Origin of the sequence: Streptomyces sp. NRRL S-455 (assembly GCF_000717875.1) — a bacterium.
Taxonomy (GTDB): Bacteria; Actinomycetota; Actinomycetes; order Streptomycetales; family Streptomycetaceae; genus Streptomyces.
Map to the genome: position 1 here is coordinate 113,194 of NZ_JOCT01000014.1, position 51,078 is coordinate 164,271.

Annotated in this window: 52 protein-coding genes and 2 pseudogenes (1 of these 54 only partly in view); 30 read left to right on the top strand and 24 right to left on the bottom strand. The window is 71.2% G+C overall.

Annotation, left to right across the window (positions count from 1 at the left end; translation table 11 throughout):
* The 3 genes in view from IE97_RS0120310 to IE97_RS0120320 are tightly spaced (at most 35 nt apart) and all read left to right on the top strand, a layout consistent with a single transcriptional unit that may run on beyond the window.
* A protein-coding gene (locus tag IE97_RS0120310; protein ID WP_030242397.1) for an AlkA N-terminal domain-containing protein crosses the window boundary here: on the top strand, nt 1-531 show its end. The gene continues 939 nt to the left of window position 1, outside the view; 531 of the gene's 1,470 nt are visible here — the last part of the coding sequence; its start codon lies off the left edge, out of view; its stop codon occupies nt 529-531.
* Between the two features lie 10 nt (nt 532-541).
* The gene (locus IE97_RS0120315; RefSeq protein WP_030242400.1) at nt 542-1,024 is read left to right on the top strand and encodes a methylated-DNA--[protein]-cysteine S-methyltransferase; all 483 of its coding nucleotides are present in this window, start codon (nt 542-544) and stop codon (nt 1,022-1,024) included.
* A 35-nt stretch (nt 1,025-1,059) separates the two neighbouring features.
* The gene (locus IE97_RS0120320; RefSeq protein ID WP_030242403.1) at nt 1,060-1,773 is read left to right on the top strand and encodes a bleomycin resistance protein; all 714 of its coding nucleotides are present in this window, start codon (nt 1,060-1,062) and stop codon (nt 1,771-1,773) included.
* Here IE97_RS0120320 and IE97_RS0120325 read toward each other — a convergent pair.
* The 3 genes from IE97_RS0120325 to IE97_RS0120335 all read right to left on the bottom strand — a co-directional run bounded on the left by IE97_RS0120325 (nt 1,733) and on the right by IE97_RS0120335 (nt 4,163).
* The gene (locus IE97_RS0120325) at nt 1,733-2,488 is read right to left on the bottom strand and encodes an SIR2 family NAD-dependent protein deacylase (RefSeq protein WP_030242405.1); all 756 of its coding nucleotides are present in this window, start codon (nt 2,486-2,488) and stop codon (nt 1,733-1,735) included. The genes IE97_RS0120320 and IE97_RS0120325 overlap by 41 nt on opposite strands.
* Nucleotides 2,489-2,555: 67 nt before the next feature.
* Nucleotides 2,556-3,050, bottom strand: coding sequence for an NUDIX domain-containing protein (locus IE97_RS0120330; RefSeq protein ID WP_030242408.1), 495 nt, complete (start codon nt 3,048-3,050; stop codon nt 2,556-2,558).
* A gap of 42 nt (nt 3,051-3,092) precedes the next feature.
* Complete coding sequence (locus IE97_RS0120335; RefSeq protein WP_030242410.1) at nt 3,093-4,163, bottom strand: ADP-ribosylglycohydrolase family protein; 1,071 nt, start codon at nt 4,161-4,163, stop codon at nt 3,093-3,095.
* A gap of 205 nt (nt 4,164-4,368) precedes the next feature.
* On the opposite strand from IE97_RS0120335, the gene IE97_RS0120340 reads away from it, so the two are divergent.
* Nucleotides 4,369-5,529 (top strand): glycerate kinase, encoded by a 1,161-nt coding sequence (locus IE97_RS0120340; protein WP_078603316.1) that lies wholly within the window; start codon nt 4,369-4,371, stop codon nt 5,527-5,529.
* Nucleotides 5,530-5,625: 96 nt separating this feature from the next.
* Here IE97_RS0120340 and pssA read toward each other — a convergent pair whose 3' ends face one another.
* The 9 genes from pssA to IE97_RS0120385 all read right to left on the bottom strand — a co-directional run bounded on the left by pssA (nt 5,626) and on the right by IE97_RS0120385 (nt 16,532).
* Nucleotides 5,626-6,480 carry a CDP-diacylglycerol--serine O-phosphatidyltransferase gene (gene pssA / locus IE97_RS0120345; RefSeq protein WP_030242412.1) on the bottom strand — a complete coding sequence of 285 codons (855 nt, stop codon included), beginning with the start codon at nt 6,478-6,480 and terminating at the stop codon, nt 5,626-5,628.
* On the bottom strand, nt 6,467-7,123 hold the full coding sequence (locus IE97_RS0120350; RefSeq protein WP_030242415.1) for a phosphatidylserine decarboxylase: 657 nt from the start codon (nt 7,121-7,123) through the stop codon (nt 6,467-6,469). The genes pssA and IE97_RS0120350 overlap by 14 nt, the downstream gene beginning before the upstream one ends.
* Before the next feature lie 170 nt (nt 7,124-7,293).
* Nucleotides 7,294-8,499, bottom strand: a complete 1,206-nt coding sequence (locus tag IE97_RS0120355; protein ID WP_030242417.1) for an acyl-CoA dehydrogenase family protein — start codon at nt 8,497-8,499, stop codon at nt 7,294-7,296.
* A 2-nt stretch (nt 8,500-8,501) separates the two neighbouring features.
* Nucleotides 8,502-9,014 carry a MaoC family dehydratase gene (locus IE97_RS0120360; protein WP_030242420.1) on the bottom strand — a complete coding sequence of 171 codons (513 nt, stop codon included), beginning with the start codon at nt 9,012-9,014 and terminating at the stop codon, nt 8,502-8,504.
* Between the two features lie 17 nt (nt 9,015-9,031).
* Nucleotides 9,032-10,045: an HpcH/HpaI aldolase/citrate lyase family protein gene (locus IE97_RS0120365; RefSeq protein WP_030896713.1), complete on the bottom strand. Its 1,014-nt coding sequence runs from the start codon at nt 10,043-10,045 to the stop codon at nt 9,032-9,034.
* A complete protein-coding gene (locus IE97_RS0120370) occupies nt 10,042-12,069 on the bottom strand; it encodes a protein meaA (protein WP_030242425.1) in 2,028 nt (675 codons plus the stop codon). Before IE97_RS0120370 ends, IE97_RS0120365 begins: the two co-directional genes overlap by 4 nt.
* A gap of 9 nt (nt 12,070-12,078) precedes the next feature.
* Entirely contained in the window at nt 12,079-13,422 is a 1,344-nt protein-coding gene (ccrA, locus tag IE97_RS0120375) for a crotonyl-CoA carboxylase/reductase (protein WP_030242427.1), read from the bottom strand.
* 379 nt (nt 13,423-13,801) lie between these two features.
* Nucleotides 13,802-14,611 (bottom strand): TetR family transcriptional regulator, encoded by an 810-nt coding sequence (locus IE97_RS0120380; protein WP_037834980.1) that lies wholly within the window; start codon nt 14,609-14,611, stop codon nt 13,802-13,804.
* Between the two features lie 115 nt (nt 14,612-14,726).
* Nucleotides 14,727-16,532 carry a 3-hydroxyacyl-CoA dehydrogenase family protein gene (locus IE97_RS0120385; protein ID WP_030242433.1) on the bottom strand — a complete coding sequence of 602 codons (1,806 nt, stop codon included), beginning with the start codon at nt 16,530-16,532 and terminating at the stop codon, nt 14,727-14,729.
* A gap of 386 nt (nt 16,533-16,918) precedes the next feature.
* Between IE97_RS0120385 and IE97_RS0120390 the strand changes: the two genes are divergently transcribed.
* Nucleotides 16,919-17,494, top strand: a complete 576-nt coding sequence (locus tag IE97_RS0120390) for an adenylosuccinate lyase (protein ID WP_030242436.1) — start codon at nt 16,919-16,921, stop codon at nt 17,492-17,494.
* A gap of 1 nt (nt 17,495) precedes the next feature.
* Here IE97_RS0120390 and IE97_RS43090 read toward each other — a convergent pair.
* The 4 genes and pseudogenes from IE97_RS43090 to IE97_RS0120405 all read right to left on the bottom strand — a co-directional run.
* A pseudogene (locus tag IE97_RS43090) lies at nt 17,496-17,660 on the bottom strand (GNAT family N-acetyltransferase); the annotation flags it as partial.
* Nucleotides 17,661-17,763: 103 nt separating this feature from the next.
* On the bottom strand, nt 17,764-18,162 hold the full coding sequence (locus tag IE97_RS0120395; RefSeq protein WP_030242440.1) for a RidA family protein: 399 nt from the start codon (nt 18,160-18,162) through the stop codon (nt 17,764-17,766).
* A 56-nt stretch (nt 18,163-18,218) separates the two neighbouring features.
* Nucleotides 18,219-19,796 (bottom strand): alpha/beta hydrolase, encoded by a 1,578-nt coding sequence (locus IE97_RS0120400; protein WP_030242443.1) that lies wholly within the window; start codon nt 19,794-19,796, stop codon nt 18,219-18,221.
* Between the two features lie 136 nt (nt 19,797-19,932).
* Nucleotides 19,933-20,973 (bottom strand): Rv2578c family radical SAM protein, encoded by a 1,041-nt coding sequence (locus tag IE97_RS0120405; RefSeq protein WP_030242445.1) that lies wholly within the window; start codon nt 20,971-20,973, stop codon nt 19,933-19,935.
* 169 nt (nt 20,974-21,142) lie between these two features.
* Here IE97_RS0120405 and IE97_RS0120410 point away from each other — a divergent pair, with 169 nt between their 5' ends.
* The 9 genes from IE97_RS0120410 to IE97_RS0120445 all read left to right on the top strand — a co-directional run bounded on the left by IE97_RS0120410 (nt 21,143) and on the right by IE97_RS0120445 (nt 32,519).
* The gene (locus IE97_RS0120410; protein WP_030242447.1) at nt 21,143-21,586 is read left to right on the top strand and encodes an SRPBCC family protein; all 444 of its coding nucleotides are present in this window, start codon (nt 21,143-21,145) and stop codon (nt 21,584-21,586) included.
* A 155-nt stretch (nt 21,587-21,741) separates the two neighbouring features.
* Nucleotides 21,742-24,135, top strand: a complete 2,394-nt coding sequence (locus IE97_RS0120415; RefSeq protein ID WP_030242450.1) for an MFS transporter — start codon at nt 21,742-21,744, stop codon at nt 24,133-24,135.
* A 28-nt stretch (nt 24,136-24,163) separates the two neighbouring features.
* Nucleotides 24,164-24,301 carry a hypothetical protein gene (locus IE97_RS42170; RefSeq protein ID WP_158708319.1) on the top strand — a complete coding sequence of 46 codons (138 nt, stop codon included), beginning with the start codon at nt 24,164-24,166 and terminating at the stop codon, nt 24,299-24,301.
* 84 nt (nt 24,302-24,385) lie between these two features.
* The gene (locus tag IE97_RS0120420; RefSeq protein WP_234331838.1) at nt 24,386-25,483 is read left to right on the top strand and encodes an SGNH/GDSL hydrolase family protein; all 1,098 of its coding nucleotides are present in this window, start codon (nt 24,386-24,388) and stop codon (nt 25,481-25,483) included.
* Nucleotides 25,484-25,557: 74 nt separating this feature from the next.
* Nucleotides 25,558-26,391 carry a M55 family metallopeptidase gene (locus IE97_RS0120425; RefSeq protein WP_030242455.1) on the top strand — a complete coding sequence of 278 codons (834 nt, stop codon included), beginning with the start codon at nt 25,558-25,560 and terminating at the stop codon, nt 26,389-26,391.
* Nucleotides 26,384-27,697: a M20/M25/M40 family metallo-hydrolase gene (locus tag IE97_RS0120430; RefSeq protein WP_030242458.1), complete on the top strand. Its 1,314-nt coding sequence runs from the start codon at nt 26,384-26,386 to the stop codon at nt 27,695-27,697. Before IE97_RS0120425 ends, IE97_RS0120430 begins: the two co-directional genes overlap by 8 nt.
* Before the next feature lie 4 nt (nt 27,698-27,701).
* Nucleotides 27,702-29,669, top strand: coding sequence for a prolyl oligopeptidase family serine peptidase (locus tag IE97_RS0120435; RefSeq protein ID WP_030242461.1), 1,968 nt, complete (start codon nt 27,702-27,704; stop codon nt 29,667-29,669).
* Nucleotides 29,666-30,598, top strand: coding sequence for a S66 peptidase family protein (locus IE97_RS0120440; protein ID WP_030242463.1), 933 nt, complete (start codon nt 29,666-29,668; stop codon nt 30,596-30,598). Before IE97_RS0120435 ends, IE97_RS0120440 begins: the two co-directional genes overlap by 4 nt.
* A gap of 142 nt (nt 30,599-30,740) precedes the next feature.
* Nucleotides 30,741-32,519 (top strand): CocE/NonD family hydrolase, encoded by a 1,779-nt coding sequence (locus tag IE97_RS0120445; RefSeq protein ID WP_030242466.1) that lies wholly within the window; start codon nt 30,741-30,743, stop codon nt 32,517-32,519.
* Nucleotides 32,520-32,665: 146 nt separating this feature from the next.
* Here the strand turns inward: IE97_RS0120445 and IE97_RS0120450 are convergent, their stop codons facing one another.
* Together IE97_RS0120450 and IE97_RS0120460 are read right to left on the bottom strand one after the other, a co-directional pair.
* Nucleotides 32,666-33,571, bottom strand: coding sequence for an NAD(P)H-binding protein (locus IE97_RS0120450; protein WP_030242468.1), 906 nt, complete (start codon nt 33,569-33,571; stop codon nt 32,666-32,668).
* A 210-nt stretch (nt 33,572-33,781) separates the two neighbouring features.
* Complete coding sequence (locus tag IE97_RS0120460) at nt 33,782-34,606, bottom strand: SDR family NAD(P)-dependent oxidoreductase (protein ID WP_051705050.1); 825 nt, start codon at nt 34,604-34,606, stop codon at nt 33,782-33,784.
* A 115-nt stretch (nt 34,607-34,721) separates the two neighbouring features.
* Between IE97_RS0120460 and IE97_RS0120465 the strand changes: the two genes are divergently transcribed.
* Nucleotides 34,722-35,270: a TetR/AcrR family transcriptional regulator gene (locus tag IE97_RS0120465; protein ID WP_051705051.1), complete on the top strand. Its 549-nt coding sequence runs from the start codon at nt 34,722-34,724 to the stop codon at nt 35,268-35,270.
* Nucleotides 35,271-35,565: 295 nt separating this feature from the next.
* Nucleotides 35,566-36,126, top strand: a complete 561-nt coding sequence (locus IE97_RS0120475) for a GNAT family N-acetyltransferase (RefSeq protein WP_030242477.1) — start codon at nt 35,566-35,568, stop codon at nt 36,124-36,126.
* Between the two features lie 12 nt (nt 36,127-36,138).
* On the opposite strand, the gene IE97_RS0120480 is transcribed toward IE97_RS0120475, so the two are convergent.
* Nucleotides 36,139-36,486: a VOC family protein gene (locus IE97_RS0120480; RefSeq protein ID WP_030242481.1), complete on the bottom strand. Its 348-nt coding sequence runs from the start codon at nt 36,484-36,486 to the stop codon at nt 36,139-36,141.
* A gap of 48 nt (nt 36,487-36,534) precedes the next feature.
* Between IE97_RS0120480 and IE97_RS0120485 the strand changes: the two genes are divergently transcribed.
* Nucleotides 36,535-37,029 carry a phage holin family protein gene (locus tag IE97_RS0120485; RefSeq protein WP_030242483.1) on the top strand — a complete coding sequence of 165 codons (495 nt, stop codon included), beginning with the start codon at nt 36,535-36,537 and terminating at the stop codon, nt 37,027-37,029.
* A 12-nt stretch (nt 37,030-37,041) separates the two neighbouring features.
* Complete coding sequence (locus IE97_RS0120490) at nt 37,042-38,067, top strand: SDR family oxidoreductase (RefSeq protein ID WP_030242486.1); 1,026 nt, start codon at nt 37,042-37,044, stop codon at nt 38,065-38,067.
* On the opposite strand, the gene IE97_RS0120495 is transcribed toward IE97_RS0120490, so the two are convergent.
* Complete coding sequence (locus tag IE97_RS0120495) at nt 38,064-38,372, bottom strand: hypothetical protein (protein ID WP_030242490.1); 309 nt, start codon at nt 38,370-38,372, stop codon at nt 38,064-38,066. The genes IE97_RS0120490 and IE97_RS0120495 overlap by 4 nt on opposite strands.
* Before the next feature lie 140 nt (nt 38,373-38,512).
* Nucleotides 38,513-39,475, bottom strand: coding sequence for an LLM class F420-dependent oxidoreductase (locus tag IE97_RS0120500; RefSeq protein ID WP_030242492.1), 963 nt, complete (start codon nt 39,473-39,475; stop codon nt 38,513-38,515).
* Nucleotides 39,476-39,646: 171 nt separating this feature from the next.
* On the opposite strand from IE97_RS0120500, the gene IE97_RS43095 reads away from it, so the two are divergent.
* From IE97_RS43095 to IE97_RS0120565, 12 genes are all read left to right on the top strand, one after another.
* Nucleotides 39,647-43,429, top strand: a complete 3,783-nt coding sequence (locus IE97_RS43095; protein ID WP_078603318.1) for a transketolase — start codon at nt 39,647-39,649, stop codon at nt 43,427-43,429.
* Nucleotides 43,426-44,355, top strand: a complete 930-nt coding sequence (gene ligD / locus IE97_RS0120515) for a non-homologous end-joining DNA ligase (RefSeq protein WP_030242496.1) — start codon at nt 43,426-43,428, stop codon at nt 44,353-44,355. The genes IE97_RS43095 and ligD overlap by 4 nt, the downstream gene beginning before the upstream one ends.
* A gap of 93 nt (nt 44,356-44,448) precedes the next feature.
* The gene (locus IE97_RS0120520) at nt 44,449-44,820 is read left to right on the top strand and encodes a gas vesicle protein (RefSeq protein WP_078603321.1); all 372 of its coding nucleotides are present in this window, start codon (nt 44,449-44,451) and stop codon (nt 44,818-44,820) included.
* 48 nt (nt 44,821-44,868) lie between these two features.
* Nucleotides 44,869-45,303 carry a gas vesicle structural protein GvpA gene (locus IE97_RS0120525; RefSeq protein ID WP_030242502.1) on the top strand — a complete coding sequence of 145 codons (435 nt, stop codon included), beginning with the start codon at nt 44,869-44,871 and terminating at the stop codon, nt 45,301-45,303.
* Entirely contained in the window at nt 45,300-46,073 is a 774-nt protein-coding gene (locus IE97_RS0120530; RefSeq protein WP_030242504.1) for a GvpL/GvpF family gas vesicle protein, read from the top strand. Before IE97_RS0120525 ends, IE97_RS0120530 begins: the two co-directional genes overlap by 4 nt.
* A gap of 4 nt (nt 46,074-46,077) precedes the next feature.
* Nucleotides 46,078-46,344 carry a gas vesicle protein GvpG gene (locus IE97_RS0120535; RefSeq protein WP_030242506.1) on the top strand — a complete coding sequence of 89 codons (267 nt, stop codon included), beginning with the start codon at nt 46,078-46,080 and terminating at the stop codon, nt 46,342-46,344.
* Nucleotides 46,341-47,006 carry a hypothetical protein gene (locus IE97_RS0120540; protein ID WP_030242516.1) on the top strand — a complete coding sequence of 222 codons (666 nt, stop codon included), beginning with the start codon at nt 46,341-46,343 and terminating at the stop codon, nt 47,004-47,006. Before IE97_RS0120535 ends, IE97_RS0120540 begins: the two co-directional genes overlap by 4 nt.
* Complete coding sequence (locus IE97_RS0120545) at nt 47,003-48,148, top strand: SRPBCC family protein (RefSeq protein ID WP_030242518.1); 1,146 nt, start codon at nt 47,003-47,005, stop codon at nt 48,146-48,148. Before IE97_RS0120540 ends, IE97_RS0120545 begins: the two co-directional genes overlap by 4 nt.
* Entirely contained in the window at nt 48,145-48,483 is a 339-nt protein-coding gene (locus IE97_RS0120550; protein ID WP_030242528.1) for a gas vesicle protein, read from the top strand. The genes IE97_RS0120545 and IE97_RS0120550 overlap by 4 nt, the downstream gene beginning before the upstream one ends.
* Nucleotides 48,480-49,256, top strand: coding sequence for a GvpL/GvpF family gas vesicle protein (locus IE97_RS0120555; protein WP_030242532.1), 777 nt, complete (start codon nt 48,480-48,482; stop codon nt 49,254-49,256). Before IE97_RS0120550 ends, IE97_RS0120555 begins: the two co-directional genes overlap by 4 nt.
* Nucleotides 49,253-49,441: a gas vesicle protein gene (locus IE97_RS0120560; RefSeq protein WP_030242533.1), complete on the top strand. Its 189-nt coding sequence runs from the start codon at nt 49,253-49,255 to the stop codon at nt 49,439-49,441. Before IE97_RS0120555 ends, IE97_RS0120560 begins: the two co-directional genes overlap by 4 nt.
* A 47-nt stretch (nt 49,442-49,488) precedes the next feature.
* On the top strand, nt 49,489-49,758 hold the full coding sequence (locus tag IE97_RS0120565; protein WP_030242535.1) for a gas vesicle protein K: 270 nt from the start codon (nt 49,489-49,491) through the stop codon (nt 49,756-49,758).
* Between the two features lie 20 nt (nt 49,759-49,778).
* Here IE97_RS0120565 and IE97_RS0120570 read toward each other — a convergent pair whose 3' ends face one another.
* The 3 genes and pseudogenes from IE97_RS0120570 to aspA form a co-directional block, all read right to left on the bottom strand.
* Entirely contained in the window at nt 49,779-49,949 is a 171-nt protein-coding gene (locus tag IE97_RS0120570; RefSeq protein ID WP_030242537.1) for a hypothetical protein, read from the bottom strand.
* A gap of 42 nt (nt 49,950-49,991) precedes the next feature.
* On the bottom strand, nt 49,992-50,813 hold the full coding sequence (locus IE97_RS0120575) for a class I SAM-dependent methyltransferase (RefSeq protein WP_030242538.1): 822 nt from the start codon (nt 50,811-50,813) through the stop codon (nt 49,992-49,994).
* Nucleotides 50,814-50,892: 79 nt separating this feature from the next.
* A pseudogene (gene aspA / locus IE97_RS0120580) lies at nt 50,893-51,078 on the bottom strand (aspartate ammonia-lyase); the annotation flags it as partial.

The window sequence follows — 51,078 nt, forward strand, 5'->3', positions numbered from 1 at the left end:
GACGAGGCGGAGTTCGCCGTGCGGGCCGTACTGGGCCAGCAGGTCTCCACCGCAGCAGCCCGCACCCACGCGGCTCGCCTGGTCACCGCCCACGGCCAGCCGGTCGACGATCCCGAGGGCGGCCTCACCCACCTCTTCCCAGGCCCCGAGGCCCTGGCGGCCCTCGACCCCGAGACGCTGGCGATGCCCCGCACCCGCCGCACGACCTTCACCACCCTCGTCCGCCACCTCGCCGACGGCGACCTCCACCTGGGCGTGGAGAGCGACTGGCCGCAAACCCGCGCCCAGCTCCTCGCCCTGCCCGGCTTCGGTCCCTGGACCGTGGACGTCATCGCCATGCGCGCCCTCGGCGACCCGGACGCCTTCCTCCCCACCGACCTCGGTATCCGCCGCGCCGCCCAGGAGCTCGGCCTGCCCTCCACCCCCGCCGCTCTCACCGCCCGCGCGGCGGCCTGGCGCCCCTGGCGGGCCTACGCCGTCCAGTACCTCTGGGCGACCGACAGCCACCCGATCAATTTCCTTCCGGTATGAGGACGTTCCGATGAAGCAGCACACCGTGACCGACAGCCCCTACGGCCCGCTCACCCTCGTCGCCGACGACGGCGTCCTGTGCGGGCTCTACATGACCGACCAGCGCCACCGCCCGCCCGAGGAGGCCTTCGGCACCCGCGACGACACGTTGTTCACGGAGACGGAGGAACAACTGAAGGCCTACTTCGCGGGAGACCTCAAGGAGTTCACCCTCGAACTCCGCCTGAGCGGCACCCCGTTCCAGCGCGCCGTCTGGGAGCAGCTGCGCCGCATCCCGTACGGCGAGACCCGCACCTACGGCGAACTCGCCGCGGCCCTCGGCACCCCCACCGCCTCCCGCGCGGTCGGCCTCGCCAACGGCCGCAACCCCATCGGCATCATCGTCCCCTGCCACCGCGTCATCGGAGCGAGCGGAGGGCTCACGGGGTACGGGGGCGGGCTGGAGCGCAAGCAGCGCCTGCTGGACTTCGAACGGGGAGCGGCCCTCTTCTGACACACCAGCTGGTCAAATTTGACTAGACTGCGGTCATGCCGGAGAAGACGATCCCGATCCTGCCGTGCCGGACCCTTCAACCCGTCCTCGACTTCTACACCGCCCTCGGCTTCGAGGTGACCTACCAGCAGCGCAGCCCCAACCCTTACGCGGTCGTCGAACGCGGCGCCACAGAGCTGCAGTTCTTCGCGATGAAGCGCTACGAGCCGAGCGAGTCGATCAGCACCTGCTACGTCCTGACCGACGACGTCGACGGTCTGTACGAGGCGTTCCGGGCCGGGCTCAAGTCGGCGTACGGCAGGATCCCCACCCGGGGGCTGCCCCGGCTCGGGCCGCTCAAGGACATGTCCTACGGGGTGCGGCAGTTCCTCATGACCGACCCGGGCGGCAACTGCGTCCGCGTGGGGCAGCGCACGGGCGAGGACCGCCGGCACGGACGCGCTCCCGAAGAGACGTTCGCCCGGGCCCTGCACCACGCGTCGCTGCTGGCGGACTCCAAGGGGGACCCGGCGGGCGCCGCGAAGGTCATCGACCGTGTGCTGCGCCTGACGGACGAGACGCCGACGGACGTACAGCTGCTGCAGCTGCTCGTGCTGCGCGGCGACATCGCGGGCCGGCTCGGCGAGGAGGAGACGGCGGCGGCCGCGCTCGCCCGGGCCGCCGCGCTCGACCTCACCGGCACCGAGCGCGAACAGGCCCTGGACGCCCTCACGCGCCTGGAGGACCTCCGGCCGGCTGACCGGCCGTGAGGCCGCGCAGCAGCCGGGGCAGGGCCGTGCCGATGGGTTCGCGGACGATCTCGTCGGCCCGGTCGTCGTACGGCGTCGGCTCGGCGTTGACGATGATCAGCCGGGCGCCGTGGTCGGCGGCGACACCCGCGAGTCCAGCAGCGGGCTGGACCTGGAGGCTCGTGCCGACCGCGACGAAGACCTGGCAGGCCTTGCTGATGGCGACCGCCTCGCCGAGGACGACGGGGTCGAGCCGCTCGCCGAACATCACCGTCGCCGACTTCAGGATGCCGCCGCACTCCAGACAGGGCGGGTCGTCCTCGCCGGCCTCGACCCGCGCGAGCGCGTCCTCCATCGGGCCACGGGCGTGGCAGCCGGTGCACACGACACTCCGCGCGGTGCCGTGCAGTTCGAGGACCTTGCGGTCGGGCATTCCGCCGAGCTGGTGCAGGCCGTCCACGTTCTGGGTGATCACCCGCACCGGCACCCCCGACCGTTCCAGGTCGGCCACGGCCCGATGGGCGGCATTGGGCTCCGCCCGGAGCGTCCGGTTCTTGCGCCGCATCTGCCACGAGCGACGGCGGATCTCCGGGTCGCTCATGTAGTACTCGTACGTCACGAGCTTCTCGGCCTCGGGATCCCGGCGCCACAGCCCGTTCGGCCCGCGGTAGTCCGGGATCCCGGAGTCCGTGCTGATACCGGCACCGCTGAGAAGGGCGACGAGGGGCTTGGTCATGTCACCGAGGGTAGGACGGGCCGTGCCGGAGCGGCGAGCGGATATCGCGCGCCCGGCACCGTCGCGGTCAGTGCACCCGGTGCCCGTTCTCCAGCTCCGCCGTGCCCGAGCCCTCCGCCAGGACGTCCAGGGCGGTCAGGACACGGCGGCCGAGTGCGCCCGGCAGGTGGTCGGTCAGCTCCTCGCGCGGGACCAGCCGCCAGGACAGCAGTTCCTCCTCCTGGAGACGGATCGCCTTGAGGTCCTCCTCGCCGAGCACCCCGCCGTCGTACAGGTACGCCACCAGCGGCGGACGCCCCGGGCCGTGCACCCAGTCCACCGCCAGCAGCCGGCCGAGTTCACGGTCCAGCCCGATCTCCTCCGCCGTCTCACGCCGTGCGCCCTGCCGCGGGGTCTCGCCGTCGTCGGACTCGATCGTGCCGCCGGGCAGCGTCCAGCCCTCCCGGTAGTTGGGCTCGACCAGCAGCACCCGGCCCTCGCCGTCCCGGAACAGCGCGGCGGCGCCGGCCAGGACGCGGGGCAGGGACGCGATGTAGGCGGCGAAGTCAGGAGAGGTGGTCATTGGGGCAGGGTAACCACCCGGTGGCCGGCTCAGCCGTTCCGGTCAGGCCTCCAGCTTCGCCAGCCGCACCGTCCGCTCCGCCAGCTCGCTGATCCGCACCCCGTCGAAACCGAACACCGCGCTGCGGACCGTGTCCTCCAGCGGCACCTTCCACTGGTCGGGGATGCCCACGGCTCCGCCGAAGACACCCGCCACCGACCCCGCCGTCGCGCCGTTGGAGTCCGTGTCCAGGCCACCGCGGACGGTCAGGGTGATGGTGCGGGTGAAGTCGCCGTCGCCGTACAGCAGGCCCGCGGTGAGGACGGCGGCGTTGGGGACGGTGTGGATCCACCCCATCCCGGTGGTCTCCTCGGCGGCCGTGGTGAGCGTGTCCTCCCAGGACATCCGGGCGTCGTGCAGCGAGACCACCCGGCGCACCGTACGGGCCAGGCGGCTGCTCGCGGGGATCACGGCCAGGGCCTCGTCGACGGCGTGCCGCACGGTCCGGGCCCTGAACGCCGCCGCGATCAGTGCCGCCGCCCACATCGCCCCGTAGACCCCGTTGCCGGTGTGTGACAGCACCGCGTCCCGCCGGGCCAGCGCGGCGGCCCGGCGTGGCGCGCCCGGGCAGGTCCAGCCGTAGATGTCGGCGCGGATGAGGGCGCCGATCCACTCCTGGTACGGGTTGTCGTACGTCGCCGTCAGCGGCGGCTTGAGCCCGTTGGCGAGGTTGCGGTACGCGGCCCGCTCCGCCGTGAAGGTCTGCAGGTACGGCAGCCGCAGCAGCCACAGGTCGCCGACCTGCTCGGTGCTGAAGCCGAAGCCGTGGGTCTCCAGCAGGTCGAGGCCGAGGATGGCGTAGTCGACATCGTCGTCACGGCAGCTGCCGTGGATCCGGCCGCGCACGCACTGGCGCCACTCGGGACGCAGCGCGGCTTCGATGTCGCCGGGGGGTTCGGGCAGGTAGTCGGTCAGCGGGAGGGCGGAAGCCTGTCCGAGGTAGTGATCGATGCGGTCGCGGGTCCATACCTCGCCCTGTTCGACGGGCTTGCCGAGCATGTTTCCCGCGATGCGGCCGGTCCAGCCGCCGAGGATGCGGTCGGACAGCGCCGTTTCGTTGTCGACGAGGGTCATGGTTCTGGTCTACCCGTTTCGCGCAGGGTGCCTGAGGGGTCAGAGGGGGGACCCGATGTCGCCGCGGGGCCCGCCCTCCGGGCGGACTGAGGGCATCGGTCCAGGGGTCGGGCAGAGCTGACGGCCGGGGCGTCCTCCGGCTAAGGTCGCAGCGGCGCGACTGGCCCTGACGTGCGTGAGGGCCCGGAGAGCAAGGGGAGTGCTAGTGGCGGACGCTGCAGTGGGAGACACCCGGAAGGCACGGCGGGTGCTCGTCGCCGCGGACAAGTTCAAGGGGTCGCTGACGGCCGTGGAGGTCGCCGAGCGGGTGACGGCCGGGCTGCGCCGCGTCGTACCGGGTCTCGAGGTCGAGGCGCTGCCCGTGGCCGACGGCGGCGACGGGACCGTGGCAGCGGCGGTCGCGGCCGGGTTCGAACGCCGGGAGGTACGGGTCGTCGGCCCCCTCGGCGGCGAGGTGACGGCGGCGTACGCGCTGCGCGACGGCACGGCGGTCGTGGAGATGGCCGAGGCCAGCGGACTCCAGCGGCTGCCCGCCGGGGTCTTCGCGCCGCTCACGGCGTCCACCTACGGCTCGGGGGAACTGCTGCGGGCCTCGCTCGACGCGGGTGCCCGCACGATCGTCTTCGGGGTCGGCGGCAGCGCCACCACGGACGGCGGCGCGGGCATGCTGTCCGCGCTGGGCGCCCGGTTCCTGGACGCGGACGGCGAGCCGGTGCCCCCGGGCGGCGGCGGCCTCGCCGGGCTGGCGACGGCCGACCTGTCGGGCCTCGACCCGCGCCTCACGGAGATCGAACTCGTCCTCGCGAGCGACGTCGACAACCCGCTGACCGGGCCGAAGGGCGCACCCGCGGTGTACGGACCGCAGAAGGGCGCCTCACCGGACGATGTGGAGACCCTGGACGCCGCCCTCGCGCACTTCGCGAAGGTCCTGGAAGGGGTTGTGGGCCCGGAGGCCGCCGAGTGCGCCGCCTCGCCGGGCGCGGGAGCAGCCGGCGGCATCGGCTACGGCGCCCTGCTGCTGGGTGCCCGTTTCCGCCCCGGCATCGAGGTGATGCTCGACGCCCTTTGCTTCGCGCCCGCCCTGGACCGCGCCGACCTGGTGATCACCGGCGAGGGCTCCCTCGACGAGCAGACCCTGCACGGCAAGGCCCCGGCGGGTGTCGCCGCTGCGGCCCGCGCGGCCGGCACGGACGTCGTCGCGGTCTGCGGCCGCCTCACCCTCTCCCCGGAGACACTGGCCCGCGCCGGCTTCCGCCGCGCGTACCCCCTGACGGCCGCCGAGCCGGACGTGGCGAGGTGCATCGCGGAGGCGGGCCCCATCCTGGAACGGGTGGCGGAACGCATCGCCAGGGACTTCCTGACCTGATCGGGGCCCTCGCACACACCGCGACCACTCACGGTGCCGCACACGGCAAAGGCCCCGGACCGAGAACTCGGTCCGGGGCCCAGTGCCGGTGCAACGCTACGGCAGCTGCGCCGCCCGCGCCTCGCGCCGGTTGTCACGGAAGGTGTTCACCCGGCGTGCCGTGGCGAACAGCGGGATCGTCGCCGCCATCACGATCTGCAGCGCGCAGCCCATCTGCAGCAGCACCTGGCCGCCCGGCGCGTCGAAGGCCCACGCCGCCAGCATGCCCATGGCCGACACGATCCAGCAGAGCATCGCCACCGCCAGGATGCCCCGCGGCTTCGGGTACTCGACCCGGCTCACCATCAGCCACGCGGTTCCGACGACCGCCAGCAGGGTCGCTTCGAACGGCAGTTCAAGCAGCACGATCGAGACGACCGTGAGCGCACCGAACGGTGACGGCATGCCCTGGAAGGTGCCGTCCTTCACCGTCACGCACGAGAACCGCGCGAGCCGCAGGACCACCGCCAGCAGTACGACGATCGCTCCGACCGCGGCCACCCGCTGGTGCGCGTCGTTCGCCACCATGCCGTACACGAGGACGAAGTACGCCGGTGCCAGCCCGAAGCTGATCAGGTCGGACAGGTTGTCCAGCTCGGCGCCCATGGGGGAGGAGCGCAGTTTGCGCGCCACCAGCCCGTCGAAGAGGTCGAAGATCGCCGCGCAGAGCATCAGGATGACCGCCGTGGCCGCGCTGTGGCGGGCCATGCCCGTCTCCTGGCTGCCCGTGAGGTGCGGGATCAGGATGCCGGTGGTGGTGAAGTACACCGCCATGAAGCCGCACGTGGCGTTGCCGAGCGTGAGGGTGTCCGCTATCGACAGGCGCAGAGAGAGGGGCATCTCCTCTTCTTCGTCGACCTCGTCGGCCTCCGGGACCCAGCCGGCCTTGGTATCCGGATCAATCACGGTCAATGCGAGTCACCCCTGCCACGGTCTTCTGCCCCACCTCGACAGCGACCTCCACGCCCTCGGGCAGGTAGAGGTCGACACGCGAGCCGAAGCGGATCAGGCCGATCCGCTCGCCCTGCTCGACCTTCGTGCCCTGGGGCACGTAGGGGACGATGCGGCGGGCGACCGCGCCGGCGATCTGGATCATCTCGATGTCGCCGAGCTCGGTGTCGAAGTGCCAGACGACCCGCTCGTTGTTCTCGCTCTCCTTGTTGAAGGCGGGAACGAAGCCACCGGGGATGTGCTCGACCGACGTCACCGTGCCGGCCAGCGGGGCGCGGTTCACGTGGACGTTGAGCGGGCTCATGAAGATCGCGACGCGGGTGCGGCCGTCCTTCCACGGCATGATGCTCTGCACCACACCGTCGGCGGGCGAGATGACCCGGCCCTGGGTGATCTCGCGCTCGGGGTCGCGGAAGAACCACAGCATTCCCGCCGCGAGCGCGGTGGCGGGAACGGCGACGGCCTTGGCGGCGCCGGAGCGGCGGGCCCGGACCAGGCTGAGGGCTGCGGTGGCGACGGTCGGAAGGAGCCACGGCGATGCTCCGCGCGCGAGGCGTACGCCGGCCCGGCTGTCGCGAGGTGCAGAGGTTTGGCTGTGGGGCATGGATGACCTTCGTAGCGGATGAGGCCGCACTCTGACGGGGGACGGCGGCTTTCCGGCGATCGTAGCGGCTCGGGGCCGTAACTGGGTAAGCCACGAAGCCGAGTCGGCGACCGAAGAGTGCTGACGGGGTGTGATCTTCTTCTCCAAGAAAACACCCCGTATCCGGACATCTAGCCCTGGAATCGATACTCTTCGAGCAGCCGCCGACCGATGATCATTTTCTGGATTTCGGCGGTACCTTCACCGATCAGCAGCATCGGCGCCTCACGGTAGAGGCGCTCGATCTCGTACTCCTTGGAGAAGCCGTAGCCGCCGTGGATCCGGAAGGCGTCCTCGACGACCTCCTTGCAGTACTCGGAGGCGAGGTACTTCGCCATCCCAGCCTCGAGGTCGTTTCGCTCCCCGGAGTCCTTTTTGCGCGCTGCGTTCACCATCATCGCATGCGCGGCCTCGACCTTGGTAGCCATCTCGGCCAGCTTGAACTGGATCGCCTGGTGCTGGGCGATCGGCTTCCCGAAGGTGTGGCGCTGCTGGGCGTACTGCACACCGAGCTCGAACGCACGCTGAGCGACGCCACAGCCACGTGCCGCCACGTTGACGCGGCCGACCTCGACGCCGTCCATCATCTGGTAGAAACCACGGCCGGTGACCCCGCCGAGCACACGATCCGCAGGAATCCGCAGGCCATCCATGATGAGTTCGGTGGTGTCGACCCCCTTGTAACCCATCTTGTCGATCTTCCCGGGAATGGTGAGGCCGGGGCGGACCTCGCCGAAGCCGGGCTCCTTCTCGACGAGGAAGGTCGTCATCGACTTGTGTGGCGCGGTGCCCTCGGGGTGACCTTCGTCACTTCGGACCAGAACGGCCACGAGCGAGGACGTTCCGCCGTTCGTGAGCCACATCTTCTGGCCGTTCAGGACGTACTCGTCGCCGTCCTTCACCGCCTTCGACGTGATCGCCGACACGTCCGAACCCAGGGCCGGCTCCGACATCGAGAACGCGCCGCGGATGTCGCCCGCCGCCATCCTCGGCAGGAAATGGTCCTTCTGTTCCTGTGTGCCGTGCTGCTTGAGCATGTACGCCACGATGAAGTGGGTGTTGATGATGCCGGACACCGACATCCACCCGCGGGCGATCTCCTCCACGCACAGCGCGTACGTCAGGAGCGACTCGCCCAGGCCCCCGTACTCCTCGGGGATCATCAGGCCGAACAGGCCCAACTCCTTCAGCCCGTCGACGATCTGCTGCGGGTACTCGTCGCGGTGCTCCAGCTCGGTCGCGACCGGGATGATCTCCTTGTCCACGAAGTCCCGGACGGTGGAGAGGATCTCCTGCTGGATGTCCGTCAGACCGGCGGTCTGGGCGAGTCGCGCCATGGCTACTTCTCCTGCTCCTTGAGCTCGGGGCGGCCGGGCTGCTCGCCGCCGCGCTCCTTGATGTAGGTCTCGGTCGGCACCATCACCTTGCGGCGGAACACGCAGACCAGCGTGCCGTCCTGCTTGTAGCCCTTGGTCTCGACGTGCACGATCCCGCGGTCGTTCTTCGACTTCGACGGCCACTTGTCGAGCACGGTCGTCTGGCCGTAGACGGTGTCGCCGTGGAAGGTCGGCGCCACGTGCTTCAGCGACTCGATCTCCAGGTTGGCGATGGCCTTGCCGGAGATGTCCGGCACGGACATGCCGAGCAGCAGCGAGTAGATGTAGTTCCCCACGACGACGTTCTTGCCGAAGTCGGTCGTCTTCTCCGCGTAGTTCGTGTCCATGTGGAGGGGGTGGTGGTTCATGGTGAGGAGACAGAACAGGTGGTCGTCGTACTCCGTGACCGTCTTGCCCGGCCAGTGCTTGTACGTCGCACCGACCTCGAACTCCTCGTACGTGCGTCCGAACTGCATCGCGCTCAGCGCCCCTTCTAGTCGGTGGGAATCTCGAACTTGCTGGTGCGCTGCATGCCGGCCGCGCGGCCCTTGCCGGAGATGACCAGGGCCATCTTGCGGCTGGCCTCGTCGATCATCTCGTCGCCGAGCATCGCCGAGCCCTTCTTGCCGCCCGCCTCGGACGTGTAGTAGTCGTACGCGTCCAGGATCAGCTCGGCGTGGTCGTAGTCCTCCTGCGACGGCGAGAAGATCTCGTTGGACGCCTCGACCTGGCCCGGGTGCAGCACCCACTTGCCGTCGAAACCGAGCGCGGCGGCGCGCTGGGCGACCTCGCGGTAGCCGTCGATGTTGCGGATCTGCAGGTAGGGGCCGTCGATCGCCTGGAGGTTGTTGGCGCGGGCCGCCATCAGGATCTTCATCAGGATGTAGTGGTAGGCGTCCGCCGGATAGCCGGGCGGCTGCTCGCCCACGACCAGCGACTTCATGTTGATGGAGGCCATGAAGTCGGCCGGGCCGAAGATGATGGTCTCGACGCGCGGGGAGGCCTGCGCGATCTCGTTGACGTTGTTCAGGCCCTGCGCGTTCTCGATCTGCGCCTCGATGCCGATCCGGCCGACCTCGAAGCCCATGGTCTTCTCGATCTGGGTCAGCAGGAGGTCGAGGGCCACGATCTGCTGGGCGTCCTGGACCTTCGGCAGCATGATGCAGTCGAGGTTGGGGCCCGCGCCCTCGACGACCGTGACGACGTCGCGGTACGTCCATTCGGTCGTCCAGTCGTTGACGCGCACGACCCGTGTCTTGCCCGTCCAGTCGCCCTCGTTGAGGAACTTCACGATGGTGTGCCGTGCCTCGGGCTTGGCCAGCGGGGCGCACGCGTCCTCCAGGTCGAGGAAGACCTGGTCCGCCGGGAGGCCCTGCGCCTTCTCCAGGAAGCGGGGGTTGCTGCCCGGTACGGCCAGGCAGGAACGCCGCGGGCGGAGACGGTTGAACGGGTGCGCGGCGGAGCCGCTCGTTGGAAGGGTGGTGGCGGGAGACGGGCGGGCGGTCATGCGGGGACCTCCAGGGGGTCGAGCTTGTTCGCTTTCCGGATCTCGTCGACGATGCGGCCGATGATTCCGGTGATGTCGAAGTCCTTCGGGGTGAAGACGGCGGCCACTCCGGCTGCCCTGAGCTGCTCGGCGTCACCATTCGGGATGATGCCACCGGCGATCACCGGTATATCTGTGGCACCGGCCACACGGAGCCGTTCGAGGACGTCCGGCACCAGCTGGGCGTGCGAGCCGGAGAGGATCGACAGGCCGACGGCGTGCACGTCCTCGGCCAGGGCCGCGTCCACGATCTGTTCCGGCGTCAGCCGGATGCCCTGGTAGACCACCTCGAAGCCGGCGTCGCGCGCACGGACCGCGATCTGCTCGGCGCCGTTGGAGTGACCGTCCAGGCCCGGCTTGCCGACCAGGAAGCGCAGCTTGCCGACGCCCAGGTCCTTGGCCGTGAGATCCACCTTGCGGCGGACCAGGGCCAGGGTGCTGCCCTCCTCGACGGGGACGGCCACCGGCGCAGACGACACGCCCGTCGGGGCGCGGAACTCGCCGAACACCTCACGCAGGGCCCCGGCCCATTCGCCGGTCGTGGCGCCGGCGCGGGCGCACTCCAGGGTGGCTTCCATCAGGTTCTCGGTGCCGCGCGCGGCCTCCTTCAGCCGCTCCAGGGCCTTGCAGGGCCGGGGGTGGTTGAAGGGCGGCTGGTAGCGGCTGTCGCGCCATTGCTGGAGCGCGGCGATGACGCGGGCCTCGACCTCCGGGTCCACCGTCTGGATCGCGGTGTCCAGGTCGGCGGTCAGCGGGTTCGGCTCGGTGCTTTCGAAGGCGTTGACACCGATGATCTTCTCCTGGCCGGACTCGATCCGGCCCCGGCGCTCCGCGTGCGAGGCGACGAGCTGCGACTTGAGGTAGCCGGACTCGACGGCCGCCATCGCACCGCCCATCTCCTGGATGCGGTCGATCTCCGCGAGCGCGTCCTCGACCAGTTCACCCACCTTGGCCTCGATGACCTTCGAGCCCTCGAAGATGTCCTCGTACTCCAGCAGATCGCTCTCGTAGGCGAGCACCTGCTGGATGCGCAGCGACCACTGCTGGTCCCAGGGCCGGGGCAGGCCCAGCGCCTCGTTCCAGGCGGGCAGCTGCACGGCACGCGCGCGTGCGTCCTTGGAGAGGGTCACGGCCAGCATCTCCAGGACGATCCGCTGGACGTTGTTCTCCGGCTGGGCCTCCGTCAGGCCCAGCGAGTTGACCTGGACGCCGTAGCGGAAGCGGCGGTGCTTGGGGTTCTCGATGCCGTACCGCTCACGGGTGATCTTGTCCCAGATGCGGCCGAACGCCCGCATCTTGCACATCTCCTCGATGAAGCGGACGCCCGCGTTCACGAAGAAGGAGATGCGGCCGACGACGTCGCCCATGCGCTCCTGCGGCACCTGGCCGGAGTCGCGCACGGCGTCGAGGACGGCGATCGCGGTGGACATCGCGTACGCGATCTCCTGGACCGGCGTGGCGCCCGCCTCCTGCAGGTGGTAGCTGCAGATGTTGATCGGGTTCCACTTCGGGATGTGGGAGACCGTGTAGGCGATCATGTCCGTCGTCAGGCGGAGGGAGGGCCCCGGGGGGAAGACGTGCGTCCCCCGGGACAGGTACTCCTTGACGATGTCGTTCTGGGTCGTGCCCTGGAGCTTGGTGATGTCCGCGCCCTGCTCCTCGGCGACGACCTGGTAGAGCGCCAGCAGCCACATGGCCGTGGCGTTGATGGTCATCGAGGTGTTCATCTGCTCCAGGGGGATGTCCTGGAACAGCCGGCGCATGTCACCGACGTGCCCGATCGGCACGCCGACCCGGCCGACCTCGCCGCGGGCGAGGATGTGGTCGGAGTCGTAGCCGGTCTGCGTCGGCAGGTCGAACGCCACCGACAGACCCGTCTGGCCCTTGGCGAGGTTGCGCCGGTACAGCTCGTTGGACGCCTCGGCCGTGGAGTGACCGGCGTAGGTACGCATCAACCACGGCCGGTCCTTCTGACGCTCAGTCATGTACGCCTCTCAGATGTTCCGGAAGCGGTTGATGGCGTCGATGTGCTGGGCGCGCTTGGCCTCGTCGCGCACGCCCAGGCCCTCTTCGGGGGCCATGCACAGCACGCCGACCTTGCCCTGGTGGAGGTTGCGGTGGACGTCGTAGGCGGCCTGGCCGGTGTCCTGGAGGGAGTACACCTTCGACAGGGTCGGGTGGATCTTGCCCTTCGCGATGAGCCGGTTGGCCTCCCAGGCCTCGCGGTAGTTGGCGAAGTGCGAACCGATGATCCGCTTCAGGGACATCCACAGGTAGCGGTTGTCGTACTCGTGCATGTAGCCCGAGGTCGAGGCGCAGGTGGTGATGGTGCCGCCCTTGCGGGTGACGAAGACGCTCGCGCCGAAGGTCTCACGGCCGGGGTGCTCGAAGACGATGTCGATGTCCTCGCCGCCGGTGAGCTCGCGGATGCGCTTGCCGAAGCGCTTCCACTCCTTGGGGTCCTGGGTGTTCTCGTCCTTCCAGAACTTGTAGCCCTCGGCGTTGCGGTCGATGATCGCCTCGGCGCCCATCGCCCGGCAGATCTCCGCCTTCTGCGGGGAGGAGACCACGCAGATCGGGTTGGCGCCGCCGGCCAGCGCGAACTGGGTGGCGTAACTGCCGAGACCGCCGCTCGCGCCCCAGATCAGGACGTTGTCCCCCTGCTTCATGGCGGCGCCGTTGCGGGAGACCAGCTGCCGGTAGGCGGTGGAGTTGACCAGGCCGGGGGCGGCGGCCTCCTCCCAGCTCAGGTGGTCCGGCTTGGGCATGAGCTGGTTGGACTTCACCAGCGCGATCTCGGCGAGGCCGCCGAAGTTGGTCTCGAAGCCCCAGATGCGCTGCTCGGGGTCGAGCATCGTGTCGTTGTGGCCGTCGCTGGACTCCAGCTCGACGGAGAGGCAGTGCGCGACGACCTCGTCACCGGGGCGCCAGGCGTTGACGCCCGGGCCGGTGCGCAGGACGACGCCCGCGAGGTCGGAGCCGATGATGTGGTACGGCAGGTCGTGGCGCTTGGCCAGCTCGCTGGTGCGGCCGTAGCGCTCCAGGAAGCCGAAGGTCGACAGCGGCTCGAAGATCGACGTCCACACCGAGTTGTAGTTGACCGACGAGGCCATGACGGCCACCAGGGCCTCGCCCGGGCCGAGCTCGGGCAGCGGCACCTCGTCCAGGTGGATCGACTTGCGGGGGTCCTTGTCGCGCGTGGCGAGCCCGGCGAACATCTCCGTCTCGTCCTTGTGCACGGTGATCGCGCGGTACGACTCGGGGAGCGGGAGGGCGGCGAAGTCCTCCGACGTGGAGTCGGGTGACTGGATCGCGGCCAGGATGTCCTTCACGGTCACGGTGTTGCCTCCGGCGGTGAGCGCCCTGAGGGAGGGGCGCCGATGGTTACGTCGGTGCTGCTGAGGGTTGAGGGTGTGCCGTCGGTCCGGCGGTGGTGCTGTTCGGCAGCGCTTGGTGGGCGGGAGGTTGCCTGTGACGCAGGCGTCCGGACGTGCAGGCCGGGTGGGCCTGCCGGGACATCGCCCGGACCTCTTCAACGTATGACACCGCGTGTCACCTCGCAAGGCACTGAGTGCCAGAACTTGCTCTCAGATGAAATCTTTACGTAACAAATGAGCGATGATCGATCGAATGGCCTCGGCGCGGGTCATCAAAAGGGCCCCGGCATGCCAAAACGGCCACCCCGAAGGGTGGCCGTCATCACAGTGGCGAAGGAGCTCAGCGCTCCTTGAGAGCCTCCTCGATCGTCCGCATGACCTCATCCAGCGGGGCGTCGGTACGGGCGACGGTCACCAGCACCTCGCCCTGCGCCGAGGCCGTCGCGGCGGCCGGCTGCGTGCTCGTGGAGCGCCCGGCCCCGATCCCCGTGCCGAACGTCTTCCGCACGATGGCGAAGGCGTGGTCCAGCTGCGCCTCCACGTCCCCCTGCCCGCCCGCCCGCAGCCAGCGCCGCAGGACGTGGTTGTGCGCGGTGACGACCGCGGAGGCGGCGACCTCCGCCAGCAGCGGGTCGTCGTTGGCGTCGTCGGCGTGCGCCCGCTCGTCGAAGTGGCCGAGGAGATAGCGGGTGAAGAGACGCTCGTAGCGGGCCACCGAGGCGATCTCCGCCTCGCGCAGCGTGGGCACCTCGCGGGTCAGCTTGTAGCGGGCGACCGAGATCTCCGGCCGGGCCGCGTACATCCTCATGACTTCCTTGATGCCCCGGCACACCGTGTCGAGCGGATGCTCGTGCGCGGGCGCTGCGTTGAGTACCGCCTCGGCGCGGATCAGGGTGTCGTCGTGGTCGGGGAAGATCGCCTCTTCCTTGGAGCGGAAGTGACGGAAGAACGTGCGGCGCGCGACCCCGGCCTGGGCCGCGATCTCGTCGACGGTGGTCGCCTCGTACCCCTTGGTCGCGAACAGCTCCATCGCGGCGGCCGCCAGTTCCCGGCGCATCTTGAGCCGCTGGGCGGCGGCGCGCGAGCCTGCGGCGCTCTCCGGCGCGTCGGCCGTGGCTGGTGTACGTGAGGACTTGGCGGGCTGGGACATGCCCTGAACGTACTGCATGTGCGCAGCTCGCCGCGCAGGGCCTGGTTCGTGGAACCGGTCCGGGCCGAGCAGGCCGCCCCACTCCGCGCCGGACCGGAACCAGTCGCCGGGACCCTCAGCGCTTGGCATATTCGCGGAAGCCACGGCCCGTCTTGCGGCCGAGGCAGCCCGCGGCCACCAGGTGCTCCAGGAGCGGCGCCGGGGCGAGCCCCGGGTCACGGAACTCGCGGTGCAGGACCTTCTCGATGGCGAGCGAGACGTCGAGCCCGACCACGTCCAGCAGCTCGAACGGGCCCATCGGGTACCCGCCGCCCAGCTTCATCGCCGCGTCGATGTCGTCGAGGGACGCGTAGTGCTCCTGCACCATCTTGATCGCGTTGTTGAGGTACGGGAACAGCAGCGCGTTCACGATGAAGCCCGCGCGGTCCGAGCAGTCGACCGGGTGCTTCCTGATCCGTCCGCAGACCTCACGCACCGTCGCGTGGACGTCGTCGGCGGTCAGCACCGTCCGCACGACCTCGACCAGCTTCATGGCCGGGGCCGGGTTGAAGAAGTGCATGCCGATCACGTCCTGCGGGCGCGAGGTGGCGCGGGCGCAGGCGACCACGGGCAGGGACGAGGTGGTGGTCGCCAGGACCGCACCCGGCTTGCAGACCTTGTCCAGCGCGGCGAACAGCTGCCGCTTGACCTCCAGGTCCTCGGCGACCGCCTCCACGGCCAGGTCGACGCCGGCGAAGTCGTCGTAGGTGCCCGTGGCCGTGATGCGGTCCAGGGTCTCGGCGGCTGCCTCCGCGGTCATCCGGCCCTTGTCGACGGAGCGGGCCAGTGACTTGCCGATCCGGGCCTTCGCGGCCTGGGCCTTCTCCTCGCTGCGGGCGGCGAGGACCACCTCGTACCCGGCCTTGGCGAAGACCTCGGCGATACCGGAGGCCATGGTGCCCGAGCCCGCGACACCGACCGAGCGGACCTCCCGGCCCGCAGTCGGGTTGCCGCCCTCCAGCGGGGTCAGGGCGTCCCGCACGACCGTGCCGCTGCCCGGCGCCTCGTACGTGTAGAAACCTCGCCCCGCCTTGCGGCCCGTCAGGCCCGCCTCGCTCAGCTGCTTCAGGATCGGCGCCGGGGCGTGCAGCCGGTCGCGGGACGCGGCGTACATCGCCTCCAGGACCGTGCGGGCGGTGTCGACGCCGATCAGGTCGAGCAGCGCCAGCGGACCCATGGGCAGTCCGCAGCCCAGCCGCATCGCGGCGTCGATGTCCTCGCGGGAGGCGTACTTCGCCTCGTACATCGCGGCCGCCTGGTTCAGGTAGCCGAACAGCAGGCCGTCCGCGACGAAGCCGGGCCGGTCGCCGACCGCGACGGGCTCCTTGCCCAGGTCGAGCGCGAGGTCGGTGACCGCCGCGACGGCCGCCGGCGCGGTCAGCACCGAGGAGACGACCTCGACCAGCCGCATCGCCGGGGCCGGATTGAAGAAGTGCAGGCCCAGCACCCGCTCGGGACGCGCCGAGTCGGCGGCCAGCCGCGTGACGGACAGGGCGTTGGTGCCCGTCGCCAGGATCGTCTCCGGGCGCACGATCCCGTCCAGCTCCCGGAAGATCTGCTGCTTGACCTCGTACGACTCCGGCGCCACCTCGATGACCAGGTCGGCGTCGGCCGCGGCCCGCAGGTCGGCGGAGGTGCGGACGCGGGCGAGGATCTCCGCCCTGTCCTGCTCGGTGAGCCGCCCGCGTTCGACGCCGCGGGCGGTGGAGGACTCCAGGGCGGCGACGCACTTCGCGGCCTGGGTCTCACTGATGTCGATGCCGACGACCTCGCGGCCGGCCTTGGCGAGGACCTCGGCGATGCCGGTGCCCATCGTGCCGAGGCCGACGACGGCGACGGTCCGGAGAGGGGACGTGGACGGGTCGGAAAGGGGAGTGGCCATCGCGGGACTCCAGGAATGAGGGTGACGACGGGGAACACGCCCGGGTGCGCCGGGTAGGCCCGGCAGGAGCCGGACCACGGGCGCACCGGGTGCGTGAGAAGTGCGGGTGTTGCCGGGCTGCGAGCGCACACGCCCGGTGAAGAGGGGACCGGCCCTGTCCCGGGGCCGAGTCGCACCGCGGTACCTGAGTACCGAACCGACTTCCCCCACTGCCTCAAGGGCGTGGGAGGTACTCCCACCGCGACAGCCGCGTCACCAGACCGCCGCGAGGAAACGCGAGTGGGTAACCCGCTCGTCTGAGCTTAACCGGCGGGTAACGAGCGCGCCAGCCCTCGTGTTTGTGATGTACGTCCCGCGCGGCTCGCGGCGCCCCTAATCTCTCAGTCATGGACGAAGAGTTGCGATCACTCACGGAGCGCTTACGGCAGGAGTCGGGGGCGTCGCCCGCCTTCGAGCGGCTCGTGGCGACCGACGACCTCGACGCCCTGGCCGGGGTGCTCACGGAACCCGGGCAGCCGCTCTGGGCGAGAGAACTCGCCGCCTTCCGGCTGGGGCTCGCCCAGGACCGGCGGGCCTTCGAGGCCCTGGTCCTGCTGCTCAACCACCGCGATCCGCCGCGCTGCGCCTCCGCCGCCCACGCCCTCGCCCGCCTCGGTGACCCGCGCACCGCCCGCGCGGCCGCCGCCCTCGCCACCAACGAACTGCGTGTCGCCTACGCCCTGCATCCGGTGCGGCTGCTGGTCGAGCTGCGCGCCCCGGAGGCGGTGCCGGCGCTGATCACCACCCTGCAGCGGCGGCTGCGTCCGCAGGATCCGTACCGCCGTGTGGCTCTCGCCTGCGTGGACGGCCTCGGCGCGCTGGGCGACGCCCGGGCCAGACCCGTGCTGAACGAGGCCCTCGCGCACCCGTCGCTGGCCGAAGCGGCGGTCCGGGCGCTGGGACGCATCCCGAAACAGAGGTGACTCAGCGGCGGAGCGTGCGCCCGTACCGCACCTCGGGGACCGTCACACCCTCCACCTCGAAGGGCTCCTCGGCGCCGTCCGCGTAGAGGCCGGCCCGTTCGCAGAAGCGGCGGGCCCGGCCGTTCTCCTTGAGTACCCACAGGAGGAGCCGGTCGTGGCCCGCGGCGGGCGGCGTGCGACGCCCCGGTACGCGCTCTGCCGGCCGCGGACGCGGATCACCGCGACGCGGTCACAGTCGGCGAGTGTCATATCCCGTATGCGAAGGTCCGTCACTCGGCCACCACCGCGAAGGCCTCGATCTCCATCAGGAACTCGGGGCTGACCAGCGCGGCGACCTGCACCGCCGAGGCGGCCGGCAGCCGGTCGTCGGGTATGTGCTCGGCGCGGGCCGCGCGGACGGCGGGCAGGTGGGCCATGTCCGTGACGAAGTAGGTGAGCTTGACGACGTCGTCGAAGGCCGCGCCGGCGGCGGCCAGGCAGCGCCGCAGGTTCTCGAAGACCTGGCGGGCCTGGGCCGCCGGATCGCCTTCGCCGACCAGTCGCCCCGACTCGTCGAGTGCGAGCTGACCGGAGACCGCGACGAAGCGGCCGGTGCCCAGGACGACGTGACTGTACTGGGAGGCGGGGGCGACGCCCTCGGGGGCGGGGATTCTGGTCAGTTCGCTCATGGCCTCATAGTGGACCAGGGCACTGACAGCGCCCGCCCCGACGGCTCGTCAGCCGGTCAGGCGCGGAAACCCAGCAGGCTGTGCAGGATCAAGCCGCTTGCCGAGGTCGGTGCCGCCTTGGTGGCGGCGGGCTTCGGCTCGGGCAGGGCCGGGCACACCGCGTCGGCCACACCCTGCGCGCGGGGCACGGTGCCGTCGGACAGGTACCGGGCCAGGTGCCCGTCCAGGCAGGCGTTCCCGCTCAGGGTGATGCCGTGGTTGCCGCTGCCCTCCTCGACCACCAGGCTGGAGCGCGCCAGCAGATGGTGGACGGAGACGCCTCCCACGTACGGCGTGGCCGCGTCGCCCGTCGCCTGGAACAGCAGCGCCGGCGGCAGCTCGCCGTTGGCGATGCTCAACGGGCGCGGCGCCACGGTCGGCCAGAACGCGCACGGCGCGTTGTACCAGGCGTTGTTCCATGTGATGAACGGCGCCTTCTCGTAGGCCGCCCAGTTGTCCTTCTGCCACTGCGGCCAGTCCCGCGGCCAGGCGGCGTCCCCGCACTCCACCGCGGTGTAGATGCTGTAGCCGTTGTCTCCGGAGGCGTCGACCGCGCCGAAGTTCTCGTACGCCGTGACGAGGGGGCCGACGTTCTTGTCGATCACGTACGCCGCGAACGCCTCCGCCAGGCTCGGCCAGTAGCCGTTGTAATAGCCGGCGGGGAGGTAGGTGTCCTCCAGCTCCGCGGGTCCCACCACGCCGCCCGCCGGCTTCTTGGCCAGAGCGGCCCGCATCGCGTACCACTTGACTTCGACCCGCTCCGGATCGGTGCCGAGCCCGTACGTCTCGTCATGCCGGGCGACCCAGGCCAGGAAGGCGCGATGACGGTCGTTGAAGGCGAGGTTCTGGTACTGGTTGGCGTCGTACCAGACGTCGGTGGGGTCGACGACCGAGTCCAGGACCAGGCGCCTGACCCGCTCCGGGAACAGCCTGGCGTAGACCGCGCCCAGGTAGGTGCCGTAGGAGTAGCCGAAGTAGTTGAGCCGGCCCGCGCCGAGGGCCTGCCGGATCGCGTCCAGGTCGCGCGCGGCGCTGGTCGTGTCGATGTAGGGCAGGAGGTGCGCGTACTTCTTGCGGCAGGAGTCGGCGAAGGACTTGGCGCGGGCGAGGTTGGCCTTCTCGACGGCTGGTGAGGTCGGCACGGAGTCCGGTCGCACCGGGGCGAAGTGGCCGGGCTCGCAGTCCAGCGCCGGCCGGCTCGCGCCCACTCCGCGCGGGTCGAAGCCGATGACGTCGTACTGGGCGGCGACCTCCTTGGGCAGCGAGGACGCGACGAACCCGGCGAGCGCCAGACCACTGCCGCCCGGGCCGCCGGGGTTGACCAGGAGCGGGCCCTGGTAGGTGCTGGCGGTGTGGGGCACGCGGGACAGGGCGAGGGTGATCTGCCGCCCGTCCGGCCTGGAGTGATCGAGAGGCACCTCGAGGGACGCGCACTGGAGCACCGGGTAGTCCTTGGTGGCGCAGTTCTTCCAGGCGAGTTTCGTGGCGTGCGCGGTGTCCGCGGCGCGCGGTGCGCTCGCCTCGGCGGAGACGGCCGTGCAGGTCCCGGCCATGACGACGGCGGCACCGCACAGTGCGACTGCGCGTTTTCTCATGGAGTCCTCCCAGGACGGCGGGATGACGGACCGCGAGGGGCACCGTCCTCGCCGCATCGTCCCGGCAAGCCGTCCTAAAAGAACTCAATATGTCAATTCATAACCCAATTGGATCGTTGGAAGCGCCCGAACGCTCCTACAGGAGCGAGAGTTGAGTCGGCTCGGGCGCCGAGGGCCGCGCCGGGGCGCCCGGGGGCCGGATCCGCCGCGGCGTCCCCGCGCGCGTCGGCCCGATGCCGTACTCCTCGGCCAGCTCGTGCACCTGACGGGTGACCCGGCGCTGGTACCACTTCGGGGCGTAGGAGCCCTCCGCGTACAGACGCCGGTAACGAGGCACCAGGTGCGGGTGGTGCTGCTCCAGCCAGCTCATGAACCACTCGCGGGCGCCCGGCCGCAGATGCAGCACCAGCGGGGTGACGGACGTGGCGCCGGAGGCCGCGATCGCTCGCACGGTGGCCCGCAGTTGGTCCGGGCGGTCACTGAGGAACGGGATCACCGGCGCCATCAGCACACCGCAGCCGATGCCGTGCTCGCCGAAGGTCCGCACGACCTCCAGGCGCCGCTCCGGCGCGGGCGTGCCCGGCTCGACGGTCCGCCACAGCTCCGGCTCGGTGAAGCCGACCGAGACGGAGATGCCGACGTCGGTCACCTCCGCCGCCTGCCTGATCAGGTCCAGGTCGCGAAGGATCAGGGTGCCCTTGGTCAGGATCGAGAAGGGGTTCGCGTGGTCCCGCAGGGCCGAGATGATGCCCGGCATCAGCCGGTAGCGGCCCTCGGCACGCTGGTAGCAGTCGACGTTCGTGCCCATCGCGATGTGCTCGCCCTGCCAGTGGCGCGAGCCGAGCTGCCGGCGGAGCAGCTCGGGCGCGTTCGTCTTGACCACGATCTGGGAGTCGAAGCCGAGGCCCGTGTCGAGGTCGAGATAGCTGTGCGTCTTGCGTGCGAAGCAGTACACGCACGCGTGCGAGCAGCCCCGGTAGGGGTTCACCGTCCACTCGAAGGGCATGCGCGAGGCCCCCGGCACCCGGTTGATGATCGACCGGGCCCGGACCTCGTGGAAGGTGATCCCGCGGAACTCCGGCGTGTCGAACGTACGGGTCGTCACGGCGTCCGCGTCGAACAGCGCCGCGTCGGCCCGGCCGTGTTCGGAGTCCACTGTGAGGTTCTCCCAGCGCATGACGCCTCCTCGGTAGCACTGCCCACAGAATAGAACACATGTTCCCTTGATCGTGCGAGGGTGTTTTCCGAGCGCCTTCGACCGGTTCGACCACCCCGATTTGGGGGGCCGGGCAGCGGGGTGGTTGGCTTGCCCCGACCCCCGAGCAACCAGGTCCTGGAGGAAAGCGATGGCGCAGGTCGAGGCCACTACGGAGCGGATCGTCGCGGCGGACGCGGAGACGGTGTTCGACGCCCTCGCCGACTACAGCGGCACGCGCGCGAAGCTGCTGCCCGAGCAGTTCAGCGAGTACGAGGTCCGGGAGGGCGGCGACGGCGAGGGCACCCTCGTCCACTGGAAGCTCCAGGCCACCAGCAAGCGCGTGCGCGACTGCCTCCTGGAGGTCAGCGAGCCCACCGACGGCGAGCTGGTCGAGAAGGACCGCAACTCCTCCATGGTGACCACCTGGCGGGTGACCCCGGCCGGTGAGGGCAGGTCCCGGGTCGTCGTGACCACCACCTGGACGGGCGCCGGCGGCATCGGCGGCTTCTTCGAGAAGACCTTCGCGCCCAAGGGTCTCGGCCGCATCTACGACGCGATGCTCGCCAAGCTCGCCGCCGAGGTCGAGAAGTAGCCCCCTCAAGGCACGGAATCGCAGGGGCTGTTGAGCCCCTCACCGGTTCGGGTGATCTCCGTTCGGCTCGGCTTTGTGCCGTAACTCGTCGCGCTTGCTCGTAGTTGTCGCTTTTACGCGGGAATTGTGCGGCAGCGCGACGAGGGGAGCGGTTGGTGGGCGGGATCACTCTGGCGCAGGACGAACCGGCGGTGGCGCCTCCCGACGCCCCGGCCCCACCGCCCGCTCCGGACGCCGCCGGACTGAGTCCCCGCCGGGTGCGGTGGGTCTTCCTCGCGCTCCTGCCGGCCCTGCTCCTGGCCGCCCTGGAGCAGATGATCGTCGCCACCGCGCTCCCGACGATCGTCGGCGAGCTGCACGGTCTGGACCGCATGTCCTGGGCGATCACCGCCTACCTGCTCACCGCCACCGTGGGACTGCCGATCTACGGCAAGCTCGGTGATCTGCTCGGCCGCAAGGGCGTCTTCCAGTTCGCGATCGTCCTCTTCGTCGCCGGCTCCGCGCTCGCGGGCCGGGCGCAGACCATGGACCAGCTGATCGCCTTCCGCGCCCTCCAGGGCGCCGGCGCGGGCGGCCTCATGATCGGCGTGCAGGCGATCATCGCGGACATCGTGCCGCCCCGGCGGCGCGGCCGTCACATGGGTCTGATCGGAGCCGCCTTCGGCCTCGCCTCCGTGGCCGGGCCACTCCTCGGCGGCTACCTCACGGACCACCTCTCCTGGCGCTGGTGCTTCTACGTCAACGTCCCCTTCGGCCTGCTCACGCTCGCCGTCGTCGCCGTCGCGCTGAAGCTCCCGAAACCGGCCGTCAAGGCCCGGCTGGACCTCCTCGGCGCGCTGTCGCTGACCACCGCCTCCACCTGCCTGGTCCTGCTGGCCGGCTGGGGTGGCACCGAGTACGCCTGGGGCTCCCGCGTGATCCTCGGCCTCGCGGCCGCGACTGCGGCATCGGCCGTCCTCTTCCTCGTCGCCGAGTGCTTCGCGGCGGAACCCCTCATCCCGCTGCGGCTGTTCAGGGACTCCGTCTTCAACGTCACCGGGCTGGTCGGCCTGGTCGTCGGTGCCGGGCTGTTCGGCGCCGCCGGCTATCTGCCGACGTACCTCCAGATGGTCGACGGCGCCTCCGCCACCGAGTCGGGCCTGCTCATGCTGCCGATGATGGCCGGCATCGTCGGCGCCTCGATCATCGTCGGGCAGCTCATCGGCCACACCGGCCGCTACAAGGCCTATCCGATCCTCGGCGGCGCCCTCTCCGTCGCCGGCATGTGGCTGCTCTCCCGCCTCGACACGGAGACGCCCCGGCTGCACTACGGCATCTGGACGGCCGTCCTCGGCACCGGCATCGGCATGGTGATGCCGGTCCTGATCCTCGCCGTGCAGAACTCGGTGCGCCCCGCCGACCTGGGCGCCGCCACCAGCGCCAACAACTACTTCCGGCAGATCGGCGGCAGCGCCGGAGCCGCTGTCTTCGGCGCCCTCCTCGCCGACCGGCTCGCCGATGCCCTGACCCGGCACCTCCCTGCCCGCGCGGACACCCGGATCCCCGACCCGGAGTCCATCACCCCGCAGCTCGTGCACGCCCTGCCCCCGGCCCTGCGCGACGGCTACGTCCGGGCGTACGCCGACGCCATGCCGCGGATCTTCCTCTACCTGGTGCCGTTGCTGGTCCTCGGACTGGTCATCGCCCTCTTCCTCAAGGAGAAACCACTGGTGTCCCACCACGCCTTCGTCACCGACCCTGACACGGCGCCGGGGAACGCCCCGATCCCGCACGCCCGCGCTCCCCACGCCGGCGGGATCCCCGTCTGCGGCTCGGTGCAGCACCACGACGGGACCGTCGTGCCCCGTGCGGCGCTCACCCTCATCGACATCACCGGACAGCAGACCGGACGCGGCGCGAGCGGCGAGGACGGCCGCTACGCCCTGTCCACTCCGGGCCCCGGCGCGTACGTGCTGATCGCCGCCGCGGGCGGCCACCAGCCGCAGGCGGTCTCGGTGACCGTCGGCGAACGCCCCGTCGAACTGGACATCGTCCTGGGCGGCGCCGGCAACCTCGTGGGCAACGTGGTCACCGCCGACGGCAACCCCGTACGGGACGCCACCGTGACGCTCACCAACGTGCACGGCGAGGTCGTGGCCACCACCCGCAGCGACCGGGAGGGCGGCTACGTCATGACCGAGCTGGTGGCCGGCGAGTACACGCTCGCCGCCGGCGCGCCCGCCTTCCGCCCGGCCGCGCTGCCCGTCACCGTCCAGGCCGCCCGTGAGACCCGCCAGGACATCGAGCTGGCCGGCGGCGCCGTCCTGCGCGGCACCGTCCGGGCCGGTGGCGGCCGGCCCGTGGAGGACGCACGCGTGACCCTGCTGGACGTGGCGGGCAACGTCGTCGACACCCTCACCACCGGCCCCGACGGCACCTTCCGGTTCGTCGACCTGTCCTCCGGCGAGTACACCGTCATCGCCGCCGGATACCCGCCCGTCGCGACCGTCCTCCAGGTGGCCGGAGGGGGGCGTACCGAGCGGGACCTCCAGCTGGGACACGAGGACTGAACCGCACCGGCGCGGGGGCCGTACGGTGGTGACGCCGACACACGCATGCTCGGCGTCACCCGGTGCCCGGTCGCCGCTTACCGGGCACCGGCTCGCCGAGTACGTCGTCACCGGGCGGCGGCCCGGGGCGCTCGTGCCGTTCCGCTTCGACCGGCTGCGCAGCTGACCCGGCGCGGCCTGGTGGAGGGGGATTTGTAGTACGGTCACTCTGCCCGGTCCGTGCGCTCGCCTCGTCCTCCGGAGGACAGCCATGCCGTTGCCCTGGTTACGGATGCTGGTCGCGTCGGCGGCGGCGCTGGCGCTGGCCGGCCCGTCGGCCGTCGCCACCGCCGCCACGCCCGGCAAGGACGGGGCGTGGACGAGCGTGCACACCGCCGGGCGGGTCAAGGACGGCGGAGACGCGCTCCAGTACAGCTGGCCCGGCGTGTACTTCGAGGGCCGGATCCGGGGCACCCGAGTGGGCATCGTGCTCGACGATCCGGCGGCCGACTACGACGTCCAGGTCGACGGAGCCACCATCGCCACCCTCGTCACGCCGGGAAAGACCACCCACTGGGTCAAGGGCCTGCCCGACGGCGTGCACACCGTCCGGCTCGTCAAGCGCAACGACACTCCCTGGAGCACCAGCGCGTTCGGCGGCTTCGTCGCCGCGCCCGGCGGTGCCGTGCTGCCCCGGCCGGCCGCCCGCAGCCGTCAGATCGAGTTCGTCGGCGACTCCCTCGCCGTCGGCTACGGCAACCTCTCGGCCTCCCGCGACTGCGACGGCGAGCAGGTGAAGCGCACCACCAACGCCGACGCCGGCTTCGGCGCCCTCACCGCCCGGCGGCTGCGCGCCGACTACCAGATCAACGCCTACTCGGGCCTGGGCATGGTGCGCAACTACAACGGCGGTACACCGGACGTCAGCTACCGCACCTTCTACGACCGTGCGCTGCTGAACGTGCCGGGCGACGTCTGGCGGAACCCGGGCACCTGGCGGCCGGGGCTCGTGGTGGTGCACCTCGGCACCAACGACTTCTCGACCCCGCTCAACCCGGGCGAGCCCTGGACGGACGAGACCCTCGCCGCCGCCTACCGCAGCGCCTACAGCGACTTCGTCCAGAAGCTGCGGACCCGGTACGGGCCCCGGACCACCATCCTGGCCGTCGGCGCCGGCCCGTTCGCCGGACATGTCGAGCAGGTCGTCCAGGAGCGTACCGACGCCGGCGACCGCCGGGTCCGCTACTGGCGCCTCGACGACACCGGCCTGGACTACACCGGCTGCCACTGGCACTACTCCTCCCGCGACCACCGCCTCCTCGCCGACCGGCTCACCTCGTTCGTCGCCGGCCTGCCGATCCGCTGGTGACCACCTCGTAGCCGGTTCCGCGCGCAACGCGTAACGTGACGAACCATGAAGATCTCTACCCTGGACGGCTCGTCATGAGAATCCTCATCAGCGCCGACATGGAGGGCGCCACCGGCGTCACCTGGCCGGACGACGTGATGCCGGGCGCCTCGCAGTGGGAGCGCTGCCGCTCGCTGTTCACCTCGGACGTCAACGCCGCCGTGCTCGGCTTCCACGACGGCGGCGCCGACGAGGTCGTCATCAACGAGGCGCACTCGACGATGCGCAACCTGCTGCTGGAGCAGCTCGACGACCGGGCGCAGCTGCTCACCGGCCGGCACAAGGCGCTGTCCATGGTGGAGGGCGTGCAGCACGGCGACGTCGACGGCATCGCGTTCGTCGGCTACCACGCGGGCGCCGGCATGGAGGGCGTCCTCGCCCACACCTACCTCGCCAACTCCATCACGGGTGTGTGGCTGAACGACGTACGGGCCAGCGAGGGGCTGCTCAACGCCCACGTGGCCGCCGAGTTCGGGGTGCCGGTCGTGCTGGTCACCGGGGACGACGTCGCCTGCGAGGACGCGCTCGGATACGCGCCCGAGGCGCTGAAGGTCGCGGTCAAGGACCACGTCTCGCGGTACGCGGCCGTGTGCCGCACACCCGCCCGGACCGCCGCCGACATCCGGGCCGCCGCCAAGGAGGCCGCCGCACTGGCGGTGCGTCACGAACCCGTGCGCGGCGGCCCGTTCACCGTCGCAGTGGAGTTCGACGCCGAGCACCTGGCCATGGCCGCCACCGTCGTGCCGGGTGTGGACCGGATCGGGGAGCGGAAGGTGACTTACACGAGCGGGACCATGTACGAGGGCATCCGCGCCTTCAAGGCGGTCACCACGATCGTCGCGGCCGCGGTGGAGGAGCAGTATGGCTGAGCAGGTGGACGGGCAGGCGCTGGACGAGGTCGTGACGTTCACGTCCGACCTGATCCGCATCGACACCACCAACCGGGGCGGCGGCGACTGCCAGGAGCGGCCCGCCGCCGAATACGCCGCCGCGCGACTGGCCGAGGCCGGGATCGAGCCGACGCTCCTGGAACGCGCCAAGGGCCGGACCAACGTCGTCGCCCGCGTCGAGGGCACCGACCCGTCGGCGGACGCGCTGCTGCTCCACGGCCACCTGGACGTCGTACCCGCCGAGGCCGCCGACTGGAGCGTGCACCCGTTCTCCGGGGAGGTCCGCGACGGGGTGGTCTGGGGGCGCGGCGCCGTCGACATGAAGAACATGGACGCGATGATCCTCGCCGTGGTGCGCGCCTGGGCCCGCCAGGGTGTCCGGCCCCGGCGGGACATCGTCATCGCGTTCACCGCGGACGAGGAGGCCAGCGCCGAGGACGGCTCCGGGTTCCTCGCCGACGAGCACGCCGAACTGTTCGAGGGCTGCACCGAGGGCATCAGCGAGTCGGGTGCCTTCACCTTCCACGACGGTGCCGGGCGGGAGATCTACCCCCTCTCGGCCGGTGAGCGGGGCACCGCCTGGCTGAAGCTCACCGCGCGCGGCCGGGCCGGGCACGGCTCCAAGGTGAACCGTGACAACGCGGTGACCCGCCTCGCGTCAGCGATCGCCCGGATCGGTGACCACGAGTGGCCGCCGCGGCTCACCCCGACCGTGCACGCCGCGCTCACCGAACTCGCCGCGCTGTACGGCGTCGAGCCCGACCTGAGCGACGTCGACGCGCTGCTCGACAAGCTCGGCCCGGCCGCGAAGCTCGTGGAGGCGACCGTCCGCCACAGCGCCAACCCGACCATGCTGGACGCCGGTTACAAGATCAACGTGATTCCGGGGGAGGCCGTGGCGTACGTGGACGGCCGGTATCTGCCCGGCGGCGAGGACGAGTTCCGCGAAACCCTCGACCGGCTCACGGGTCCGGATGTGGAGTGGGAGTTCCAGCACCGGGAGGTGGCTCTCCAGGCGCCGGTGGACTCGGTGACGTTCGCCCGGATGCGAGCCGCCGTCGAGGAGTTCGCCCCGGAGGGGCACGTGGTGCCGTACTGCATGTCCGGCGGCACCGACGCCAAGCAGTTCTCCCGCCTCGGCGTCACCGGCTACGGCTTCACACCGCTGAAGCTGCCGGAGGGCTACGACTACGGGGCCATGTTCCACGGCGTCGACGAGCGGGTCCCCGTCGAGGCGCTGCACTTCGGGGTCCGCGTGCTCGACCGGTTCCTGCGGTCGGCCTAGGCGAGTGGGGGAGACGGTGCGGACGCTGGCGTACGGGGCGTGGCCCTCGCCCATCGACGCGGCCCTCGCCGCCGCGCACGACGGCCACCCGGAGTGGGTGGGCTTCGTCGGCGACGAGGTGTGGTGGACCGAGCCGCGCCCCGAAGAGGGCGGCCGGCGCACCCTGGTGCGGCGGCACGCCGACGGCAAGGAGGAGTCACTGCTGCCCGCGCCGTGGAACGTGCGGAGCCGGGTCATCGAGTACGGCGGACATCCCTGGGCGGCGGCGCTCGCGCGCGACGACGGCCCGCTGGTGGTGTTCGTGAACTTCGCCGACCAGCGGCTCTACCGCTACGAGCCCGGCGGGCAGCCGTGCCCGCTCACGCCCGTGTCCCCGGTGGGGGCGGGCCTGCGCTGGGCGGAGCCGCTGCTGCGGCCCGAACGCGACGAAGTGTGGTGCGTACTGGAGGAGTTCACCGGCGACGGGCCCGGCGACGTACGACGTGTCCTGGCCGCCGTGCCGCTGGACGGATCCGCGGCCCTGGACCGGGGCGCCCTGCGCGAACTGACCGACGAACGGCACCGGTTCCTGACCGGACCGAAGCTCTCTCCCGACGGGCGGCAGGCCGCCTGGCTCGCCTGGGACCATCCGCGGATGCCCTGGGACGGCACCGAACTGATCCTCGCCGACGTCGGTTCCGACGGCACCCTGCTCGACCCCCGTACCGTGGCCGGCGGGCCCGGCGAGTCCATCGCCCAGGCCGACTGGACCCATGACGGCCGCCTGCTGCACTCGAGTGACCGCAGCGGCTGGTGGAACCTCTACCTCGACGGCGAGCAGCTGTGCCCGCGCGAGGAGGAGTTCGGCGGGGCGCTGTGGAAGCTCGGCCTGCGATGGTTCACGCCGCTCGACAGTGGGCTGATCGCCGTCGTGCACGGCCGGGGCGCCACCGCCCTCGGGGTACTCGACCCGGAGGGCGGCGAGGTCGTCGACGCGGCGGGTCCCTGGACCGAGTTCGCCCCCACCCTCGCGGCGCACGGCGAGCGGATCGTCGCCGTCGGGGCCAGCCCCCGCAGCGCCTACGAGGTCGTCGAGCTGGATGCCGTCACCGGCCACGCCCGGGTCGTCGGCGCCGAACACGACGACGCCGTGGACCCCGCGTACTACCCCGAACCGCAGATCCGCGTCTTCACCGGCCCGGACGGCCGCGACATCCACGCCCACCTCTATCCGCCCCACCACCCCGGCTGCGTCGCACCCGGCGACGAACTGCCGCCCTACGTCGTCTGGGCGCACGGCGGTCCCACCGCCCGCGCACCGCTCGTGCTCGACCTGGAGATCGCCTACTTCACCTCGCGCGGCATCGGCGTCGCCGAGGTCAACTACGGCGGTTCCACCGGCTACGGCCGTACGTACCGCGAGCGGCTGCGCGAACAGTGGGGCGTGGTGGACGTCGAGGACTGCGCCGCCGTCGCCCTGGCCCTCGCCGACGAGGGGACGGCCGACCGTCACCGGCTCGCCGTCCGGGGCGGCAGCGCCGGCGGCTGGACCGCGGCCGCCGCGCTCACCACGACCGACGTCTTCGCCTGCGGCACGATCAAGTACCCCGTCCTGGACCTCACCGGCTGGAGCACGGGGGAGACCCACGACTTCGAGTCGCGGTACCTGGAGAGCCTGATCGGGCCGCTCGCCGAGGTGCCCGCCCGGTACGCGGAGCGCTCGCCCGCCGGTCACGCCGACCGCCTCGCCGTGCCGTTCCTGCTGCTCCAGGGGCTGGACGACGTCATCTGCCCGCCCGTGCAGTGCGAGCGGTTCCTGGCCCGGCTGGGCGACCGGCCGGTGCCGCACGCCTACCTGGCGTTCGAGGGGGAGGGGCACGGTTTCCGGCGGGCCGAGACCATGGTGTGCGCCCTGGAGGCCGAGCTCTCCCTGTACGCACAGGTGTTCGGCCTCCATCCGCCCGGTGTCCCGACCCTGGAGCTCAGCACGTGAGACAGTCCCAGCGCCCGCCCCGGCTCACCCCCGGCGCCCGCGTGGCGGTGGTCGCGCCCAGCGGGCCCGTGCCGGAGGAGCGGCTCCAGGCCGGGCTCGACCTCCTGCGCGGCTGGGACCTCGATCCCGTGGTGATGCCTCACGTGCTCGGCCGGCACGACGAGTTGGACTATCTGTCCGGCACGGACGCCCAGCGGGCCGCCGACCTCCAGCGCGCCTGGTGCGACCCGGACGTCGCCGCGGTGCTGTGCGCCCGGGGCGGGTACGGGGCGCAGCGCATGGTCGACCTCCTCGACTGGGACGCGATGCGGGCGGCGGGCCCCAAGGTGTTCGCCGGGTTCAGCGACATCACCGTCCTGCACCAGGCGTTCGCGACTCGCCTGGGCCTGGTCACCCTGTACGGACCGGCGGCGGCCGGTGTCGACTTCCTGAAGAACGCCCGGGCCCAGGAGCATCTCCGGGCCACCCTGTTCGAGCCCGAGTCGGTGCGGACCGTCACCGCCGCGGCCCCGGGCGGCGGTGTGCTGGTGCCGGGCCGGGCCCGGGGCGTCACCCTGGGCGGCTGTCTGAGCCTGCTGGCGAGCGACCTCGGCACACCGCACGCGCACGCCGGCGCCAAGGGCGGACTGCTGCTGCTCGAGGACGTGGGTGAGAGCCCGTACCGCCTGGACCGGTATCTGACCCAACTCCTGCGCGCCGGCCGGCTGGACGGGGTCGCCGGGATCGTGCTCGGATCCTGGGAGTCGTGCGGCCCGTACGAGGAGGTGCGGGCGGTGCTCGCCGACCGGCTCGGCGGGCTCGGTGTCCCGGTCCTGGAGGAGTTCGGATTCGGGCACTGCGACGGTGCGCTGACCATGGCGTTCGGTGCCCTGGCGGAACTGGACACCGCCTCGGCGACGTTGACGTTCGACGAGCCGGTCCTGAGCTGACGTGTCCCGCTGAAAACCCGTCAAAACGCTCGTTTCGGTGATTGACGTCTCATGGCACATATCACACCATGACTCCGGTCAGTACCTACTGGTCGGTATCCGGTTGCTCCGGGCTGCCGCCGTCCTCACCGTGGAGGTCCGTGTGTCCAGACGCGTGCCCAGATCCCGCGCTCGGCTCGCTCTCGTTCTGGGTGCCGCCCTGGCCACCCCTCTCACACTCACCCCACCCACGGTGGCGGGCCCCGCGTACACCGTCACCCCTTTGAAGTTCACCGTCCAGGCCGGCGGCCGCCCCTGCACCGTCGACGCCGACCTGTACCGCCCCGCCGGCGTGGACCGCGCCCACCCCGCACCCGCCGTGCTCGGCACGAACGGCTTCGGCGGCAGCAAGTCGGACGGCTCCACGGACGCCGTCGGCAAGGCCTTCGCCCGGCGGGGCTACGTCTCCCTCGTCTACTCCGGGCTGGGCTTCGGCCGCAGCGGCTGCCTCATCTCCCTCGACGATCCGGACATCGACGGCGCCGCCGCCTCGCAGCTGGTCGACTTCCTGGCCGGCAAACGCGCCGCGGACGACGGCACCAGCGTCGACTTCGTCGCCCGCGACGCACCCGGCGACCCACGCGTCGGCATGATCGGCGGCTCCTACGGCGGCGCCGTCCAGCTGGCGACGGCCGCCGTCGACCACCGCCTCGACGCGCTCGTCCCCATGATCACCTGGCACGACCTGGCGTACTCGCTGAGCCCCAACAACGCCGTCGGCGGCAGGGGCGTCCCGGGCGTCTTCAAGTGGCAGTGGGCCAACGGCTTCTACCTCGTCGGCGAGGGCCGGCCAGTGACCCGGCCCAGCCTCGACCCGTCCCGCATCAACTCCCTGGGCTGCCTGCACTTCGTCACCGAAGCCTGCCGGACCTTCCACACACTCAACTCGGGGAGCTACCCCGCCGGCCGGACGGCCAGGCTGCTGGCCTTCGCGCGGAGCGTCTCCCCGGTGTCGTACCTCCACCGCGTCAAGGCACCCACCCTGCTCGTACAGGGGCAGTCCGACACCCTCTTCAACCTCAACGAGGCGACCGCGACGTACCGCGCCCTCTCGGCACAGGGCACGCCCGTGAAGATGATCTGGCAGTCCTCGGGCCACAGCTCCGGGCCCACCGCCCCGGCCACCGGTGAACTGGACCTGTCGAAGGGCAACCTGGAGACCAGCTACGTCGGCCGGCGCGTCCTCGCCTGGTTCGACCGCCATCTGCGCAAGCGGACGCACGTCGACACGGGACCGGCCTTCGCCTATCACCGGGACTGGGTCACCGATCCGGACCGCGCCTACGCCACCGCCGGCCGCATCCCCGTGCAGGGCCGCACGTTCTACCTCTCCGGCGACGGCAAACTCGTCGACAACCGGAACAAGGTGGCCCGGGGCAGCCGCACCTACACCAACCGGCTCAGCCCCACGAGCCACTCGGACAGCTCACTGGCCGTCCAGAGCGGGCTGCCCGCCGCCCCGCCGCGCGACACCAAGGGCACCTACCTCGACTGGACCAGCGCACCCCTGACACGCCCGCTCGACGTCGTGGGCGCCCCCCGGGTCACGCTCAGGGTGCACTCCCCGAAAGCCGAGCGCGCCCAGGACTCCGGCGACGCGGCCGACAAGCTCGTCCTGTTCGCCAAGCTGTACGACGTCGCCCCCGACGGTACCCGCACCCTGGTCCGCCGCCTGGTCGCGCCGGTCCGCGTACCGGACGTGACCAGGAGCTTCACCGTCACGCTGCCCGGCATCGTGCACCGGTACCGGCCGGGGCACCGGCTGAGCTTCGTCATCGCGGCGAGCGACGACGCGTACTTCGGCAACCGCGGCGTCAAGCCGGTGACCGTGATCAGCAATGAGGATGAATTGCATTCGCTGCAACTTCCGACAGTCGACTGATGCGAGATTTGCGCTGTTCAGTGGCGGTCGCCGAGATTGGGGGTTGCCCCCGATCATGGCCTTCCGGCTCAACCACTGCCCTCCGAACCACCTTGCCCGACCGCGACTTCGGTGATGCCCCCCTTCACCTGGGACTCCTGCGGCAGTCAGCCGAGGTAGAAGTCCTTGCGGACGGCGACGAACTCCTCGACGGTCAGGGGCCGCTTCCCGGTGATGCGCTCGACGTCGAGGGTCGCCCTGTCGTAACGGTTGGCGCGGTGCAGCTGCGCCATGGTCGCGACGTGCTGCTCGGTGTGCTGTGGCAGGCCCGCGTTCGCGAGTACCTCGGTGCGCCACCATTGCAGGGGGACGTCCAGGTAGGTGACCGTGCGGCCGAGCGCTTCGGAGAATTCCTGGGCTACTTCGGTCATGTCGAGCGCCCGCGGTCCGGTCAGCTCGTACACCTTCCCGGCGTGCTCCCCGGGATCGCGCAGGATGGTCGCGACCACCTGGGCGACGTCGTCGGCAGCGACTGGCGAGGTGCGTCCGGTCCCGAACGGCAGCGCCAGCGTGCCGTTCTCGCGGATCGACCGCGCCGCGAGGGCGGTGAACAACGGATTGTCGAGGAACGTCGTCGGGCGCACGTGCACCACGGGCAGGCCCGACCAGTCCAGCACCTGCTCCGCCAGCCAGTGCAGCCGCTGCTGGTGGGATTCCGCGGTGCTGGTGGCTGTCATCTGAGACACCGTCATCTGCGACATGTCCACCAGCAGGTCGAGGTCGCCGTGCGCCTTCGCGACCGTGGCCATGACGGTCGCCGCCAGCAGGTGGTCCGGGGACACACTGAGCCCGAAGTACGTCCGGCGGACGCCGTCGAGCGCGGCCGCCACCGTTTCGGGCCGAGTCAGGTCCCCGGTGACGACCTCGGCGCCCCATGCCCGCACCTCCGCCGCGCGGTCGTCCTCGCGGCGGATCAGGACGCGGACCGGCACGTTCTGCGCGCGCAGCCGCTCGGTGACGAGGCGGCCCACGCCGCCGGCGCCGGTGACGAGAACGAGGTCTTGATCAGCCATCGGTGGCTTCCTTCCGGAGGTGTTCGCCTCGGCCAGGCCCTGGCCGCAAGGTTGCGCTGCAGGCAGTCGATGCCCCGCACGACGCCCACGAGTTCCATCAGCGCGGTCTCGTGTCGCGAGCGATGTCCGAAGTCAGTGTTGATCGCCTCCTCGATGGCGCCGCGTCGGTGGGCTGTCTGGTGACGTCGGTGCTGGTCATGGTGGTGTTCCTCAGCTGTTGGTGAGGGCGACGGGGTGCTGCGGGCGCTGGCGGCGGGCCATCCAGCCCATGAACCGGACCATCGAGCGGCGCGACAGGAGCTTGCCGAGGAGGGCGAGCGACCGGCCGTTGGTGACCACCGACGGGGGCGCGGACCGCCGGTCGAGCGTGTCGAGGGCAGTCTTCACGACCTGCTCGGGGGTGGCCCGCTTCGTGCCGTAGTCGGCGGACTGGCTGCCGGCGACGTCGTAGAACTCGGTCCGGGTGGCGCCGGGGCACACGGCCAGGACGCGCAGGCCGCTGCCGCGGGTCTCCTCCCACAGCGATTCGGTGAAGCTGAGGACGAATGCCTTGGTGGCGCCGTAGACGCTCAGGTAGGGAGTCGGCTGGAAGCCCAGCAGGCTCGCGACGTTGATCAGGACGCCGGTGCCGGCGGAGGACAGCGGGTCGATGTAGGCGCGGCTGAGGTCGACCAGCGCGCTGACGTTCAGCGCGATCATGCTTTGCAGGCGGTCGGGATCCTCGTCGGTGAACGCATCGTGGGTGCCGAAGCCGGCGTTGTTGACCAGGCCGGTGGCGTAGATGCCGCGGGACTCGAGTTCGGCGCGCAGCGTGCGGCCGGCGTCGGGCAGGCCGAGGTCGCGGGCGACGGTGGTCACCGTGAGGCCGTGGGCGCGGGTGAGGTCGGCGGCCAGGCTCTCGAGCCGGTCCGCCCGGCGGGCCACCAGCACGAGGTTCGCGCCGCGGCGGGCCAACTGGCGGGCGAATTCGGCGCCGAGGCCGGAGCTGGCGCCGGTGACGATGACGGTCTGGCGGTGGTAGTCGATTTCGCTCATGGCATTCACTCTACGCACGCTTTTGCACTGAGTGCAAGCATGTGCACCGCGTGCGTCGACGTACCATCGGTGCATGGCTCAGAAACCGACACCTCTTCGGGAACAGACCCGCTCCGTGGTCCGCTCACTGCTGGCCCGGACCGCTATCGAGCTGTTCGCCACCAAGGGCTACGACAACACGACCCTCGATGAGGTCGCCGCCGCCGCGGGCGTCTCCCGGCGAACCCTGTTCAATTACTTCCGCGCAAAGGAAGATCTCGCGCTCAGCGGCCTGGACGAACAGGGCGAACTGATCGCCGCGCGGCTCGCCGAGCGCCCGGCCGACGAGGATGCCTGGACGGCGCTGCGTGCGGCGTTCCAGGTGCTCGAGGAGATCGACATGAGCGCCGAAGGGCGCCTGGAGTTCATCACGCTGCTGTTCGGCAACGATTCCCTGCGCGCCGGACATGCCGAGAAGCAAGCCCGCTGGCAAGGCCTGTTCGCACCGCTGATCGAGCCGCGACTGCCCGACTCCGACCGTCGCACCCTGCAAGCCCGCGCGATCGCAGCCGCGGCGATCGTCTGCCTGCAGGCAGCCAACGAGGAATGGGTACGCCTGGGCGGACAGGCCGACATGTTCGACCTCTACGACACCGCCGTACGGGCCATCCGCCGCCCCACCTGAAACCGGCCGCATCCAGTTCCACCACGTGCAGGCCGGTGGCGTTGCCAGGGTGCCCGTCGAGGACTGGACATCACCACACCCGGCGGCCGGCTCGTCTTCCACGTCTTCCGCCCTGGCGGAGTAGCCACCGAGGAAGTGATCCGCGCCGCCCGCGACCTGCTGCCCGGCCCCGGCCGCTCCATCACCGATCGTGAAACTGCTGGGTCCCGGAACACCGGAGTGCTCCGGCTGCCGGTCGCCGGCTCCTGACACACACAGTCTGAAAGGACATCGACGGCGCGGATATCGTAGCGGGGTGCCGCACAACGCATCCCGCTACCTCACCGAAGGCCCTCGGGTGGGCATACGCCACTTCACCTACGAGGACGGTGCCGAGTTCACCGCCCGCGTCCGGGAGAGCAAGGACCTGCACCACCCCTGGCTCTTCCCGCCTCAGACCGTCCAGGCCTACACCGCCTACGCCGGCCGGCTGATCGAGGACCCCTCCAAGGCCGGCTTCCTGGTGTGCGAGAGGGGCGACGGGGCCGTCGCCGGGTTCATCAACATCAACAACATCGTCGAGGGCGGCTTCCAGTCCGGGGCACTGGGCTACGGCGCCTTCGCGCACGCCGCCGGGCGCGGGCTGATGCGCGAAGGGCTGGACCTCGTCGTGCGGTACGCCTTCGGCCCGATGCGGCTGCACCGGCTGGAGATCAACGTCCAGCCCACGAACGCCGCCTCGATCGCCCTGGCCCGCGGCTGCGGGTTCCGCCTGGAGGGCTTCTCGCCGAAGATGCTGTTCGTCGACGGGGCCTGGCGCGACCACCAACGCTGGGCGATCACGGTCGAGATGATCACCCAGCCGCGGCGGCACTGACCCGGGCGGCGCCTACGCGTGGCGGTCCACGTACTCGTAGACCGATCCGTCCGGATGAAGGGCGATCAGGTTGCGGCCCGCCGGTGAGGCGATGGGGCCGGCGACGATGTGGGCGCCCAGCTCGGTCAGCACCTTGTGGGTTTCCTCGACGTCCGTCACGGCGATCGTCGCGGCGACCTTGCGCAGCACCTCCAGTTCGGCCGGGGGACCGCTCATGAGCAGGAAACAGCCGATCGCCGCCACCTGGACACCGCCCCGTTCGAAGCGCTGGGCTCTGCCGCCCGCCAGCCGCTCGTAGAAGGGGATCGCCGTCTCGAGGTCGTCGACGCAGACGCGCAGTGTGGCACCCAGAATCTCCATGCGGACGAGCCTAGTTATCCGCCAGGGGGCGAGGGTACCCGGCCGGGCATGAAGCCGTTGGATCACCTGGAGCATCTGGACAAGCATCTGGTCGACGAGCTGGCACAGGTGGCGCGCGAGACCGTACGGGACGAACTGCGCGAGCAGACGCGCAGGCAGCGCCGCAAGGCGGCGCTGTACGCCGCGTCCGGCGCCCTCGCTCTGTACGCGGGCGCGGCCCTGGCGCTCGCCGTGGGACTGGCACTCGCCCTCGGCCTGCCGGACTGGGCCGCGGCGCTGATCACCGCCGTGATCCTGGGTGCCGCGGCGTATGTGCTGCGTGGCATGGCACGGCCGACCCGCCCGGGTCCCGGGCACGCGGCCGGTACGGTACCGGGCCACGAAGGCGCCGGCCAGGCCGCCGCGGCGGCCGGTGGTCTGCCGTATCCGCCCGTACCGCCGGCCCCGCCCGGCGTCGGCCCGGCCGGTGGCACCGCGGGCGCTCCGGGGGCCGTGCCCCCGCCGCCCGCCGAGGCCCCGGACGTGCCCCGCCACAAGGCGTGATGCCGGGTGCGCATGACAGGCACATCGCACCAGGGCGGCCGTGTGGTCGTGGTTACCGGAGCCAGCGGCGGCGTCGGACGGGCCACCGCCAGGGCCTTCGCCGCCCGGGGCGACAAGGTCGCCCTGCTCGCACGCGGACATGAAGGACTCGCCGCCGCGGCGGACGAGGTGCGGCGGGCCGGCGGCGAGGCGCTCGTCGTCCCCGTGGACGTCTCCGACGCCCAGGCCGTGGACGACGCCGCCCAGCAGGTCGTCGACACCTTCGGTCACATCGACGTCTGGGTCAACAACGCCTTCACCGGGGTCTTCGCACCGTTCACCGAGGTCCGCCCGGACGAGTTCCGCCGGGTCACCGAGGTGACGTACCTCGGCTTCGTGTTCGGCACCCGCGCCGCCCTGCGCCACATGCTGCCGCGCGACCGCGGCACGATCGTGCAGGTCGGTTCCGCGCTGGCCTACCGGGGCATCCCGCTGCAGTCGGCGTACTGCGGGGCCAAGCACGCGATCCAGGGCTTCAACGAGTCGCTGCGCTGCGAGCTGCTGCACGCGCGCAGTGGGGTGCGGACGACGATGGCGCAGATGCCGGGACTCAACACCCCTCAGTTCGAATGGGTATTGAGCCGCATGCCGGGCAAGGCCCGGCCGGTCGCGCCCGTGTACCAGCCGGAGGTGGCGGCCCGGGCGATCGTGTACGCGGCGTCGCACGCGCGGCGCCGGGAGTACTGGGTGGGCGGCTCCACGGCCGCCACGCTCCTCGCCAACGCCGTCGCCCCCGGGCTGCTGGACCGCTATCTGGCGCGCACGAACTTCGACGCGCAGCAGGAGAAGGGCCGGCACGACGGGCCGGCGAACCTGTGGGACCCCGCGGACGGTCCGCACGGCCACGACTTCGGCGCACACGGGCGCTTCGACGACGAGGCCGTGGAGCACAGCCCGCAGCAGTGGGTGTCACGGAACCGGAGGTGGATGGGCGCGGCCGTCGGTGTGGGGGCGGGAGCCCTGGCCGCACGGAAACTCGCCGGGCTGGTCCGCCGTTAGTCCTCGAGGAACCCGAGCAGTACGGCCGCCTCCGCGCGGAGCCGACCGGCCCGGTCGGCGTGCGCGGGGGCGGTCAACTGCGCCGCGGCCGCAAGCCGTTCGGCGGCCTCCGCGCGCACGATGTCCACCACGTCACGCTCGCTGAGTTCACGCCGTACCGCCTCGGTGGCCCCGGCGCCGACCGGCGACGCCTCAAGTGCCGCGGCACGATGGGACGTTTCGTCCACCGGCACCGCCTCGGCGTTGTCCAGCGCTGCCAGCGTGCCGCGCAGGGCGCTCACCGCGGCCTTGTCACGGGCACGCATCGCTGCGGGCAGGGCGTCACGCATACGAAGGCGTACAGACATGCCGGTGACTCTAGGCGACCCGGTCCTCCCGCACTTCCTGATTTCGCAGAGTGAGCGCGTGGCCCACGCCCCGCGTGGACGTGGGCCACGTCCTTCCGTCAGACGGCCTGCTGGAGCTGCGGCAGCACCTTCGTGCGGTAGAAGTCGAAGAAGCCGCGCAGGTCCGGGCCGATCTGGTTGACGTAGACCCGGTCGAAGCCCGCGTCGGCGAACTGCTTCAGCTCGGCCACGTGCTCGTCCACGTCGTCGCCGCACACCCGGTTCTCGCGCACCATGTCCTCGGTGACGAGCTGCTGCGCCTGCTCGAAGTGGGCCGGGGAGGGCAGCACCTGGCCCAGCTCGCCGGGCAGTTGCTCGTTGGCCCAGAGCCGGTGGACGGTCCGTACGGCCTCGTCCTTGTCGGTGTCGTAGCAGACCTTGGTGCCGCCGCTGACCAGCTTTCCGCCGCCTCCGCCCTTGCGGTACTGCTCCACCATCGTCTCGTCCGGCTGGATGGTGATGTAGCCGTCGCCGACGCGGGACGCGAGCTGGGTCGCCGCCGGGCCGAAGCCGGAGATGTCGATCGGGATCGGCTCGTCCGGGACCGTGTACAGGCGGGCGTTCTCCACCGTGTAGTGCGGCCCGTGATGGTTGACCTCCTCGCCGGAGAACAGCCGGCGCATCACCTGGATGGCCTCCTCCAACATGTCCAGACGGACGTGAGCCGGCGGCCAGTGGTCGCCCAGGATGTGCTCGTTGAGCGCCTCGCCGGAGCCGACGCCGAGCCGGAAACGGTTGTTCGTCATCACCGCGCTGGTCGCCGCGGCCTGCGCCACCACCGCCGGGTGCATACGCACGGTCGGGCAGGTCACCGCCGTCTCGATCGGCAGCGACACCGCCTCGGACAGGGCGCCGATCACCGACCACACGAACGGGCTCTGGCCCTGCTCGTCGTTCCACGGGTGGTAGTGGTCGGAGATCCACAGCGCCTGGAAGCCGGCCTGCTCGGCCATCCGTGCCTGCTCGATCAGCTCGGCCGGTCCGTACTGCTCGCACGAGAGGAAGTAACCGTACTCGGGCATGGGGGAGTGCCTCCGCGACGTCGGCGGTCCGTAACCCGCACCGAGTACCCGGGCACGGGGCCGGAAACCGGTGCCGTTCGGGCGGCCGGACGCCGGAGCACGTTTGGGTGCCCTGGTCAGGGGGACGCGGAAGTCTCCCGAGGTACGCGACAGCGCCGGAGGCGAGCGACCGTGAGTCGACCCCGCATCCTGATCGTCGGTGCCGGCTTCGCCGGATACCGCACGGCCCGCACCTTGTCCCGGATCACCCGGGGCCGGGCCCACATCACCCTGCTCAACCCCACCGACTACTTCCTCTATCTGCCCTTGCTGCCCCAGGTCGCCGCCGGGGTCCTCGAGCCGCGCCGGGTCACGGTCTCCCTCTCGGACTCGCTGCCGAACGTACGGCTGGTACTGGGCGAGGCCGACCGCATAGATCTCGACGAGCGGACCCTGCACTACACCGGCCCCGAGGGCGAGGGCGGCACACTCGCCTACGACCGGCTGGTACTCGCCGCAGGCAGCGTCAACAAGCTGCTGCCCATCCCCGGCGTCGCCGAGCACGCGCACGGCTTCCGGGGGCTGCCCGAGGCGCTCTACCTGCGCGACCACGTGACCCGGCAGGTCGAGCTGGCAGCCGCCGCCGACGACCCCAGGACGTGCGCCGCCCGGTGCACCTTCGTCGTGGTGGGCGCCGGATACACCGGCACCGAGGTCGCCGCGCACGGGCAGATGTTCACCGACGCGCAGGTCCGCAAGCATCCGCTGCGGCAGGGCCTGCGGCCGCGGTGGATGCTGCTGGACGTGGCGCCGCGGGTGCTGCCCGAGATGGACGAGAAGCTGTCCGCCACCGCCGACCGGGTGCTGCGGGAGCGGGGCGTGGACGTGCGGATGGGGACCTCCGTGAAAGAGGCCACGCACGAGGGCGTCGTGCTGACCGACGGCGAGTTCGTCGAGACCCGGACGCTGGTGTGGTGCGTGGGCGTACGGCCCGACCCGCTGGTCGAGTCCCTCGGGCTGCCGATGGACAAGGGACGGCTGCTCGTCGACCCGCACCTGCAGGTGCCGGGCCGGCCCGAGCTGTTCGCCTGCGGTGACGTGGCGGCCGTGCCCGACCTGGAGAAGCCGGGGAGCTACACGCCGATGACCGCGCAGCACGCCTGGCGGCACGGCAAGGTCGCTGCCGAGAACGTCGCCGCCTCGCTCGGGCTCGGTGGCGTGCGCAAGCCCTACCGTCACCGTGACCTCGGTTTCGTCGTGGATCTGGGCGGTGCGAAGGCCGCGGCCAATCCACTCGGCGTGGCCCTGTCGGGGGTACCGGCCGGTGCGGTGACGCGGGGCTACCACCTCGCCGCGATGCCCGGCAACCGCGTCCGGGTCGCCGCCGACTGGCTGCTCGACGCGGTACTGCCGCGGCAGGCAGTGCAGCTGGGACTCGTCCGGTCGTGGTCCGTCCCCCTGGACACGTCGTCACCGGAGCTGGCCCGGGTGCCGGGCGGACCGGGGCAGCGGCAGGAGGCCGACGCCCGGTCCGGCCCCGGAGCCGCGCTCGCCGCCGACATCCATGAGGGGGCGAGCGGCGGCGGGGATCCCGGCCAGGGCCGGACCGCAGAAGAGCCCGCGAAGGGGCAGCCCGAGTCCGGGCCGACGCAGGTGCGACCCGGACCCGGGCCCGCGGAGCGGCGTTCCGAGGCGGCGTTGGCGAAGGGGCGTCCGGGGGGTGAGCCGGGCGGGGACGGGCCTGGTTCCCGGTTTGTGGAGCGGCGTTCCGAGGCCGAGACGGCGAAGGGGCGTCCCGGGGGTGAGCCGGGCGAGGACGGGCCCGGTTCCCGGTTTGTGGAGCGGCGCTCCGAGGCCGAGACGGCGAAGGGGCGTCCGGGGGGTGAGCCGGGCGGGGACGGGCCCGGTTCCCGGTTTGTGGAGCGGCGCTCCGAGGCCGAGACGGCGAAGGGGCGTCCGGCGGATGAGCCGGCCAGAAACCAGCCCGGTGGTGAGCCTGCCAAGAACCAGCCGGGTGGCGAGCCTGCCAAGAACCAGCCCGGCGGCGAGCCCGCCAAGAATCAGCCCGGCGGCGAGCCCGCCAAGAATCAGCCCCCGTCCGCCGCCCCCGAACCCCCGCCGAGACTCATGAACACCGGTGAACTCACCGACCTCGGCCAGCAGCTGCGCGCGGACAGTGTCCGCGCCGCCGCCGCCGCGGGCTCCGGGCATCCGACGTCCTCGATGTCCGCGGCCGACCTGATGGCCGTGCTGCTCGCCCACCACTTCCGCTACGACTTCGACCGCCCCGCCCACCCCGGCAACGACCGCTTCGTCCTCTCCAAGGGACACGCCTCCCCGCTGCTGTACTCCGCGTACAAGGCGGCCGGCGCCATCGACGACGAGGAACTGCTCACCTTCCGCAAGCTGGGCAGCCGCCTCGAAGGGCACCCCACCCCGCAGCGCCTGCCCTGGGTCGAGACGGCCACCGGCTCACTCGGGCAGGGCCTGCCGGTCGGCGTCGGCATCGCGCTCGCCGGCAAGCGGCTCGACCGCACCGGCAACCGTGTGTGGGTCCTGTGCGGTGACAGCGAGCTGGCCGAGGGTTCCGTGTGGGAGGCCGCCGAGCACGCCGGGTACGAGCACCTGGACAACCTCACCGTGATCGTCGACGTCAACCGGCTCGGCCAGCGCGGACCGACCCGGCACGGACACGACCTGGACGCCTACGCCCGCCGCTTCCAGGCCTTCGACTGGCACACCATCGAGGTCGACGGGCACGACGTGGACGCCATCGACCGCGCCTACGGAGAGGCCGCGTCCACCAAGGGCCAGCCCACCGCGATCCTGGCCCGCACCCTCAAGGGCAAGGGCGTCGAGGGCGTCCAGGACCGGGAGGGCCTGCACGGCAAGCCGCTTCCGGAGGCCGAGGACGCGATCGCGGAGCTCGGAGGCTCGCGCGACATCCGCGTCCGGGTGCAGGAGCCACCCGCCGCCCGCATGCTGCACTCGGTGCACACCGGTGACTTCGAACTCCCCAGGTGGGACAAGGGCGAAGAGGTCGCCACCCGCAACGCCTTCGGGCAGGCGCTGGCCGCGCTCGGCACCGGACGCGGCGACATCGTCGCCTTGGACGGCGAGGTCGGCGACTCCACGCGCGCCGAGTTCTTCGCCAAGGAGCACCCAGACCGCTACTTCGAGTGCTACATCGCCGAGCAGCAACTGGTCGCCTCCGCGGTCGGGCTCGCGTCCCGCGGCTGGGTGCCGTACGCCGCCACCTTCGCGGCGTTCCTGACCCGGGCCTACGACTTCATCCGGATGGCCTCCATCAGCGGCTCCGGCATCAACCTCGTCGGCTCGCACGCCGGTGTCGCCATCGGCCAGGACGGGCCGAGCCAGATGGGCCTGGAGGACCTGGCGATGATGCGGGCGGTGCACGGCTCGACCGTGCTGTACCCCTGCGACGCCAACCAGACCGCGCGGCTCGTCGGCGCGATGGCGGGCCTGGAGGGCGTGCGCTATCTGCGCACCTCGCGCGGCGAGAGCAAGGTGATCTACGGCCCGGACGAGGATTTCCCGGTCGGCGGCAGCAAGGTGCTGCGCTCCTCCGGGCGCGACCGGCTGACCCTCGTCGCGGCGGGCGTCACCGTGCACGAGGCGCTGGCCGCCGCCGACGCCCTGGAGCAGGAGGGCATCAACGCGCGGGTCATCGACCTGTACTCCGTGAAGCCCGTCGACCGGGCCACCCTGCGCCGGGCCGCCGAGGAGACCGGCTGCCTGGTGACCGTGGAGGACCACCACCCGGAGGGCGGCATCGGCGACGCGGTCCTCGACGCCTTCACCGACGGCCGGCCCGTGCCGCGGCTGGTGCGGCTCGGCGTACGGACCATGCCGGGATCGGCGTCCCCGGAGGAACAGCTGCACGCCGCGGGCATCGACGCCGAATCCATCGCGGCGGCCGGGCGGCTGCTGGTGGAGGAGGCGGTCGTGCCGTGAGCGGCGGCGACGGCACGCGCAGGGTGCGGGCCGGCCGCCGCACCCTGGAGGTCCACCGGCCGGACAAGGTGCTCTTCCCCGGCGGCGCCGACGCCAAGGAGTACACCAAGGGCGACCTGGTGGACTACCACCGGGCCGTGGCGCCCTTCATGCTGCCGCACCTGCGCGGCCGTCCCCTGATGCTGGAACGGCACCCGGACGGCATCGACGGCCCCCGCTTCATGCAGAAGAACACCCCGGACCACTACCCGGAGTGGATCGACCGCGTCGAGCTGTCCAAAGAGGGCGGCACCGTCTGCCACACCGTGTGCGACGACACCGCCACCCTCCTCTACCTGGCCGACCAGGCGAGCATCACCCTGCACCGCTGGCTGTCCCGCGCCGATGACGTCGACCACCCCGACCGGCTGGTCTTCGACCTCGACCCGGCGGGGGACGACTTCGAAGCCGTCCGGGAGGCCGCCCGGCTGCTGAAGGAGCTCCTGGACGAGCTGGAGCTGCCCTCGGCGCTGATGACCACCGGCTCGCGCGGCCTGCACGTCATCGTGCCGCTGAACGGCCGGCACGACTTCGACGAGGTACGCGCCTTCGCCCGGGACGTCGCCGGCACCCTCGCCGACGCCCACCCCGACCGCCTCACCACCGCCGCCCGCAAGAAGGACCGCGGTGAACGGCTCTACCTCGACGTGCAGCGCAACGCCTACGCCCAGACCGCCGTCGCACCCTTCACCGTGCGGCCCCGGCCGGGCGCACCGGTGGCGACCCCCGTCAGCTGGGAGCAACTGGGCGACCCCGAGCTGCACGCCCGACGCTGGACCATCGCCGACGCCGTCGAGCAGGCCCGCACCAACCCCTGGTCGGGCCTGCTGAACCGCGGCCGGGCACTGGGCCCGGGCCGGCGTCGGCTGAACGCGCTGCGCGGCTGAGGCGGCCCGGCCGCGGGCTCGGTGGGTGGCAGATGCACGCGCTCGTAGAGGTTTGGCGAACACTCTTGCGGCCACACGGAGGGGGAGGTGGCCATGTCGAACACAAAGAACACGCAAGAGTCGCAAGATTCACAGAAGGCACAGGACTCACAGAAATCGCGCACATCGACCGACCGTCGCGCGGCCGACGACCGGCCGAGCCCGATGGAGGTGCTGCGCCAGGCGCGCGGGCAGCTCGCGGAGCTCACCGGCATGGAGGCCGAGTCCGTGTCGTCCTTCGAGCAGACGGATGAGGGGTGGGCGCTGGAGGTCGAGGTCCTCGAACTCGAGCGCGTGCCCGACACGATGAGCCTGATGGCGAGCTACCAGGTGGAGCTCGACTCCCAGGGACAGCTCACCGGTTACCGGCGCGTCCGTCGCTACGAGCGAGGGCGGTCCGACGCGCGCAGGCCCGGCGGCCGCTAGGCCGCCCGGATGGAATGACACACCCAAGAACAAGGAGGAACAGCCGGAATGACTGTCGTACCGGCACAGCAAACCGGCGGCGGAGGCGGCAGCAGCGGTCTCTACGACGTGCTCGAACTCGTTCTGGACAGGGGGCTCGTGATTGACGCGTTCGTACGGGTCTCCCTGGTCGGCATCGAGATCCTCAAGATCGACGTACGTGTGGTCGTGGCCAGCGTCGACACGTATCTGCGCTTCGCCGAGGCGTGCAACCGGCTCGACCTGGAGGCCGGGCCGCGCAAGGACCCGGGCCTGCCCGACCTGGTCGGGGAGATGACCGAGTCCGGTGCGCGCGGCAAGTCCAAGGGGGCGCTGTCCGGTGCCGCCGAGACCATCTCCGACGCCTTCAAGCAGGCCCGCGACGAAGGTTCCGAGCGTCAGGGCGAGTCCCGCCCGCGCGCCCGTAAGAGCACGTCGTCCCGCCGGAAGGAGGAGCAGGAGTGAGCACCTACGTCTACGGCATCGCGGCGAGTTCGCACCCCGCCCTGCCCGAGGGCATGGGCGGCGTCGGTGATCCGCCCCGCCCGGTGCGCATCCTGCGCGAGGGTGAGCTGGCGGCCATCGTCAGCGAGTCCCCCGAAGGGCTGCGGCCCAAGCGCAGGGACCTGCTCGCCCACCAGAACGTGCTCAGCGAGGCGGGAGCGGCGGGCTGTGTGCTGCCCATGCGGTTCGGCAGCGTCGCCCCGGACGACAACTCCATCACCGGCGTGCTCGCCGAGCGTGCCGAACACTACAAGGAGCGCCTGCGGGCCCTGGACGGCCGGGTCGAGTACAACGTCAAGGCCAATCACGTGGAAGAGGCCGTCCTGCACCAGGTGATGGCCGAGAACCCGGACATCCGCGGTCTCGCCGAGGCCAACCGGCAGGCGGGCGGCGGCAGCTACGACGACAAGATCCGGCTCGGCGAGCTGGTCGCCGCCGCGGTCAAGGCCAAGGAGGGCGACGACGCCGCCGCACTGCGGCGCGCCCTGGAGCCGGCCGCCGACGACGTGAGCGTGGGACCGGAGTCCACCGGCTGGCTGGCCAACGTCTCGTTCCTGGTCGACCGCGAGTCGGCCGAGACCTTCCTGGCCGCTGTCGAGCAGGCGCGCAAGGACATGCCGCACCTGGAGGTGCGGATCAACGGCCCGCTGCCGCCGTACAGCTTCGTCGAGCCCGGTCCGGCCGAGCCGGCGGGCACCGCGGCCGGGGGCACGGAGACCGGAGCGGGGTGACGACATGGGCCTGATCTCCGAGGTGCTGCTGCTGCCGTTCGCACCGGTACGCGGCAGCGCCTGGGCCATCAATCAGGTGCTCCAGGAGGCCGAGCGGATCTACTACGACCCCGCCACGGTCCGGGCCGAACTGTCCCGTCTGGAGGAACAGTTGGAGGCCGGAGAGATCACGGAGGAGGAGTTCGACCGCCTCGAGGACGAACTCCTCGACCGGTTGGAGACCGCCACGCGCGCGAGCGCGGGAACAGGCCAGCAAGGGACGACACAATGAACCGAACGGGACTGGGCCTCGCAGTGGCCGGATACGTCCTGGGGCGTACCAAGAAGCTGAAGATGGCGATAGCCGTCGGCGGGTTGGTGGCCGGCAAGAAGCTGAACCTGAATCCCCGCATGGTCGCGGACCTGGTCCAGCAGCAGCTGCGGAACAACCCGCAGTTCAAGGAGATCGGGGACCAGTTGCGCGAGGACCTGCGCGGCGTGGGCAAGGCGGCCTCCGGCGCCTTGGTCGAGCGGCAGCTCGACGCGTTCGCGGACCGGCTGCACGGCCGTACGGCCCAGATGCGCGACCAGCTGAACGGCGCGGTGCCCGGCGGGCGCGACGACGACGCCGAGGATGCCGAGCACGACGAGGAAGAGGAACCCGAGGCTTCGGGTCCGGAACAGGATGAGGAGCCCCAGGACTCGGGTCCGGAGGCGGACGAGGAGACGGAGGACCGCGAGCGGGAGCCCGCGGCGAAGAAGGCCCCCGCGAAGAAGGCGGCCAAGAAGGCCCCCGCCGCCAAGAAGGCCCCTGCCGGGAAGAAGGCTCCGGCCAAGAAGACGGCGGGCCGCAAGGCGGCCCCGAAGAAGACCACGGCCGCGAAGAAGGCGACCGCCGGCAGCCGGGGCGGCAGCGCCCGGTCCCGGATGCCGAAAGGAGGCGGTGAGGGATGACCGACACCCTCGGATCGGCGAAGTCCGCCGCGGACGGAGCGACGAAGAACCCACTCACCGACGCGGCCCGCAGCGAAGCCGCAGACCGGCTCAAGGCGGAGCTGCAGGAATACCTCACCGCGCAGGCCACGCGCATGCTGACCGGTGTGGGCCGCAAGCTCGGCGAGACCACCGGCAAACTGAACGACATCGCCGAGGGCAACAGCCCCGGCTTCGCGAAGCTCGCCCTCGACGGCGGCCGCAAGCTCGCCGAGGGCAAGGGGCCGCTGCGTGCCGCGGTGGAGACCGGTGGCTCACGCGTCAAGGACAAGGTCACGGGTGCTCTGAAGAACCTGGGGGGCGGCGGGAAGGGGAAGGACAAGAACCGCTCCGGCAACAAGTCCACCGTCATCATCGAGCACATCGATGTCGGCGTGCCCCTGCGCACCGCCTATGACCAGTGGACGCAGTACCAGGACTTCAGCACCTTCACCAAGGGCGTGCAGAGCGTCAGCCGCGCCGACGACACCACCTCCGAGTGGCAGCTGAAGGTCCTGTGGTCCAACCGGAGCTGGAAGGCGACCACGACCGAGCAGATCCCCGACGACCGCATCGCCTGGGAGTCCGAGGGGGCCAAGGGCACCACGAGAGGCGTGGTCTCCTTCCACCGGCTCACAGACAACCTGACCCGTGTCCTGCTGGTCATCGAGTACTACCCCTCCGGCTTCTTCGAGAAGACCGGCAACATCTGGCGCGCCCAGGGCAGGCGCGCCCGGCTCGACCTGAAGAACTTCGTCCGCTTCGTCACGATCAATGGCGAGGCGGAGGACGGCTGGCGCGGCGAGATCCGCGACAGCGAGGTCGTGCGCAGCCATGAGGACGCACTCGCCGCGGAGGAGTCCGAGGAGGAGCGCCCCGAGGACGAGGAGCCGGAGGACGAGTACGACGAGGACGAGGAGCCGGAAGAGGAGGACGAGGACGAACCCGAGGGCGAGTACGAGGACGAGGAGGAATCCGAGGACGAGCCTGAGGGCGAGTACGACGAGGAGCCCGAGGAAGAGGCCGAGGACGAGCCCGAGGACGAGCCCGAAGCGGAGTACGAGGACGAGGCCGAGGACGAGGAGCGCGAGGACGAGTACGCCGAGGGCGGGAGCCGTCGATGACAACGCCCAGCAGGATGCCCGAGCCCTACGGCCAGCAGAGCGGCGCCAACCTCGCCGACATCCTGGAACGGGTCCTGGACAAAGGCATCGTGATCGCGGGCGACATCCGCATCAACCTGCTCGACATCGAACTCCTCACCATCAAGCTGCGTTTGATCGTCGCCTCGGTGGACAAGGCGAAGGAGATGGGAATCGACTGGTGGGAAAGCGACCCGAACCTGAGTTCGCGGGCCCGGCGTGATGAACTGGCCCGTGAGAACGCCGAGTTGCGCGAGAGGCTGGCCCGGCTGGAGGAGCTGGAGCCGGGCCGGGCGGAGAAGAAGGAGGCACCGTGACCGGACTGCGGTACGTCTACGCCGTCTGCCGCCCCTTCGGCACACCGCTCCAGTCCCAGCTGACCGGGGTGGCGGGCGACCCGCCCAGAGGGCTCACCCACCACGGCCTCGTCGCCGTGGTCAGCCATGTGCCGGAGCGGGACTTCGCCGAGGAGCCGCTCCGCGCCCATCTGGAGGACCTGGACTGGCTCACCGAGACCGCCCGGGCCCACCAGGGCGTGATCGACGCTCTGACGACCGTCACGACGCCGCTGCCGCTGCGGCTCGGCACCGTCTTCCGGGACGACAGCGGCGTGCGGACGATGCTGGAGGCCCGTGAGGAGGACTTCCGGCGCACCCTCGACCGGCTGGAGGGCCGGGTCGAGTGGGGCGTCAAGGTGTACGCCGAGTCCGGACCGCAGGAGACCGCCCAGCCCGCGCCGAAAGCCGCGTCGGGCCGGGACTACCTGCGCCAGCGGCGCGCCCAGACCAGGTCGCACGAGGAGATGTGGCAAAAGGCCGAGACTTTCTCGACCACACTGCACGAAAAGCTTTCCGAATTCGCGGAGGACTCCCGGCTCCACCCCCCGCAGAATCCCGCGCTTTCCAAGGTGACCGGGCGGAACGTACTGAATGCGGCATACCTCGTGCCGCGCGCACATTCCGAGGAATTCGTGGAAATGGTGGACCGCGCCAAGGGTGAATTCCCGGGAATGCGCGTGGAACTCACCGGCCCCTGGGCGGCCTATTCGTTCGCCGGCGAGGAACACACGACCGGCGGGGAGAAGACGTGACCGTGGTGGAAGGCCGTGAGGTCGCCCTCGTGGACCTGCTCGACCGGCTGCTCGCCGGCGGCGTCGTGATCACGGGGGACATCACGCTGCGCATCGCCGACGTGGACCTCGTCCGTATCGACCTCAACGCGCTCATCAGCTCGGTGAACGCCCAGGTGCCCTCCCCGTTCGAGGAGTTGCCGTGACGCCGTCCGACAGCCCCGGGCAGAACCCGCGGCCGCGCCGCAACAAGATGGACCTGGACCCCGACACCGTCGAGCGTGACCTGGTCAAACTCGTGCTGACGGTGGTGGAGCTGCTGCGCCAGCTCATGGAGCGCCAGGCGCTGCGCCGGTTCGACGTGGGAGACCTGAGCGAGGAGCAGGAGGAGCGGATCGGGCTCACGCTGATGCTGCTGGAAGAGCGGATGACGGAGCTGCGTGAGCGCTACGGACTGCGGCCCGAGGACCTCAACCTGGACCTCGGGCCGCTCGGACCGCTGCTTCCCCGGGACGGGGGCTGACCCCCCGCCCCGGGGCTCATTCACCACCTGTACCAGCGGCCCCTGCCCCCGGACGCCGACGTGCCCCGGACGACAAATCCCAGCAACCACAGAACGAGAACCGCCAACGCGACGTACCAGAGTACCTTTACTGCGAATCCGGCACCGAAAAGAATCAAGGCCAGAAGCAGCACCAGCAGAATGGGAACCATGATTCGAACCTCCTGCTCTACTGGTTTCCCGGAAACAGGGATTCAGGCTTCCTTTCGGCAGATAATTTCTCCGTGCAGCACGCAGAACCAGCCGTCCTCCTGCTGCCCCCATTCCCGCCAGGCCCGGGCCACGGCCTCCAGCTCCCCGGTGTCGGCGTGTCCGCCCTGCCGGGCTCGGTCCGCGTACGCCGACGCCAGTGTCCGGTCGGCCCAGAGCCCGCTCCACCAGTCCCGTTCCTCGGGCGTGGCGAAGGTCCAGGTGCCGGAGCTCGCCGTGACGTCGGTGAACCCGGCACGCAGCGCCCATGCCTTCAGCCGGCGTCCGGCATCCGGTTCACCGCCGTTGGCGCGGGCGACCCGGCGGTACAGGTCCAGCCACGCGTCGAGTCCCTCGGACGCCGGGAACCAGGTCATGGCCGCGTAGTCCGAGTCGCGCACGGCGACGAGACCGCCGGGCTTCACCACCCGCTTCATCTCGCGCAGTGCCCGCACGGGGTCGCCCACGTGCTGGAGCACCTGGTGGGCGTGCACCACATCGAAGGTGCCGTCCGGGTGGTCCAGGGCGTGCACGTCGGCGACCGCGAAGTCGACGTTGTCCAGCCCGCGTCCGGCGGCCGTGGCGCGCGCCTGCTCCAGGATCTCCGGCGCCCGGTCGACGCCGGTGACGTGCCCGTCGGACACGAGCTCCGCCAGGTCGGCGGTGATGGTCCCGGGCCCGCATCCCACGTCCAGGATCCTCATGCCGGGCTGGAGCGACGGCAGCAGGTACGCGGCGGAGTTCGCGGCGGTGCGCCAGGTGTGCGAGCGCAGCACCGACTCGTGGTGCCCGTGTGTGTAGACGGCGGTCTCCCGTGGTCCCGGCATGGTGGATCCCACCCCTTCCGTTCGGGTCGGCATGGGATCACCGTACGCAGTCGGACCGGATAATGAGACCTGCGTTCTGCTATATGGACGGATCGGGACGGAGCGCTGTCCCGGCGATCTCCTCCGGGCGGAGCAGGGCGGCGAGCCGGTCGGTGGGCAACAGGTTCTTCTCCAGGACGAGTTCGGCTACGCCGCGGCCGGTGGCGAGGGCCTCCTTGGCGATCTCGGTGGCGGCCGTGTAGCCGATGTGCGGGTTGAGGGCGGT

Coding starts and splice junctions, on each gene's coding strand:
- IE97_RS0120385 (WP_030242433.1), bottom strand. CDS start 16,532: ATGGCCACTCCCCTTTCCGACCCGTCCACGTCCCCTCTCCGGACCGTC.
- IE97_RS0120320 (WP_030242403.1), top strand. CDS start 1,060: ATGCCGGAGAAGACGATCCCGATCCTGCCGTGCCGGACCCTTCAACCC.
- IE97_RS0120360 (WP_030242420.1), bottom strand. CDS start 9,014: ATGCAGTTCGGACGCACGTACGAGGAGTTCGAGGTCGGTGCGACGTAC.
- IE97_RS0120350 (WP_030242415.1), bottom strand. CDS start 7,123: ATGCCCCACAGCCAAACCTCTGCACCTCGCGACAGCCGGGCCGGCGTA.
- IE97_RS0120535 (WP_030242506.1), top strand. CDS start 46,078: ATGGGCCTGATCTCCGAGGTGCTGCTGCTGCCGTTCGCACCGGTACGC.
- IE97_RS0120450 (WP_030242468.1), bottom strand. CDS start 33,571: ATGGCTGATCAAGACCTCGTTCTCGTCACCGGCGCCGGCGGCGTGGGC.
- IE97_RS0120325 (WP_030242405.1), bottom strand. CDS start 2,488: ATGACCAAGCCCCTCGTCGCCCTTCTCAGCGGTGCCGGTATCAGCACG.
- IE97_RS0120540 (WP_030242516.1), top strand. CDS start 46,341: ATGAACCGAACGGGACTGGGCCTCGCAGTGGCCGGATACGTCCTGGGG.
- IE97_RS0120565 (WP_030242535.1), top strand. CDS start 49,489: ATGGACCTGGACCCCGACACCGTCGAGCGTGACCTGGTCAAACTCGTG.
- IE97_RS0120410 (WP_030242447.1), top strand. CDS start 21,143: ATGGCGCAGGTCGAGGCCACTACGGAGCGGATCGTCGCGGCGGACGCG.
- IE97_RS0120390 (WP_030242436.1), top strand. CDS start 16,919: ATGGACGAAGAGTTGCGATCACTCACGGAGCGCTTACGGCAGGAGTCG.
- IE97_RS0120490 (WP_030242486.1), top strand. CDS start 37,042: ATGACAGGCACATCGCACCAGGGCGGCCGTGTGGTCGTGGTTACCGGA.
- IE97_RS0120365 (WP_030896713.1), bottom strand. CDS start 10,045: ATGACCGCCCGCCCGTCTCCCGCCACCACCCTTCCAACGAGCGGCTCC.
- IE97_RS0120545 (WP_030242518.1), top strand. CDS start 47,003: ATGACCGACACCCTCGGATCGGCGAAGTCCGCCGCGGACGGAGCGACG.
- IE97_RS0120380 (WP_037834980.1), bottom strand. CDS start 14,611: ATGTCCCAGCCCGCCAAGTCCTCACGTACACCAGCCACGGCCGACGCG.
- IE97_RS0120355 (WP_030242417.1), bottom strand. CDS start 8,499: ATGGCGCGACTCGCCCAGACCGCCGGTCTGACGGACATCCAGCAGGAG.
- IE97_RS0120420 (WP_234331838.1), top strand. CDS start 24,386: ATGCCGTTGCCCTGGTTACGGATGCTGGTCGCGTCGGCGGCGGCGCTG.
- IE97_RS0120395 (WP_030242440.1), bottom strand. CDS start 18,162: ATGAGCGAACTGACCAGAATCCCCGCCCCCGAGGGCGTCGCCCCCGCC.
- IE97_RS0120550 (WP_030242528.1), top strand. CDS start 48,145: ATGACAACGCCCAGCAGGATGCCCGAGCCCTACGGCCAGCAGAGCGGC.
- IE97_RS0120500 (WP_030242492.1), bottom strand. CDS start 39,475: ATGCCCGAGTACGGTTACTTCCTCTCGTGCGAGCAGTACGGACCGGCC.
- IE97_RS0120400 (WP_030242443.1), bottom strand. CDS start 19,796: ATGAGAAAACGCGCAGTCGCACTGTGCGGTGCCGCCGTCGTCATGGCC.
- IE97_RS0120495 (WP_030242490.1), bottom strand. CDS start 38,372: ATGCGTGCCCGTGACAAGGCCGCGGTGAGCGCCCTGCGCGGCACGCTG.
- IE97_RS0120485 (WP_030242483.1), top strand. CDS start 36,535: ATGAAGCCGTTGGATCACCTGGAGCATCTGGACAAGCATCTGGTCGAC.
- IE97_RS0120480 (WP_030242481.1), bottom strand. CDS start 36,486: ATGGAGATTCTGGGTGCCACACTGCGCGTCTGCGTCGACGACCTCGAG.
- IE97_RS0120335 (WP_030242410.1), bottom strand. CDS start 4,163: ATGACCCTCGTCGACAACGAAACGGCGCTGTCCGACCGCATCCTCGGC.
- IE97_RS0120575 (WP_030242538.1), bottom strand. CDS start 50,813: ATGCCGGGACCACGGGAGACCGCCGTCTACACACACGGGCACCACGAG.
- IE97_RS0120330 (WP_030242408.1), bottom strand. CDS start 3,050: ATGACCACCTCTCCTGACTTCGCCGCCTACATCGCGTCCCTGCCCCGC.
- IE97_RS0120405 (WP_030242445.1), bottom strand. CDS start 20,973: ATGCGCTGGGAGAACCTCACAGTGGACTCCGAACACGGCCGGGCCGAC.
- IE97_RS0120315 (WP_030242400.1), top strand. CDS start 542: ATGAAGCAGCACACCGTGACCGACAGCCCCTACGGCCCGCTCACCCTC.
- IE97_RS0120570 (WP_030242537.1), bottom strand. CDS start 49,949: ATGGTTCCCATTCTGCTGGTGCTGCTTCTGGCCTTGATTCTTTTCGGT.
- IE97_RS0120370 (WP_030242425.1), bottom strand. CDS start 12,069: ATGACTGAGCGTCAGAAGGACCGGCCGTGGTTGATGCGTACCTACGCC.
- IE97_RS0120425 (WP_030242455.1), top strand. CDS start 25,558: ATGAGAATCCTCATCAGCGCCGACATGGAGGGCGCCACCGGCGTCACC.
- IE97_RS0120525 (WP_030242502.1), top strand. CDS start 44,869: ATGACTGTCGTACCGGCACAGCAAACCGGCGGCGGAGGCGGCAGCAGC.
- IE97_RS0120460 (WP_051705050.1), bottom strand. CDS start 34,606: ATGAGCGAAATCGACTACCACCGCCAGACCGTCATCGTCACCGGCGCC.
- IE97_RS0120430 (WP_030242458.1), top strand. CDS start 26,384: ATGGCTGAGCAGGTGGACGGGCAGGCGCTGGACGAGGTCGTGACGTTC.
- IE97_RS0120520 (WP_078603321.1), top strand. CDS start 44,449: ATGTCGAACACAAAGAACACGCAAGAGTCGCAAGATTCACAGAAGGCA.